The organism is Cellulomonas telluris, from assembly GCF_004886325.1.
GTDB classification, from domain to species: Bacteria; Actinomycetota; Actinomycetes; order Actinomycetales; family Cellulomonadaceae; genus Cellulomonas; species Cellulomonas telluris.
Window position 1 is genome coordinate 399634 of record NZ_QXFN01000003.1, and the last position, 56513, is coordinate 456146.

General features: G+C 76.8%; 53 protein-coding genes and 1 tRNA gene (2 of these 54 only partly in view). 22 read left to right on the forward strand and 32 right to left on the reverse strand.

Annotated elements, in window-relative coordinates; translation table 11 throughout:
• A protein-coding gene (locus FB586_RS10705) for an ATP-dependent helicase (protein WP_222928342.1) crosses the window boundary here: on the forward strand, positions 1 to 842 show its end. 2518 nt of this gene lie to the left of the window's left edge; only the last 842 of its 3360 coding nucleotides appear in the window; its start codon lies off the left edge, out of view; the stop codon is at positions 840 to 842.
• 19 nt (positions 843 to 861) lie between these two features.
• Here FB586_RS10705 and FB586_RS10710 read toward each other — a convergent pair whose 3' ends face one another.
• Positions 862 to 1800, reverse strand: coding sequence for a phosphotransferase (locus tag FB586_RS10710; RefSeq protein WP_136519300.1), 939 nt, complete (start codon positions 1798 to 1800; stop codon positions 862 to 864).
• 158 nt (positions 1801 to 1958) lie between these two features.
• On the opposite strand from FB586_RS10710, the gene nudC reads away from it, so the two are divergent.
• Positions 1959 to 2957, forward strand: a complete 999-nt coding sequence (gene nudC / locus FB586_RS10715; RefSeq protein WP_136519301.1) for an NAD(+) diphosphatase — start codon at positions 1959 to 1961, stop codon at positions 2955 to 2957.
• Between the two features lie 3 nt (positions 2958 to 2960).
• Here the strand turns inward: nudC and FB586_RS10720 are convergent, their stop codons facing one another.
• The gene (locus FB586_RS10720; protein ID WP_136519302.1) at positions 2961 to 3221 is read right to left on the reverse strand and encodes a mycoredoxin; all 261 of its coding nucleotides are present in this window, start codon (positions 3219 to 3221) and stop codon (positions 2961 to 2963) included.
• A gap of 118 nt (positions 3222 to 3339) precedes the next feature.
• Here FB586_RS10720 and FB586_RS10725 point away from each other — a divergent pair, with 118 nt between their 5' ends.
• Entirely contained in the window at positions 3340 to 5415 is a 2076-nt protein-coding gene (locus FB586_RS10725; protein ID WP_136519303.1) for an ATP-dependent helicase, read from the forward strand.
• Between the two features lie 130 nt (positions 5416 to 5545).
• Here the strand turns inward: FB586_RS10725 and FB586_RS20180 are convergent, their stop codons facing one another.
• On the reverse strand, positions 5546 to 5668 hold the full coding sequence (locus tag FB586_RS20180) for a hypothetical protein (protein ID WP_281276663.1): 123 nt from the start codon (positions 5666 to 5668) through the stop codon (positions 5546 to 5548).
• 279 nt (positions 5669 to 5947) lie between these two features.
• Between FB586_RS20180 and FB586_RS10730 the strand changes: the two genes are divergently transcribed.
• The gene (locus FB586_RS10730; protein WP_281276664.1) at positions 5948 to 6292 is read left to right on the forward strand and encodes a WhiB family transcriptional regulator; all 345 of its coding nucleotides are present in this window, start codon (positions 5948 to 5950) and stop codon (positions 6290 to 6292) included.
• Positions 6293 to 6403: 111 nt separating this feature from the next.
• Here FB586_RS10730 and FB586_RS10735 read toward each other — a convergent pair whose 3' ends face one another.
• The gene (locus FB586_RS10735) at positions 6404 to 7450 is read right to left on the reverse strand and encodes a ThiF family adenylyltransferase (RefSeq protein WP_136519304.1); all 1047 of its coding nucleotides are present in this window, start codon (positions 7448 to 7450) and stop codon (positions 6404 to 6406) included.
• A gap of 139 nt (positions 7451 to 7589) precedes the next feature.
• Positions 7590 to 7748, reverse strand: a complete 159-nt coding sequence (locus tag FB586_RS10740; RefSeq protein WP_136519305.1) for a DUF5679 domain-containing protein — start codon at positions 7746 to 7748, stop codon at positions 7590 to 7592.
• Positions 7749 to 7951: 203 nt separating this feature from the next.
• Here FB586_RS10740 and FB586_RS10745 point away from each other — a divergent pair, with 203 nt between their 5' ends.
• Positions 7952 to 8653 (forward strand): M48 metallopeptidase family protein, encoded by a 702-nt coding sequence (locus tag FB586_RS10745; RefSeq protein ID WP_136519306.1) that lies wholly within the window; start codon positions 7952 to 7954, stop codon positions 8651 to 8653.
• Between the two features lie 10 nt (positions 8654 to 8663).
• On the opposite strand, the gene FB586_RS10750 is transcribed toward FB586_RS10745, so the two are convergent.
• Positions 8664 to 10121 carry a zinc-dependent metalloprotease gene (locus FB586_RS10750; RefSeq protein WP_136519307.1) on the reverse strand — a complete coding sequence of 486 codons (1458 nt, stop codon included), beginning with the start codon at positions 10119 to 10121 and terminating at the stop codon, positions 8664 to 8666.
• A gap of 118 nt (positions 10122 to 10239) precedes the next feature.
• Between FB586_RS10750 and FB586_RS10755 the strand changes: the two genes are divergently transcribed.
• A complete protein-coding gene (locus tag FB586_RS10755; RefSeq protein WP_246036692.1) occupies positions 10240 to 11370 on the forward strand; it encodes a YlbL family protein in 1131 nt (376 codons plus the stop codon).
• Positions 11371 to 11468: 98 nt separating this feature from the next.
• Here the strand turns inward: FB586_RS10755 and FB586_RS10760 are convergent, their stop codons facing one another.
• A complete protein-coding gene (locus FB586_RS10760) occupies positions 11469 to 12068 on the reverse strand; it encodes a PPA1309 family protein (RefSeq protein WP_370741066.1) in 600 nt (199 codons plus the stop codon).
• 127 nt (positions 12069 to 12195) lie between these two features.
• On the opposite strand from FB586_RS10760, the gene FB586_RS10765 reads away from it, so the two are divergent.
• From FB586_RS10765 to FB586_RS10775, 3 genes are all read left to right on the forward strand, one after another.
• Positions 12196 to 15234, forward strand: a complete 3039-nt coding sequence (locus FB586_RS10765; protein WP_136519309.1) for a UPF0182 family membrane protein — start codon at positions 12196 to 12198, stop codon at positions 15232 to 15234.
• Positions 15235 to 15424: 190 nt separating this feature from the next.
• Positions 15425 to 16402, forward strand: coding sequence for a DMT family transporter (locus tag FB586_RS10770; protein ID WP_136519310.1), 978 nt, complete (start codon positions 15425 to 15427; stop codon positions 16400 to 16402).
• Positions 16403 to 16485: 83 nt separating this feature from the next.
• Positions 16486 to 16559 (forward strand) — tRNA-Met (locus FB586_RS10775).
• Positions 16560 to 16668: 109 nt separating this feature from the next.
• Here FB586_RS10775 and FB586_RS10780 read toward each other — a convergent pair.
• The 7 genes from FB586_RS10780 to FB586_RS10810 form a co-directional block, all read right to left on the reverse strand.
• Positions 16669 to 17355 (reverse strand): response regulator transcription factor, encoded by a 687-nt coding sequence (locus FB586_RS10780; RefSeq protein WP_136519311.1) that lies wholly within the window; start codon positions 17353 to 17355, stop codon positions 16669 to 16671.
• Positions 17352 to 18749, reverse strand: coding sequence for a sensor histidine kinase (locus tag FB586_RS10785; RefSeq protein ID WP_246036693.1), 1398 nt, complete (start codon positions 18747 to 18749; stop codon positions 17352 to 17354). Before FB586_RS10785 ends, FB586_RS10780 begins: the two co-directional genes overlap by 4 nt.
• 79 nt (positions 18750 to 18828) lie before the next feature.
• On the reverse strand, positions 18829 to 19671 hold the full coding sequence (locus tag FB586_RS10790) for a hypothetical protein (RefSeq protein WP_136519313.1): 843 nt from the start codon (positions 19669 to 19671) through the stop codon (positions 18829 to 18831).
• Positions 19668 to 20549 (reverse strand): ABC transporter permease subunit, encoded by an 882-nt coding sequence (locus FB586_RS10795; protein WP_136519314.1) that lies wholly within the window; start codon positions 20547 to 20549, stop codon positions 19668 to 19670. Before FB586_RS10795 ends, FB586_RS10790 begins: the two co-directional genes overlap by 4 nt.
• Positions 20546 to 21472, reverse strand: a complete 927-nt coding sequence (locus tag FB586_RS10800) for an ABC transporter ATP-binding protein (protein ID WP_136519315.1) — start codon at positions 21470 to 21472, stop codon at positions 20546 to 20548. Before FB586_RS10800 ends, FB586_RS10795 begins: the two co-directional genes overlap by 4 nt.
• Before the next feature lie 177 nt (positions 21473 to 21649).
• Positions 21650 to 22699: a hypothetical protein gene (locus FB586_RS10805; protein ID WP_136519316.1), complete on the reverse strand. Its 1050-nt coding sequence runs from the start codon at positions 22697 to 22699 to the stop codon at positions 21650 to 21652.
• Positions 22700 to 22780: 81 nt separating this feature from the next.
• The gene (locus FB586_RS10810) at positions 22781 to 23140 is read right to left on the reverse strand and encodes a DUF2200 domain-containing protein (RefSeq protein WP_136519606.1); all 360 of its coding nucleotides are present in this window, start codon (positions 23138 to 23140) and stop codon (positions 22781 to 22783) included.
• A 191-nt stretch (positions 23141 to 23331) separates the two neighbouring features.
• On the opposite strand from FB586_RS10810, the gene FB586_RS10815 reads away from it, so the two are divergent.
• Positions 23332 to 24051: a PRC-barrel domain-containing protein gene (locus FB586_RS10815; protein WP_136519317.1), complete on the forward strand. Its 720-nt coding sequence runs from the start codon at positions 23332 to 23334 to the stop codon at positions 24049 to 24051.
• A gap of 48 nt (positions 24052 to 24099) precedes the next feature.
• The gene (locus FB586_RS10820; protein ID WP_246036694.1) at positions 24100 to 24780 is read left to right on the forward strand and encodes a hypothetical protein; all 681 of its coding nucleotides are present in this window, start codon (positions 24100 to 24102) and stop codon (positions 24778 to 24780) included.
• A gap of 87 nt (positions 24781 to 24867) precedes the next feature.
• Here the strand turns inward: FB586_RS10820 and FB586_RS10825 are convergent, their stop codons facing one another.
• From FB586_RS10825 to FB586_RS10835, 3 genes are all read right to left on the reverse strand, one after another.
• Positions 24868 to 25569, reverse strand: coding sequence for a class I SAM-dependent methyltransferase (locus FB586_RS10825; RefSeq protein ID WP_136519318.1), 702 nt, complete (start codon positions 25567 to 25569; stop codon positions 24868 to 24870).
• A gap of 97 nt (positions 25570 to 25666) precedes the next feature.
• A complete protein-coding gene (ggt, locus tag FB586_RS10830) occupies positions 25667 to 27589 on the reverse strand; it encodes a gamma-glutamyltransferase (RefSeq protein ID WP_136519319.1) in 1923 nt (640 codons plus the stop codon).
• An 88-nt stretch (positions 27590 to 27677) separates the two neighbouring features.
• Positions 27678 to 28250: an MOSC domain-containing protein gene (locus FB586_RS10835; protein WP_136519320.1), complete on the reverse strand. Its 573-nt coding sequence runs from the start codon at positions 28248 to 28250 to the stop codon at positions 27678 to 27680.
• A gap of 182 nt (positions 28251 to 28432) precedes the next feature.
• Between FB586_RS10835 and FB586_RS10840 the strand changes: the two genes are divergently transcribed.
• Together FB586_RS10840 and FB586_RS10845 are read left to right on the forward strand one after the other, a co-directional pair.
• Positions 28433 to 32356 (forward strand): Pls/PosA family non-ribosomal peptide synthetase, encoded by a 3924-nt coding sequence (locus tag FB586_RS10840; RefSeq protein ID WP_136519321.1) that lies wholly within the window; start codon positions 28433 to 28435, stop codon positions 32354 to 32356.
• Positions 32353 to 33699 (forward strand): M1 family metallopeptidase, encoded by a 1347-nt coding sequence (locus tag FB586_RS10845; protein WP_136519322.1) that lies wholly within the window; start codon positions 32353 to 32355, stop codon positions 33697 to 33699. The genes FB586_RS10840 and FB586_RS10845 overlap by 4 nt, the downstream gene beginning before the upstream one ends.
• Before the next feature lie 77 nt (positions 33700 to 33776).
• Here the strand turns inward: FB586_RS10845 and FB586_RS10850 are convergent, their stop codons facing one another.
• Positions 33777 to 34967 (reverse strand): NAD(P)/FAD-dependent oxidoreductase, encoded by a 1191-nt coding sequence (locus FB586_RS10850; protein WP_136519323.1) that lies wholly within the window; start codon positions 34965 to 34967, stop codon positions 33777 to 33779.
• A gap of 76 nt (positions 34968 to 35043) precedes the next feature.
• The gene (locus FB586_RS10855) at positions 35044 to 35811 is read right to left on the reverse strand and encodes a GAF and ANTAR domain-containing protein (protein ID WP_136519324.1); all 768 of its coding nucleotides are present in this window, start codon (positions 35809 to 35811) and stop codon (positions 35044 to 35046) included.
• A 276-nt stretch (positions 35812 to 36087) separates the two neighbouring features.
• Here FB586_RS10855 and FB586_RS10860 point away from each other — a divergent pair, with 276 nt between their 5' ends.
• Positions 36088 to 36465 carry an STAS domain-containing protein gene (locus FB586_RS10860; RefSeq protein ID WP_136519325.1) on the forward strand — a complete coding sequence of 126 codons (378 nt, stop codon included), beginning with the start codon at positions 36088 to 36090 and terminating at the stop codon, positions 36463 to 36465.
• 40 nt (positions 36466 to 36505) lie between these two features.
• The gene (locus FB586_RS10865) at positions 36506 to 37081 is read left to right on the forward strand and encodes a DUF488 domain-containing protein (protein WP_136519326.1); all 576 of its coding nucleotides are present in this window, start codon (positions 36506 to 36508) and stop codon (positions 37079 to 37081) included.
• 46 nt (positions 37082 to 37127) lie between these two features.
• Here the strand turns inward: FB586_RS10865 and FB586_RS10870 are convergent, their stop codons facing one another.
• The 7 genes from FB586_RS10870 to FB586_RS10900 form a co-directional block, all read right to left on the reverse strand.
• The gene (locus tag FB586_RS10870) at positions 37128 to 37610 is read right to left on the reverse strand and encodes a hypothetical protein (RefSeq protein WP_136519327.1); all 483 of its coding nucleotides are present in this window, start codon (positions 37608 to 37610) and stop codon (positions 37128 to 37130) included.
• Between the two features lie 113 nt (positions 37611 to 37723).
• Entirely contained in the window at positions 37724 to 38125 is a 402-nt protein-coding gene (locus FB586_RS10875) for a LapA family protein (protein WP_168800526.1), read from the reverse strand.
• Between the two features lie 109 nt (positions 38126 to 38234).
• Entirely contained in the window at positions 38235 to 39710 is a 1476-nt protein-coding gene (locus FB586_RS10880; protein WP_246036695.1) for an MFS transporter, read from the reverse strand.
• A complete protein-coding gene (locus FB586_RS10885; RefSeq protein ID WP_136519329.1) occupies positions 39707 to 41521 on the reverse strand; it encodes a thiamine pyrophosphate-requiring protein in 1815 nt (604 codons plus the stop codon). The genes FB586_RS10880 and FB586_RS10885 overlap by 4 nt, the downstream gene beginning before the upstream one ends.
• A gap of 91 nt (positions 41522 to 41612) precedes the next feature.
• The gene (locus tag FB586_RS10890; RefSeq protein WP_136519330.1) at positions 41613 to 42434 is read right to left on the reverse strand and encodes an FAD-binding oxidoreductase; all 822 of its coding nucleotides are present in this window, start codon (positions 42432 to 42434) and stop codon (positions 41613 to 41615) included.
• A gap of 10 nt (positions 42435 to 42444) precedes the next feature.
• On the reverse strand, positions 42445 to 43068 hold the full coding sequence (locus tag FB586_RS10895; RefSeq protein WP_136519331.1) for a sulfite oxidase-like oxidoreductase: 624 nt from the start codon (positions 43066 to 43068) through the stop codon (positions 42445 to 42447).
• A gap of 53 nt (positions 43069 to 43121) precedes the next feature.
• Positions 43122 to 43934, reverse strand: a complete 813-nt coding sequence (locus FB586_RS10900) for an endonuclease/exonuclease/phosphatase family protein (RefSeq protein WP_136519332.1) — start codon at positions 43932 to 43934, stop codon at positions 43122 to 43124.
• A 127-nt stretch (positions 43935 to 44061) separates the two neighbouring features.
• Here FB586_RS10900 and FB586_RS10905 point away from each other — a divergent pair, with 127 nt between their 5' ends.
• Entirely contained in the window at positions 44062 to 45687 is a 1626-nt protein-coding gene (locus FB586_RS10905; protein ID WP_136519333.1) for a non-homologous end-joining DNA ligase LigD, read from the forward strand.
• A gap of 9 nt (positions 45688 to 45696) precedes the next feature.
• Here the strand turns inward: FB586_RS10905 and FB586_RS10910 are convergent, their stop codons facing one another.
• Entirely contained in the window at positions 45697 to 46332 is a 636-nt protein-coding gene (locus FB586_RS10910; protein WP_136519334.1) for a superoxide dismutase family protein, read from the reverse strand.
• A gap of 185 nt (positions 46333 to 46517) precedes the next feature.
• On the opposite strand from FB586_RS10910, the gene FB586_RS10915 reads away from it, so the two are divergent.
• Positions 46518 to 46865, forward strand: coding sequence for a DUF8129 domain-containing protein (locus tag FB586_RS10915; RefSeq protein WP_136519335.1), 348 nt, complete (start codon positions 46518 to 46520; stop codon positions 46863 to 46865).
• Between the two features lie 65 nt (positions 46866 to 46930).
• Here the strand turns inward: FB586_RS10915 and FB586_RS10920 are convergent, their stop codons facing one another.
• Together FB586_RS10920 and FB586_RS10925 are read right to left on the reverse strand one after the other, a co-directional pair.
• The gene (locus FB586_RS10920; RefSeq protein WP_136519336.1) at positions 46931 to 47299 is read right to left on the reverse strand and encodes a VOC family protein; all 369 of its coding nucleotides are present in this window, start codon (positions 47297 to 47299) and stop codon (positions 46931 to 46933) included.
• 31 nt (positions 47300 to 47330) lie between these two features.
• Positions 47331 to 48104 (reverse strand): DeoR/GlpR family DNA-binding transcription regulator, encoded by a 774-nt coding sequence (locus FB586_RS10925; RefSeq protein WP_246036696.1) that lies wholly within the window; start codon positions 48102 to 48104, stop codon positions 47331 to 47333.
• 44 nt (positions 48105 to 48148) lie between these two features.
• On the opposite strand from FB586_RS10925, the gene FB586_RS10930 reads away from it, so the two are divergent.
• The 3 genes from FB586_RS10930 (at position 48149) to FB586_RS10940 (ending at position 51133) form a co-directional block, all read left to right on the forward strand.
• A complete protein-coding gene (locus FB586_RS10930; protein ID WP_222928344.1) occupies positions 48149 to 48850 on the forward strand; it encodes an NUDIX domain-containing protein in 702 nt (233 codons plus the stop codon).
• An 84-nt stretch (positions 48851 to 48934) separates the two neighbouring features.
• A complete protein-coding gene (locus FB586_RS10935; protein ID WP_136519337.1) occupies positions 48935 to 49651 on the forward strand; it encodes a GAF and ANTAR domain-containing protein in 717 nt (238 codons plus the stop codon).
• Complete coding sequence (locus FB586_RS10940) at positions 49652 to 51133, forward strand: PP2C family protein-serine/threonine phosphatase (protein ID WP_136519338.1); 1482 nt, start codon at positions 49652 to 49654, stop codon at positions 51131 to 51133.
• Positions 51134 to 51163: 30 nt separating this feature from the next.
• Here FB586_RS10940 and FB586_RS10945 read toward each other — a convergent pair whose 3' ends face one another.
• Together FB586_RS10945 and FB586_RS10950 are read right to left on the reverse strand one after the other, a co-directional pair.
• Positions 51164 to 51424 (reverse strand): hypothetical protein, encoded by a 261-nt coding sequence (locus FB586_RS10945; RefSeq protein ID WP_136519339.1) that lies wholly within the window; start codon positions 51422 to 51424, stop codon positions 51164 to 51166.
• A gap of 63 nt (positions 51425 to 51487) precedes the next feature.
• The gene (locus FB586_RS10950; RefSeq protein ID WP_136519340.1) at positions 51488 to 52393 is read right to left on the reverse strand and encodes a ribonuclease Z; all 906 of its coding nucleotides are present in this window, start codon (positions 52391 to 52393) and stop codon (positions 51488 to 51490) included.
• A 151-nt stretch (positions 52394 to 52544) separates the two neighbouring features.
• On the opposite strand from FB586_RS10950, the gene FB586_RS10955 reads away from it, so the two are divergent.
• On the forward strand, positions 52545 to 53693 hold the full coding sequence (locus FB586_RS10955) for a zinc-dependent alcohol dehydrogenase (RefSeq protein ID WP_136519341.1): 1149 nt from the start codon (positions 52545 to 52547) through the stop codon (positions 53691 to 53693).
• Positions 53694 to 53705: 12 nt separating this feature from the next.
• The gene (locus tag FB586_RS10960; protein WP_136519342.1) at positions 53706 to 54275 is read left to right on the forward strand and encodes a hypothetical protein; all 570 of its coding nucleotides are present in this window, start codon (positions 53706 to 53708) and stop codon (positions 54273 to 54275) included.
• A gap of 69 nt (positions 54276 to 54344) precedes the next feature.
• Here FB586_RS10960 and FB586_RS10965 read toward each other — a convergent pair whose 3' ends face one another.
• On the reverse strand, positions 54345 to 56513 hold the 3' portion of the coding sequence (locus FB586_RS10965) for a SpoIIE family protein phosphatase (RefSeq protein WP_222928345.1). 363 nt of this gene lie beyond the right edge of the window; only the last 2169 of its 2532 coding nucleotides appear in the window; its start codon lies beyond the right edge, outside the window; its stop codon occupies positions 54345 to 54347.

The following is a 56513-nucleotide window of genomic DNA, read 5'->3' on the forward strand; positions in this document are numbered from 1 at the left end:
TCTGGCCCGCGGACCCGTTCGGCCGCGACGGCGCCGCGCCTCGCCGGCCCGCCGTCGAGGCGGCCGCGGCCGCGGTACTCGCCGCGCTGGACGGCGAGGCCCCGGCCCCCGCCGGCGCCGGCCCGGGGACGGAGCCGCCGCCCGAGGGCGAGGACTGGGACGCCCTCGCCGACCGGCTCCTCGCCGAGCAGGCCGAGCGGCGCCGCGGCGACGCGCATGTCGCGCTGCCGGCCCACCTGTCGGCGTCGTCGCTCGTCCGGCTCGACGCGGACGCGGACGCGTTCGCGCTCGGCCTGCGCCGACCCGTGCCGCGCGAGCCGTCCCGGCAGGCCCGGCGCGGCACCGCCTTCCACGCCTGGGTGGAGGCCTGGTACGGGCGCGCCACCCTCGTCGACCTCGACGACCTGCCGGGCGCGGACGACGACTCCGTGCCCGTGGACGCCGACCAGGCGGAGCTGCGGGCGGCGTTCCTGCGCACGCCCTGGGCGCACCGCGCCCCGCTCGCCGTGGAGGTCGACGTCGAGACGACGATCGGCGGGTACGTGCTGCGCTCGCGCATCGACGCCGTGTTCGCCGACCCGGACCGCCCCGGCACGCCGGGAGCCGTCGTGGTGGTCGACTGGAAGACCGGCGCGCCGCCGACCGACCGCGCCGAGCGGGAGTCGCGCGCTCTCCAGCTGGCGGTGTACCGGCTCGCGTGGGCGCGCTGGACGGGGACGGACCCGGCTCTGGTGCGGGCCGCGTTCTGCTACGTCGGCGCGGGCGTGACCGTCACGCCCGACCGGCTGCCCGACGAGGGGGAGATCGCCGCGCTCCTGGCCGCGGCCGCGCCGGTCGGGTGAGCGGGGCGTGCGGGGGCGCCTACAGCGCCGCGGCGGCCTCGTCCTCGACGCGGGTGTGCTCGTCGAGGTCGTGCAGCATGCCCACCGCGTCGTCGACCACGTCGCGCCGGCCGGCCCGCACGCCGTGCAGCAGCCAGCGCGCGAGCGCCAGCTCGCCCGCGAGCATCGCGCGGTCGGCCAGGTGCGGGTCGGTCAGCTCGGTGCGCCGCAGCAGGTACGCCTCGAGGATCGCGTCGACCGCGTCCTGGGGCGCCGCGACGAGCAGCCACGACAGGTCGTCCGCGGGGTCTGCCACCATGGTGCTGCCCCAGTCCAGCACGCCGACGACGGCCTCGTCGGCGACGAGCACGTGGGCGCTCGTGAGGTCGCCGTGCACGACCGTCGGGCGGAAGCGCCACAGGGCGACGTCCTCGAGCTGCTCCTCCCACCGCCGCAGCAGCGTGGGCGGCACGAGTCCCGTGCGGGCGGCCTCGTCCACCTCGGCCTGACGTCGTTCGCGGTAGCTGCCCGCGTCGTACACGGGCAGGCCCGCGTCCTCCACGACCGCCGTGGGCAGCTCGTGCACGGCGGCCAGCGCCCGCCCCACGGACGCCGCGAGGCCGGGGCCAGGTCGCAACGTCTCCAGCCGCAGCGGCCGCCCCGCGACCTCGCGGTGCACGCACGCGCGGCCGCCCTCGGGGAGGTGGGCGAACCCGGCGGGGCGCGGCACCGCGAACGGCAGGCGGCCCTCGTCCACGTGGGGCGCGAGCCCCTCGAGCAGGGCGACCTCGGCCTCGAGCGCCGCTCCCGCGGCCGCGTTCTGCGGCGCGCGCACGACCCACCGGCGACGCACCGAGTCCACGACGACGGCGACGTCGAAGTCGCCGGCCGCTGCGGTCGGCCGGCGCACGTCGTACGCGTCGAGCCCGGGGATCGCGACGGTCGCGAGGGCGGCGAGGGCGAGGGGCGAGCGGGTCACGTCCGCCAGCGTAGGTGGGGTGGCGGCACGAGCCGCGGTGCTGCCCGGGCGTGTTGGAGGTCCGTTTCGTCCGCCGCGCACACCCGCCGCCGGCCGGTGGGCGTCGCGGGAGGTACCGCGAGGCGGCGCCGGCAGGTGGCCGCGCGTAGCGTGACGACGTGACGCCCGACCTCCTCGCCGACCTCCCGCTCGCCCGCAGCCGCACCGACCGCGCCGCGCTCCTGCGCGAGGACCCCGAGGTGCTGCCGGCCGCCCTCGCCGACGACCGCACGCGGGTGCTGGTGGTGCGCGACGGCGGCGTGCGCACGGACGGCCCGGACCGGGTGCGCTGGTACGCGCCCGACGAGGCGCGTGCGCAGGCGGCGGCCGTGCTGGGTCCGGACGGCGCACCGGACGACGCGTGGCTGCTGCTCGGGGCCGAGGACGACGGCGCCCGCGTGCTCGCGCTGCGGCTGCCGGACCGCACGCCGCCGGCCCCGGTCCCGGGCCCGGCGGACGCGGCGGTGCACGGGGCGCGCCGCCCGGCGGGGGCCGGGCGCGAGGACGACGGGTGGGCGTCCCTGCGCGTCGTCGGCGCGGCCCTCGACGCCCGGGACGCCGGCCTGGCGACGACGGCCGTGGCGCTCGACGCGTGGCACGACCGCCACCCCCGGTGCCCGCGGTGCGGAGCGCCGACGCGCAGCGCGCAGGCCGGGTGGTCCCGCGTCTGCGACGTGGACGCCTCGGAGCACTACCCGCGCACGGACCCGGCCGTGATCATGGCCGTGGTCGACGCCGACGACCGGCTGCTGCTCGGGCACGCGACGGCCTGGCCCGAGGGCCGCTACTCGACCCTCGCGGGGTTCGTCGAGGCGGGCGAGTCGGCGGAGCAGGCCGTGCGGCGCGAGGTGCGCGAGGAGACCGACGTGGTCGTGGACCGCGTCGAGTACCGCGGGAGCCAGCCGTGGCCGTTCCCGGGCTCGCTCATGCTCGGCTACCGCGCCCACGCCGTGCGCACGGAGGTCACGGTCGACGGGCAGGAGATGGCCGCGGCGCGGTGGTTCACCCGGGACGGGCTCGCGGACGAGGTCCGGGCCGGCACGGTCCTGCTGCCGGGGCGCGCCTCGATCGCCCGCGCGCTCGTGGAGGAGTGGTTCGGCGGGCGGATCGAGGACTGAGGCTCAGAGCCCCAGGCGCGCCTTGACCTCGGCGAGAGAGGGGTTCGTCGCGGCCGAGCCGTCGGGGAACACGAGGGTCGGCACCGTCTGGTTGCCCTCGTTCACGGACTCGACGAACGCGGCCGCGTCGGGCTGCTGCTCGATGTCGACCACGTCGTAGGCGATGCCCGCCGAGTCCATCTGCGTCCGCAGCCGGCGGCAGTAGCCGCACCACGTGGTGGAGTACATCGTCACGGTGCCCGGGGCCGGCGTCGTCTGCGTCATGGCGGCAGCCTGCCACGCGCCGCCGACGCCCTGCGCGTCCCCGCAGGAGGCGTTCGCGCCGGGCGTAGCCGGGGCCCGTGGCCCGCCCTGTCGGTGCCGGCTGCGACACTGGACGGCGATGTCCGCCGACGCCCTCCTCGACGCGCTGGACCCCGAGCAGCGCGCGGTCGCCACCGCCCTCACGGGGCCCGTCTGCGTGCTCGCCGGCGCCGGCACCGGCAAGACGCGGGCGATCACGCACCGCATCGCCTACGGCGTGCGCACGGGCGTGTACCGGCCCGCCTCGGTCCTCGCGGTCACGTTCACCGCGCGTGCCGCGGGCGAGATGCGGGTGCGCCTGCGCGACCTGGGCGCGTCGGGCGTGCAGGCCCGGACGTTCCACGCGGCCGCGCTGCGGCAGCTGGGGCACTTCTGGCCCCGGGTCGTGGGCGGTGCGCCGCCCCGGCTGCTCGAGCAGAAGGCGCCGATCGTGGCGGAGGCGGGCCGCCGGGTGGGCGTCTCGCTCGACCGGGTGTCGGTGCGCGACCTGTCCTCGGAGATCGAGTGGGCCAAGGTCTCGCTCGTGCCGGCCGACGACTACCAGCGGGCGGCCGAGGCCGTGCGACGCCCGGCACCCGCAGGCCAGGACCCGCAGGTGGTGGCACGCATGCTCACGGCCTACGAGGACGTCAAGGCCGAGCGCGGCGTGATCGACTTCGAGGACGTGCTGCTGCTGCTCGCGGCGATGCTCGGCCAGCGCGGCGAGATCGCGGAGGAGGTGCGCGCGCAGTACCGGCACCTGGTGGTCGACGAGTACCAGGACGTCAGCCCGCTGCAGCAGCACCTGCTCGAGCAGTGGCTGGGCGGCCGCCACGACCTGTGCGTGGTCGGCGACCCGAGCCAGACCATCTACTCGTTCGCGGGCGCGAGCCCGCACCACCTGCTGACGTTCACGCGTCGGCACCCGCGCGCGACCGTCGTCCGCCTGGTCCGCGACTACCGGTCGACGCCGCAGGTCGTCGGCCTGGCCAACCGCGTGCTGACGGCCACCCGCCGTCCCGGTGACCCGGCGCCGCTGCACCTGGTCGCCCAGCAGCCCGACGGGCCGCCGGTCCGGTTCACGGGGTACGACGACGACGAGGCGGAGGCCGCGGGGGTCGCGGCGCGGGCGGCGCGGCTCGTCGCGGCCGGCGTGCCGGCGAGCGAGATCGCGGTGCTCTACCGCACCAACGTGCAGGCGGAGGTGTTCGAGCAGGCGCTCGCCGCCGCCGGTGTGGGGTACCAGGTGCGCGGCGGCGAGCGGTTCTTCTCCCGGCGCGACGTGCGCGACGCGCTCGTGCTGCTGCGCGGCGGCGCGCGCGCCGCCGATCCCGACGTGCCGCTCGGGGAGGCCGCGCGTGACGTGCTGCGCTCCGCCGGGTGGGCCCCGGAGCCCCCGGCGGCGCGGGGTGCGGCGCGCGAGCGGTGGGACGCGATGCAGGCCCTCGTCGGGCTGGCCGACGACCTCGCGGCCGCCCGCGCCGGGGCCACGCTGGTGGACCTCGTCGCGGAGCTCGACGAGCGCGCCGCCGCCCAGCACGCGCCGACGGTCGACGGGGTCACCCTCGCGTCGCTGCACGCCGCCAAGGGCCTCGAGTGGGACGCGGTCTTCCTCGTGGGCCTGAGCGACGGCCTCATGCCCATCTCGCTCGCGCAGACGGACGCCGCCGTGGCCGAGGAGCGCCGGCTGCTGTACGTCGGCGTGACGCGCGCCCGGCGGCACCTCGAGCTGTCGTACGCGGCCGCGCGGACGCCGGGGTCGCGCGCCGTGCGGCGCCGGTCCCGCTTCCTCGACGGACTCTGGCCGGGGGACGGGGCACGCGGCGGGCGGGCGACCGCGGCCGGCGTGCGTGCCTGGGTGGCCGGGGCGTCGGACCGGGGCGGAGCGGGGAGCCGGCGGGACGGCTCCGGGGCGGGCGCGCCCGACCCGGCGGTCCTCGACCGCCTGCGGGCCTGGCGGGCCGGCGTCGCCGCCGAGCGGGGCGTCCCCGCGTTCCGTGTGCTGCCGGACGTCGCGCTCGAGGCGGTCGCCTCGGCGATGCCCACCGCGCCGGCCGAGCTGCAGCGCGTGCAGGGTCTCGGGCAGACGCGGCTGCGCGAGTACGGGGCCGACCTGCTGCGTGTGGTGGCCGGGGACGACGTCCTCGTCGGGCGGGGCCGCGCACCCCGCCGCTGAGTGCGTCGCGCCGCTCCTCGGAACGGGCGTCGGATCGTCAGACGGGCGGGTCGAGAAACTTCTTCGGCGGTTCTCGTTTAATTCCTTGTGACGTGCCTCGCGGCGCCCCTAGGGTGGTCCACGTCCTTGATCACGAGGTGCTGCCCGACCAGGCGGCGCCGTCCCGGAAGGAGGTGGGTGCAGAGATGGAGAGCATGACGATGACCGGCATCGCCGTCACGCAGCACGCGTACGCGCGGACGCTCGCGCCCACCCCCGTCAAGTTCCGGGGCGCAGCTGTGCCCGCAGCAGGGTGCGTCCGTGGGGGCTTTGCGCCCACTGCAGCGACGCCTGCCCGCCGTCGGCGCACTGCCACGTCCGGCATCGATCTGCGACACAGGACTCTGTAAGCCACACGCGCACGGCGTGACGGCCGCGGAGTCCGATCCGGATCCGCGGCCTTCTCATTTCTCCGGCTCCTCGCCGGGTTGAGCGGCCCGTCGATCCGACCTCGACGCACCACAGCTCAACCGAGGATCACCAGGAGGACATCGTGCGGCTCACGACGCTGCTCGACACCATGGACCACAGCGGATCCGGCCCGTGGCCCACCGACAGCACCGCGACGACGGACGACCGCCAGCAGTTCGACCGCATGGTCGCCGACCTCATCCCCTGCCGGTCGAACGACCCCGAGCTGTGGTTCGCCGAGCGCCAGGCCGACGTGGAGCGCGCAAAGGCGCTCTGCCAGACCTGCCCCCTGATCGAGGGCTGCCTCGCGGGCGCCGTCGAGCGCGCCGAGCCGTGGGGCGTCTGGGGCGGTCAGGTCTTCGTCGGCGGTGTGGTCGTGCCCACCAAGCGCGGGCGCGGCCGGCCCCGGAAGGTCGCGGCCGCCTGACCGGCGGTCCGTCACGTCGTCACCACCCCTCGCCGGGTCCCGGCCGCCGCTGCGGCCGGGGCCCGGCGTCGCCGTACCCGCACCGCCCGGTGCTCGCACCGTCCCGGCCGGTCAGGTGCGCGGTGCCGGGTCCGGCTCGGGCGGCGCCGTGCACCCGCAGTCCGGGTGCGGTGCCCAGGTGCGCAGCCGGGGCACGAGGTCGGGCACCGCGACCTCGGCGGTCGCCCCGCACAGCGTGGGCACGGCACCCGCGAGCATCGTGAGGACCTGCGCGGCCGCGAGGGCCGCGCACGTGGCCGCGAGGAGCCCGACCTCGCCCGTCGGCTCGGCCGCCGGCGTCGCGGTGCGGTCGGTCCGACCCGTGACCGCGGCGAGCACCCGCGGCCAGGCGGGGTCCACGTCGGCGCGGTGCAGGTCGAGGCAGCGCAGGCACGGGTCCGCACCGGGCCGCACGCACGGCCCGACCACGGCGTCCGCGGTGCGCACGACCACCGACAGGTGCGGCACCCGCGCCGACAGGAGCAGCGCGGCCCGGGCCGGGTCGGCGGCGTCCCGCTCGACGACCACGACCACGTCCGGCTCCGCGTCGCGGTCGACCCGCACCTCGGGGGCGACGTCCCGCAGCGCACGGCGCAGCGCCGCGGCCCGCGGGACGCCCACGTCGCTCCACCGGTGCGCACCCGCGGCGACGTCACGGGACCGGACGGGGGCGTCGTCGTCGAGGAGCAGCGTGCCCACGCCGGAGGTCGCGAGCAGCCGGGCGATGCCGGCACCGGTGGGTCCCAGGCCGACGACGCCGACGACCGCGGCGGCGCGCGCCGTGACGACCGACTCGCCGGACGCGTCGGCGCGCAGCAGCGTCCACGCCGCCGCGTCGGCGGCGGTCGGCCCGCGGACGAGGTCCGCGCGGTGGGGGTCGGGTCGCACGAGACCGGCGGCGTGCAGGGCGGCCAGGGTCGCCTGCGCCGCGGGCCCGCGGGACCGCACCAGCGCGTCGAGGTCGGTGCCGTCCTCGACGGCGCACCACATCGTGGCCTCGTGGGGGTCGAGGCCGTCCAGCACGACGGCCCACCGGGGGTCGGTCCCGACCTGGACGGCGTCGGCGGACCGCGGCAGGACGCGCAGCCCGGGGAGCAGGCGGAGCGGGGTGCGGGTCACGGCGTCACCCTGGCAGGGCGTCGCCAGCCGCGGTGCGCGTCGTCCACAGCACCCGTCGCGGGGGGCCGGACGCGCCGAGGGCACCGTCGCAGGCGACGGCGCCCTCGTGAGCGTCTGCGCGGACGTGGCCGCGGTGAGGTCAGGCCTTGCCGAGGATCCGGTTGAGCTTCGTGCCGCAGACGGGGCACGTGGCCTTGGCCATGCGGCGGCCGGACTCGGAGACGACGACGTCGCCCTCCGCCTCCCGCTTCTCCTTGCACTTCACGCAGTAGAACTCGCCCGCCCAGGTGTCGGCCATGTGGTCCCTCCTCGTCCTCCGTCAACGGACGGCGGGGGGCCGTCCGGGCACCGGACCGTCGACGGCCACCGTGCGGTCTCACAGTAGACCGGACGCCGTCGTCGTCCCCGTGGCTGCGGTGCGCCGCGCCGTCCCGGACGGGTGAACGGGTTCGCGCGGGTCGGTGCACCCGCCGTGCACGGCGAGGGCGCTAGCGTGCGTGCATGCCGACGCCGCGCGAGCCGGACCCGCGGGGTCTGCCCGTGCCCGCGGTGGAGGTCCGCCGGTCGCGCCGCCGGGTGCGGACGGTCAGCGCGTGGCGCGAGGGCGAGCGGACCGTCGTGGCGATCCCCGCGCGGTTCACCCGTGCGCAGGAGCGCGAGTGGGTCGGACGCATGGTCGAGCGCCTCGCCGCCCAGGAGCGCCGGCGTCGTCCCTCCGACGCCCAGCTGCTCGCGCGCGCGCAGGACCTCTCGCGGCGCTACCTGGGCGGGCGCGCGGTCCCGTCGACGGTCCGCTGGTCCTCGAACCAGGGGCGGCGCTGGGGGTCCTGCACGCCGTCCGACGGGACGATCCGGATCAGCGACCGCGTGCGGGGGATGCCGCGCTGGGTCCTCGACTACGTCCTGCTGCACGAGCTCGCGCACCTGCTGCAGCCGGGGCACGGCCCGGACTTCTGGGCGGAGCTGGCCGCGTACCCGCACACGCAGCGGGCGCGCGGCTTCCTCGAGGGCTACGCGTTCCTGCGCGACGGCCCGCCCGCGGGCGAGGGGCCCGCCGAGCCGCCGGCCGACGACGCGTCCGACGCCGACGACACCGTCGAGGGGGACGTCGTCCTGGACGAGCCCCTGGCCGCGGAGGACGACGCGGGGCAGGACCTCGACGGGCCGGCGGACGACGGCGAGGCGGCCGGCCCGGCCCGGTGACGCGGCGGCGTCAGCCCGCGGCCCCCTCCGGACCGCGGTGCTCGTCCTCGTCCGGTCCGCGGTCGCCGGTGGCGGCGTCCGCGTCCAGGATCTCGGCGAGCGCGCGGTCGAGGTCCGCGCTGCCCTCGGCCTCGGCCTGGCGGCGCGCGTCGTAGCCGGCCGGGTCGTCGAGGTCCTCGGACGTCGGCACCAGGTCGGGGTGGGCCCAGACCGCGTCGCGCCCGTCGACGCCGCGGGTCGCGCCGAGGTGCGCCCAGACCTCGGCCGCGTCGCGCAGCCGGCGGGGGCGCAGCTCGAGACCGACGAGGCTCGCGAACGTCTGCTCGGCGGGTCCGCCGGCGGCGCGCCGGCGGCGCACCATCTCGCGCAGCGGCACGGCGTGCGGCAGGTGGGGTGCGGCGGCAGCGGTGGCGACCTCGTCGACCCAGCCCTCGACGAGCGCGAGGGCGGTCTCGAGGCGGGCGAGCGCCGCCTCCTGCGCGGGTGTCGTGCGGGGCGCGAAGACGCCGCCCGACAGCGCCTCCTGCAGCGCGGCCTGGTCGGTCGGGTCGATGGACCGGACCGCCTCCTCGAGCTGGTCGACGTCGATCTCGATGCCCCGCGCGTACGACGCGACGGCCTCGAGCAGGTGCGCGCGCAGCCAGGGCACGTGCGCGAAGAGCCGGCTGGCCGCGGCCTCGCGCAGGGCGAGGTAGAGCCGCACCTCCTCGGGCGGCGCGTCCAGCCCCTCGGCGAACGCGTCGACGTTCGCGGGGACCAGCGCGGGGGCGGAGCGCTCGAGGAGCGGCAGCCCGATGTCCGTCGTGCCGAACACCTCGCGGGCGAGGGTGCCCGCGGCCTGACCGACCTGCAGGCCGAACACGGCCGAGCCGAGGCCGCGCAGGAGCTGGGCCGGGTCGCCGAACGGCATCCCCGCCGGGAAGCCGCCCGGCAGGCCGAGCGGGCCGTCCTCGTCGGGGTCCGGGCGCAGCGCCTCCGCCAGCGCCTCGGCGAGCGAGGCGGCCACCGGCTCGGTGAGCGTGCGCCACGTCGGCAGGGTCGCCTCGACCCACTCGGCCCGGCTCCACGCACGGGCCGGCCCGGGCGACGGGGGCAGGTCGGTGGCCGCGTCGAGCCACAGCTCCGCGACGGACAGCGCGTCGACGACCTCGCGGGCGCGTGCGGGGGACAGGGACGGGTCGCCGCCCTGCGCGGCCTGCCGGCGCGCGAGGTCGTGCGCCATCTGCCAGTTGACCGGCTCGTCGCCCGACGTCGCGAGCATGCGCTGCACCTGCGCCATCGCCTGCTGCAGGGCGGCCGGGTCGGCGGGCAGGCCGGATGCCGCGGCCATCGCGGCGGGGTCGACACCCATCGACCGCATGCGCGCGATGGCCTCGTCGGCGGCGGGGCCGAGCATCGCGCGCAGGACCTGCTCCCACTGCTCCGGGTCCTGCTGGGGACCGCCGGGGGCGGGGACGTCGGGGCTCATGCGGGCCTCCTGGCTCGGGGGGCACCACCGTAACCACGGCCGCGCCGGCGCCGGCAGGAGGGGGTGCGCCGGTTCGCTCAGGGCGGACCGACGCGCGGACGTGCGCGATGATCGGTGCGTGCTCGACGACCAGCCCGTCCCGCCCGGCTCCGCGGACCCCGCCCCCGCCACGACCTCCGAGGCCGACGCGCGCCCGCGGGCGACGCCGCGGGCGCTCGTGCTGTCCGTCGGGATGCTCCTCACGGCCGCGCTCGCGGGCGTGCTCGTGGTGCTGCCGGCCCCGTACGCGGTGACCAGCCCCGGGCCGACCCGCGACGTGCTGGGGGAGGCGGAAGGCACCCCGCTCATCCAGGTCGAGGGCGCGCAGACGTACCCGTCGAGCGGTGAGCTGCGCCTGACGACGATCTCGGGCACCGGCGGCCCGGGCTACCCGTCGTACGTGTCGACGGTGCTGCGCGGCTGGGCGTCCGTGACGTCGGTCGTCCGTCCGGTCGAGGAGGTCTTCCCCCCGGACGCGACGCAGGAGGAGATCGACGAGTCGAACACCGAGCTCATGGTGTCGTCGCAGGAGAACGCGACGGTGGCCGCGCTCACCGAGCTCGGCTACGAGGTGCCGGCGACGCTCGTGGTCGCCGGCACGGTCGAGGGCACGCAGGCGGAGGGCCTCCTGGAGGAGGGGGACGTCCTGACCGCCATGGACGGCGAGGCCCTGCCCGACTACCAGACGCTCGTGGCCCGCCTGCAGGACGTGACGCCGGGGGACGCGGTGACGCTCGCGGTGACCCGGCACGGGCAGCCGCTCGAGGTCGAGGTGACGACGGGCGAGCGCGAGGACGGCGGCGCGCAGATCGGCGTCTACGTCGACCCGTCGTTCGAGCTGCCCGTGGACGTGACCATCAGCATCGACGGCATCGGCGGGCCGAGCGCCGGCACGATGTTCGCGCTGGGGATCGTCGACGTGCTGACCCCCGAGGACGAGGCGGACGGCGAGGTCATCGCCGGGACCGGGACGATCGACGTGACGGGCGAGGTCGGGCCGATCGGGGGCATCCGGCAGAAGCTCGCCGGCGCCCGCCGGGACGGTGCCGCGTGGTTCCTCGCGCCGGCCGGCAACTGCGGCGAGGTCGTCGGCCACGTGCCGGACGGCCTGCGCGTCGTGCGGGTCGCCACGCTGCACGACGCGCGCGAGGCCATGACGGCGATCGGCGCGCGGGAGGCGGACGACCTGCCCACCTGCACCGCGGGCTGAGCCCGCCCCACCTGCACCGCGGGCTGAGCCCGCCGCACCTGCACCGCGGGCTGAGCCCGCCGCACCCGCGCGGCGGGCCGGGCCGGCCCGGGCGCGCGTCAGTCGAGCGTCGCCCGCACGGCCTGCACGAGCCCGGGCACGAAGTCCGGGCCCTGACCGACCGCGTCGTCGCTGTCGTGCGCCCGGGTGCGCAGGGCGCACCACGCCGGTCCGGCCCGCAGCGCGCCGACGGCGATCCGGACGTCCTGCCGGGCCGGGTGCGCCAGCAGCGCGGACAGCGCCTGCTCGGGGTCGTCGGGCAGGTCCGCCTCCGCCTCGGGCGGCAGCACGACGCGCTCCACCGTGACGGCCGCGCCGTCGACGGCCGGCGGCCAGGACAGCCCGGCGAGCAGCTGCTCGAGGTCGTCCGCCGCGGGCAGCCCCTCCTGCTCGATCGACGTCAGGTGCCAGTCGTCGGCCTCGGCGGCCGCCAGCACGGCCGGGTCGAGCTGTGCCGCGAGCCCGGGCTCGGAGGCCAGCGCCGCGCGCGTGCGCACGAGCGCGAAGACGCGGACGGGTGCGTCCCACCCGGCGCCCGCGACGTGGTGCTCGATCTCGCGGACGGCGTCGGCCAGGGCGCGCACGGCGCGGGCGTCGGGCCCGGACGCGGAGGGGTGGTCGGAGGGGGCCGGGGACGGGGGAGTGCTCACGCGGGCCATCGTCGCACCGCGTGTGGGAACCTGGGGGGCCGCCGGCGCGTTCGCCAGGCGACGGGTCCCGCCCGTCCGCTCGACGGACCGCACACCGGCCCGAGGAACCCCGAGAAACGACGAGGAACGCCACGCCGTGACCTTCGCCTCCCCGCCCCGCCCACGACCGGACGCGCCGCGCCGCCGCGGCCCCCTGGTCCCGACGCTGATCACGCTCGCCGCGATCGTCGTCCTCGTCCTGGTGCTCGCCCAGGTCTGGACCGAGGTGCTGTGGTTCTCGCAGCTCGGGTTCACCGAGGTGATCCGCACCGAGTGGCTGACCCGCGCCGTGCTGTTCGTGCTCGGGTTCCTCGTGATGGCCGCGGCCGTGGGCTTCTCCCTCAGCTACGCGTACCGCTCGCGCCCCGTGTACGCGCCGTCGACGCCGGAGCAGGCGAGCCTCGACCAGTACCGCGAGGCCATCGAGCCGCTGCGCCGCCTGGTGCTCGTGGTCGGCCCCGTGGTGCTCGGCCTGTTCGCGGGCGGCGCGGCGTCCCAGCAGTGGACGACCGTGCAGCTGTGGCTGAACGGCCGGGAGGTCGGGGAGTCCGACCCGCAGTGGGGCATGGACATCGGCTTCTACCTGTTCACGCTGCCCGGCCTGCGGTTCGTCGTCTCGTTCCTCATGGCGGTCGTCGTCCTGTCGATCATCGCGGCGGTCGCGACGCACTACCTGTACGGCGGCCTGCGGATCGGCGGCCGGCAGAGCGGCGCGCCGCGCACGACGCGTGCGGCCCGCGTGCACCTGGCGGTGCTGGGTGCGCTGGTCCTGCTGCTCATCGCGGCGAACTACTGGCTGGACCGGTACTCGATCCTGACGAAGCAGCAGACCGGGGGGCAGCGCTGGCAGGGCGCGGGCTTCACCGACGTCAACGCGGTCATCCCGTCGAAGGCGATCCTCGCGGTCGCTGCGGTCGTCGTCGCCGGCGCGTTCGTCGCGACGGCCTTCAGCGGCAACTGGCGCCTGCCGGCCATCGGCGTGGGGCTCATGGTCGTCGCCGCGATCGTGGTCGGCGGGGTCTACCCCGCGGTCGTGCAGCGGTTCCAGGTGCAGCCGAACCAGCAGGACGCCGAGGCGGACTACATCCAGCGCAACATCGACGCCACGCTGGCGGCGTACGACCTCGAGGACGTGCAGACCAGCGAGTACGACGCGAACGTGACCGCGGAGCCGGGCGCGCTGCGCGAGGACGCGGAGACGACCGCCTCGATCCGCCTGCTCGACCCGAACATCGTCTCGCCGTCGTTCAAGCAGCTGCAGCAGATCCGCGGCTTCTACGACTTCCCCGACTCGCTCGCGGTCGACCGCTACACGATCGACGGCGAGAGCCGCGACACGGTCATCGCGGTGCGCGAGCTCAACCAGGAGGGCCTGAACGCCCAGCAGCGCAACTGGACCAACGACACGACCGTGTACACGCACGGGTACGGCGTCGTCGCCGCCTACGGCAACACCCGCGGTGCGCGCGGTGCACCGGAGTTCTGGGAGAGCGGGATCCCGACCGCCGAGGCCGCGACCTCCGACCAGCTCGGCGAGTACGAGCCGCGCATCTACTTCGGCCAGTCGTCGCCGGAGTACTCGATCGTCGGCGGCCCCGAGGGCAGTGACGGGTGGGAGTTCGACTACCCGGACGACGAGACGGGCACCGGCTCGGTGCCGTACCGCTTCCCGACGCAGGACACCTCCGCCGGCCCGTCGGTGGGGAACATGTGGCACAAGCTGCTGTACGCGCTCAAGTTCGGCGACGAGCAGATCCTGTTCTCCGAGCGCGTCAACGAGAACTCGCAGATCCTCTACGACCGCAACCCGCGCGACCGCGTCGCGAAGGTCGCCCCGTACCTCGACCTCGACGGGCGCGTGTACCCGGCGGTGGTCGACGGGCGGGTCAAGTGGATCGTCGACGGCTACACGACGTCGGACCAGTACCCGTACGCGGCCACGCGCTCCCTCGAGGAGGCCACGACGGACTCCCTCACCGAGCGGACCGCCACGGTCGAGGCGCTGCTGCCCAAGCAGGTCAACTACATCCGCAACTCGGTGAAGGCCACGGTCGACGCGTTCGACGGCTCGGTCGACCTGTACGCGTGGGACACCGAGGACCCGGTCCTGCAGGCGTGGGCGGACGTCTTCCCGACGTCGCTGCAGCCGCTGGAGGAGATCAGCGGCGACCTGATGAGCCACCTGCGCTACCCGGAGGACCTGTTCAAGGTCCAGCGGGCGCTGCTCGGGCAGTACCACGTCACCGACGCGGGCCAGTTCTTCTCCGGGAACGACTTCTGGCAGAGCCCGGCCGACCCGACCACGTCCAACGCCGAGGTCGCGCAGCCGCCGTACTACCTGACGCTGCAGATGCCGGGCGAGGACGAGGCGACGTTCTCGCTGATGTCGACGTTCATCCCCAGCGGTGCGAACGCGCGCAACGTGCTCACCGGCTACCTGGCGGTCGACGCGGACGCCGGCTCGACCGCGGGGGAGATCGCCGAGGGGTACGGCACGCTGCGGCTCCTGGAGCTGCCGCGTGACTCGACCGTCCCCGGCCCGGGCCAGGCGAGCGCGAACTTCACGGCCGACCCGGTCGTGTCGAACGAGCTCAACATCCTCGCGCGCGGCGACTCGACGGTGCGGCGCGGCAACCTGCTGACCCTGCCCGTCGGCGGCGGCCTGCTGTACGTCCAGCCGGTGTACGTGCAGGCGTCCAGCGGCACGACGTTCCCGCTGCTGCAGCGCGTGCTCGTGTCGTTCGGCGACGAGATCGGGTTCGCGCAGACCCTCGACGGGGCGCTCGACCAGGTCTTCGGCGGCGACTCGGGGGCGGACGCGGGCGACGCCGGCGCCGAGCCCGTGGAACCGCCTGCGGGCGGGGAGGAGCCGGTCGAGGGCGGCGACACCGGGACGGGTGCCACGCCGGCCCCGACCGGGGAGGCCACGCCGGCCCCGACCGAGGGTGCCCCGGCTGCGCCGCCGGCCGACGCCCGGACCGCGCTCGACACGGCGCTGCGCGACGCGCAGGCGGCGATCGAGGCCGGTCAGGCCGCCCTCGCCGAGGGTGACTTCGCGGCCTACGGCGAGGCGCAGCAGCGGCTCGACGAGGCCCTGCAGCGGGCGATCGACGCGGAGGAGCAGCTGGGCGGCTGAGCCCGGGGCACCGCGACGCGAGGCCGGCACACCCGTCACCGGGGGTGCCGGCCTCGCGGCGTCTCACGTGCGGCCGTCGCCGCACGTCTTCCGCGGAGGGGCGGCCCGTCGCCGGCCCCCGGAGCGGGAGGTGGGCAGCGTGGAGCGGACGGGTTCGGCCGGTGTCGGGGGTCGGGTGCAGGCTGGGCGCATGACAGCGCCCGCGGACCGTCGCACGGTCCTGCTCTACCTCGGCGCCGCCCTCGTCTGGGGGTCGAGCTTCCTGTTCATGAAGGTGGGCCTCGAGGGGCTGGGCCCGGCGCAGGTCGCCCTCGCACGGCTGCTGCTGGGCGCCCTGACCCTCGTCGTCGTCATGACGGTGCTCCGCCGGCGCTGGCCGCGGGACCGGCGCACGTGGGGCCACCTGGCGGTCGTGGGCGTGCTGCTGTGCGTCGTGCCGTTCCAGCTGTTCGCCTGGGCGGGGCAGCACCTGGCGTCGGGGCTGTCGAGCATCCTCAACGCGACGACCCCGCTCATGACGTCGCTCGCGGTCACGCTGCTGCTGCCCGCGGAACGGCTGACCGCACGGCAGGGCGTGGGGCTCGGCGTCGGGGCCGCCGGCGTGGTCGTCATCATGGCGCCGTGGTCGTACCTCGGCGCCGAGGGCGTGGCGGCTCCGCTGCCGGCGTTGCTCGCGTGCCTCGGCGCCACGGCCTGCTACGGGCTGGGGATGACGTACATGCGCCGGTTCGTCACGCCGCTCCGCCTGCCGGCCGAGACCGTCGCAGCCGGGCAGATCGTCGTCGCGGCCCTCGTCATGCTCGCGATCGCGCCCGTGGTGGCGCGCGGCCCCGTGACGCTGACCTGGCCGGTCGTGCTGTCCATGGTCGGGCTCGGCGCCCTCGGCACCGGAATGGCGTACGTGTGGAACACGCGTGTCGTGGACACGTGGGGCGCGCAGCGGGCGTCGACGGTGACGTACCTGACCCCGGTCGTGGGGGTCGTCCTGGGCATCCTCGTGCTCGACGAGCGCCTGCACTGGTACGAGCCGGTCGGCGGCCTGCTCGTGGTGCTGGGCATCGTCGTGGCCCAGCGGGCGGCGCGCGCGGCCGGGGGAGCGGCCGTGGCCGTGCCGCCGGCGTCGAGCGTCGGGGTGCCGGCGCCAGGGGCACCGGTCCGCCGCCCCTGAACGCCGGATGACGGCAGTGTGACCGGGAGCACGCCCCACCGATTTGGACGCTCGTGCGCCCTGACGTAGAGTAGAGACACCGACGCGGGGTGGAGCAGCTCGGTAGCTCGCTGGGCTCATAACCCAGAGGTCGCAGGTTCAAATCCTGCCCCCGCTACAAAGAAGACGAAGGCCCGGACCTGATGGTCCGGGCCTTCGTCGTTGCCGCCGTGTCCGGCCCGGACGGGGCACCGGGTGATCCCGCTGCTCGAGCGGCCCCGGCACGGTCAGGGCCGGGCGGCGCCGCGCCCGACGAGGCCGCACTCGTACGCGACGATCACGGCCTGCACGCGGTCCCGCGCGCCGAGCTTGGCGAACACGTTGCCCACGTGCGTCTTCACGGTCGTCTCCGACACCACGAGCTCGGCCGCGATCTCGCCGTTGGAGGCGCCCTCCGCGACGAGCCGCAGCACCTCGAGCTCGCGCGGCGTGAGCGCGCGCAGGCGCGGGTCCGGGGCGTCCTCGGGCGGCGGGGCGTCGCCGGCGGCCGGCAGGTGGGGCGCGAAGAGGTCGAGCATGCGGCGCAGGACGCGCGGCGCGACGACCGCGGTCCCCGAGGCGACCGTGCGGATCGCGTCGACGAGCTCGTCGGGACGGGCCGACTTCAGCAGGAAGCCGCTCGCGCCGGCGCGCAGCGCGCCGAACGCGAGGTCGTCGACGTCGAACGTCGTGAGGACCAGCACGCGCGACCCCGGGTGGTCGGCGACCACGCGCCGGGTCGCCTCGATGCCGTCCATGCCGGGCATGCGGATGTCCATGAGGACGACGTCGGGTGCGAGCGCGGCGACCTGGTCGAGCGCGACCCGGCCGTCGGCGGCCTCGCCGACCACCTCGAGGTCCGGCTCGGACTCGATCACGAGCCGGAAGCCGACGCGCAGCAGCGCCTGGTCGTCCACGAGCAGCACGGTCGTCACCGGTCGTCCCCCTCCTCGTCGGACCACGGCAGGACCGCGTGCACGCGCCACCCGCCGCCCGGGCGGGGCCCGGCGTCGACGTGCCCTCCCAGCAGCGCCGCGCGCTCCCGCATCCCGACGAGCCCGCGCCCTGTGCCGCCGCCGTCGCCGGGACGGGTGCCGCCGGCGTCGAGGACCTCGACCTCGACGGTCGTCGGCGTGCGCCGCACGCAGACCTCCACCGCCGGCGCGCCGGGCGCGTGGCGCAGCACGTTCGTCAGCGCCTCGCTCAGGATGCGCAGCACGGCCAGCCGCACCGACGTGTCGTCCGGCAGCTCCGCGTCGAGGCCGGTCGCGCGCACGGGGACCCCGGCGTCCCCGAAGCGGGCGACGAGGGTCGGCAGGTCGACCTCCGTGGGCTCGGCCCGGCGGTCGTCGTCACCGGCGGGGCCGAGCGCTCCCAGGACGCCCTGCATGTCGGCGAGGGCGGCGCGTCCGGTGCGGGCGATCTGCCGCACGGCGTCGCGCGACTGCGCGGGCGCGCGCTCGAACGCGGCGTCGGCGCCGTCCGCGAGGCTGACCATGACGGACACGTTGTGCGCGACGACGTCGTGCATCTCCCGCGCGATGTGGGCGCGCTCCGCGGCCCGGGCGAGCGCCGCGCTCTGGTCGCGCTCGCGCGCCAGCGCGCGGTAGCGCTCGACGAGGTCCTGCGCGTGCAGGCGGCGGGCGCGCGCCGCCGAGCCCACGGCCACCCCGAGCAGCAGGAGGGCGTGCAGCAGCAGGACGGACCCCATCCGGCGCGCGGGCGAGAAGAGGGGCTGCGCGAGGTACGTGTCCGGCTCCCACATCGAGCCCGTGGCCGCCCCGAACCACGCGACGACCTCGATGAGGCCGAGGTCCTGCCACGACCACAGCGCCGCGGTGACGACGACGAGCACGCCGCCGAACGTCCACCAGGTCGTGCGCGGCTCCCGGGCCGCCGCGACGCTGTACAGCGCGCACGCCAGGCACGCGCCGAGGACGCCGAGCACACCGGCGACCAGCAGGGACGCCAGGGACGCGACCGTGAGCAGGGCCGTGACGGCCAGGGGCCACGCGCGCCGCAGCAGGAGCAGCGCGGCACCGCCGGACGCACCGGCCAGCCAGGTCGCGGTGACGGTCCGCTCGACGAGCGAGTCCCGCGGGTACAGGCCGAGCGAGCGGGCGCCGGCTGCGGCCTCCCAGGCGAAGACGGCGCCGACGAGACCGACCAGCAGCATCAGCACGGCGACGGTGACGTCCATGACCCAGGGGCGGGCGTGGACCAGCCGTGCGACCGGGCTGCCCCCGCTGACCTGCGCCTCCGTGAGCGCAGCCGCGTCCAGGACGTCCGGCGCACCGGCACGCGTGAGGGGTCCACGTCCGGTCGGCACGGACCCACCCTGCCATCCCGTCGCCGCGCGGGCGGCCGTCCCGGCGGCCGGTCGCCCGACCGCCCGGGAACCCGCCCCGTCAGCCGACGTCATGCCACCGCAACCGGTACGCCGCCGCGCCGAGCACGGCCAGCACCCAGACGGCGAGGACCACGCCGCCGCCCCACGTCCCGAGCTGCGGTCCGCGCGTCGCCGCGTCGAGCGCCGCCAGCGCGGCGTCGTCCTGCAGGAGCCGGGCACCCGACGAGGGCAGGAGGGCGCGGACCGTGTCGGTGACCCGCCCGGGGTTCGCGGCGAGCAGCTGGTCGCCGACGACCACGAGGACGACCCCCGTGACGAGCGCGTCCGCGGGGCGTCGCAGCAGGGCGCCGAGGGCCAGCCCGAGGAGGGCGACGCCGACGCACGCCACCACGAAGCCCAGCAGGGCGCGGGACGCCCCCGGCACGGACAGGTCGAGCCCGGGAGCGCCGCCCGCGCGGGCGTCCGCCGTGGCGACGTACGAGGCGCCCAGCGCGACGACCGCCGTCACGAGCGCCGCCGCGGCCGTGACCAGCACCTGCGCGCCGAGCACGGGCAGCCGGCGGGGCACGGCGGCGAACGTCGTCCGCGCGGTCCCGGTCGTGTGCTCCGACGTCCCGACGACCGTCCCGAGGACGAGGAACCCCAGCTGCGCGAGCACGAACCCGGACGTCACGACCCAGGACCCCGACCGCCCGTCGTCGGGCCGGACGAACATGCCGAGCCCGTACGCGGTGCCGGCCACCGCGACCACCGTGCCGAGCGCGAGCCAGACGTTCGAGCGCACGCTCGTGAGCTTCGTCCACTCCGCGGCCAGCACGCGCGGCAGCGTCGGGCCGGTGCGGGCCGGGGCGCCGTGCGGGCGCCGCCGCCCCGCGCGGGCCGCCGGCACGACCGTCGTCATCGCACGTCCCGGGTGCGCAGCCGCACGGCCGCCGGCACGAGCACGACGAGGACCCACGCCGCGAGGACGAGCCCGCCGCCCACGGGCCCCAGGTCCGGAGCGCCCGGCATCGGGCCGGCCGACGGGGACGTCGTCATCAGCTGCGCCGCACCGCCGGGGCTCAGCACCGCGAGCGTGCCGGCGACCGTCGTCGACGGGACGGCCTCGGCGAGCCCGGCCGACGCCGGGTCGGCGCCGCCCGCCAGCGGGTCGCCCGCCGTCATCAGCACGACGGGCAGGATCAGGACGACGAGCAGCGCCGTCACCAGGGCGGGGACCGTCCGGCGCAGCAGCGCGCCGAGCGCCAGCCCGAGCAGCGCCAGCGCGACGAGGAAGAGCACCATGCCCAGGACGAGCCCGGGGGTGTCGCCGCTCGTGAGGTCGACGGCGATGCCGCGCGACGCCGCCGCAGGCAGGATCCCGAGCACGCTCGCCGCCGTCGCCAGCACGGCCGTGCCCAGCGCGAACGCCGCCATGACGAGCACCTGCGCAGCGAGCACCGGCCACCGTCGCGGGACCAGAGTGAACGTCGTCCGCGACGCGCCGGTGCGGAACTCGCCCGCGCCGACCAGGACGCCGAGGACGAGGGGGCCGAGGTGCGCCAGCGCCAGGCCGGTGCTCAGGGAGTCGACCGGCTGGAACCCGGGGTCGCCCGAGGACGCCTCCGCGGACAGGTAGGTGAGGACCCCGGCCACCGCGACCGTCACGGCGGCGGTCCACCACGGGGATCGCAGGGAGACGAGCTTGGTCCACTCGGCGGCGACGACGCGCCCGACGGTGGGGCCGGGGTGCGCCGTCGCCGCACGGGCGCCGCCCGGTGTCGTGGTCGCGGCGCTCATCGCGCACCGCCCGGGGTCCCGGCCGTGCGGTACTCGACGACGCCGCCCGTCAGCTGCAGGTACGCCTCCTCCAGCGACCCGGACTCGCTGCCGAGCTCGAGGACGGTGGCCCCGCACCGGCGCGCGGCGGTGCCGACGCCGTCGACGGACGCCCCGCGCACGTGCAGCACGCCGCCGTCCTGCGGCGTGACCTGCGCACCGGCGGCGAGGAGCTCGCGCGCCAGCAGCTCGGGCTCGCTCGTGCGCACCCGGACCGTGCCGGCGCGCTCCGACCGGTCGACGACCTCCTGGACGGAGGCGTCCGCGAGCAGCCGTCCGCGGCCGATGATGACGACGCGGTCGGCGCACAGCGCGAGCTCGTGCATGAGGTGCGACGAGAGCAGCACGGTGCGGCCCTCGGCCGCGAGCTCGCGCACGAGGCGGCGCACCCACAGGACGCCGTCGGGGTCGAGGCCGTTGACCGGCTCGTCGAGGACGAGCGTGGCGGGGTCGCCCAGCAGCGCACCGGCGATGCCGAGCCGCTGGCCCATGCCGAGGGAGAACGTGCCCGCGCGGCGGTGCGCGGCGGACTCGAGGCCGGTCTGCGCGAGGACCTCGCGGACCCGGGCCCGCCCGAGGCCGTGCGTCTGCGCCATCGCGAGCAGGTGCTTGTAGGCCGTGCGGCCCGGGTGCACCGAGCGGGCGTCGAGCATGACGCCCACCGCGTGCAGCGGCGCGGGCAGGTCGGCGTACCGGCGGCCGTCGACGGTCGCGGTGCCGGACGTCGGGCGCTCGAGCCCCACGACGACGCGCATGGTCGTCGACTTGCCCGCGCCGTTGGGGCCGAGGAACCCGGTGACCGTCCCCGGCCGGGCGGTGAACGTCAGCCCGTCCACCGCGGTCGTGCTGCCGTAGCGCTTCGTGAGCGCCTCCACCTCGATCATCGCGTCTCCTCGTCGTCCGGCTGGTGCCGTGCGGCACCGTCGGTCGACGACGCTACGAAGACGGCCCGGGCGTCCAGCACCTGCCGGTGGAGGAGACCGGCGCGCGCATCCCCTCCTCCCGCGGGAGGAGGGGATGCGTCGAGGGTCGCGCCGTCCCGGGTCGCCGGGCGGCGGCGGTCAGCGGGCCGGGGCCTGCGCGGACGTGTTGACCGAGCCGTACACCCGCAGGATCTCCTCGCGCGTGAGCACGTCCTGGAGCCGCGGCTGCGGCGCGTCGGAGTGGTCGCGGGTGATCCGCCACGTCGTCAGGTACACGTGGGCGTCTCCGACCACGGCGACGTGCCGGCCGTCGCGGACCGTCGCGCCGGGCCGGGGCACGCGGACGACCTCCTGCACCGCCACCCCGTCGTCCGTGGTCCCCACGGGCAGGCAGATGTCGGGGTCCGCGCAGGGGTCCCCGTCGCCGTCCGCGCCCGCGGCGACGACGCGCAGCGAGAGGCCGACGCCGGCCTCGTCGTCCTGCGCGGTCGCGCGGTACTCGGTGTCCCACGTGTACCGGGTGGCCCACGGGGCGAAGCCGTCCGGCGACCAGCTCGGCGTCAGGTCGGGCAGCAGGGCGTAGCGGCGCACGTCCGCCGCCGCGGCCGGCGTCGCGGGGCGGCCGCCGCGCTCGCGGTCCCAGCCGGTGTCGGCGTCCACGTCGTCGCGGCGGACCGTCAGGACGGCCAGCGGCGGGCTCGTCGAGTGCACCGCGGCGGTCGTGCTGTAGCCCCGCGAACGGACCCGGTCCGGCTCGGGCGTCGAGGACCACCCGGCCCCGGTGAGGTCGCCGACCACGGACGCCGTGAGGTCGTCCGGGGAGACGGCTGCGCCCTCCGGCGCGACCCACAGCGTCGCCCGGTCCGCCAGCACCTCCGCCGCCGCGCCGCGCGCGCAGTCGTACTCGACCTGCACGACGCGGTACCCGCGCCGCTCGAGGTCGTCGGCGACGCTCGCGACGACCGCCGGCGTGTGCTCGCAGGTCCCGAACACGCCGCCGAGCGCCTTCCCCCCGGCCCACAGGACGAGGGCGGTGCCGGCGACCCCGCCCAGCACGACGACGAGCACGCCCGCCACGACGACCGCGACGAGGGCGCGCCGGGACCGGGGGCGGGGCAGGGGCGGGAGCGGAGCCGGCGGCGGTGCCGGGGCCGCGCTCCGGCGGGGGTCAGGAGGGGGCAGCGCCACGCGCCCGACCGTACGGCAGGCCGTCCGCGCGATCCCGGGGCGTCCTGGTGCGCGGACCGGCGGCGGTGAGGCCCCGCCCGGTCAGGCGCCGGCGCCGCGCAGGATCGACGTCATCCGCTTGCCGCGGGCGACCTCGTCGACGAGCTTGTCCATCCAGCGGATCTGCTGCATGAGGGGGTCCTCGATCTCCTCGACCCGCATGCCGTAGATGACGCCGGTGATCAGCTCGGCGTTCGGGTTCATCGCGGGAGCCTGCGCGAAGAACGTCGCGAGGTCGACCTGGCGCGCGATCACGTCCTCGAGCGCGGTGCGGTCGTAGCCCGTCAGCCAGCCGATGACGTGGTCGACCTCGTCCCTGCTGTGTCCCTTGCGCTCCGCCTTCGCGACGTAGTGCGGGTAGATGCTCGCGAAGCTCGTGGTGAAGATCCGGTGGCCTGCCACGCCCACCTCCTCCGTCGTCGGGCTGCGCACGGTCCGTCCGCGAGGGGCCTGCGGGCGGGCGGCACGGGCGAGCCTACGCGCGTCGAGGGGCTGGTCCGAGGGCCGAAGGGCCCGCTACGGTCGCGGGCCCGCGGTGCCGGTCGTACGTTTTCGGACATCAGAAGGTCGTCCACCGATCAGCGGAGACCACCATGATCAGCACGAGCGACATCCAGCACCTGCTCGTCTCCGGCGGCACGGTCGTCGGGACCGACGGGGACAAGATCGGCAAGATCGGGCAGCTCTTCCTCGACGACCGCACCGGTGACCCCGAGTGGGTCACGGTGACGACGGGCCTGTTCGGACGGGCCGAGTCCTTCGTCCCGCTCGCGGACGCGACCGTCCGCGACGACGAGATCGTCGTCCCGTACGACAAGGCGAAGGTCAAGGGCGCACCGCGGGTCGAGGACGACGGGGGGCACCTCTCGCCGGACGAGGAGCGCGAGCTCTACCGCTACTACGGCCTCGCCGACGACGAGACGACGGACGCGGGCACCGTGGGCGCCGGCGGCGACGTGCGGGACCGCGACCACGACCACGACGACGACGCGGGAGCGCCCGGGACCGCGGCGGGCGGTGACCGCGACGAGCGCGCGGGCACCACGGCGGGCGACGAGGACGACGACGGACGCGGCGGCCGGCACGCGGCCGACACGCCCGTGGACGCGCCGGGGAGCGTGGCCCGCGACGAGACCACGGCCGGTGACGCGGCCCCCGCCGCCGCCCCCGCCGAGGGCGTGACCACCGGGGGCGCCCGGTTGCGCCGGTACGTGGTGACCGAGGAGCAGACCATCACCGTGCCGGTCACGCGCGAGGAGCTGCGGGTGGAACCGGCCCCGGGCTCCGACGACACGGCCGACGACCGGCACTGACCCGTCCCACCGCCGCGCACCCGCGGCACCGAGACCAGGAGCACCGCCATGAGCACCCAGGACCCGTCCAGCACCCCTGACCGCCCGGCCGCCCGCGAGGGCGCGTCCGCGGCGGACCCGCACACCCCGTCCGGCGGCGCCGTCTCCGCCCGGGCCTTCGGCGCCGACCGGCAGAGCGTGGTCGCGCGCGAGAAGGAGGAGTACGGCGGCATGAAGTTCGGCTCGGCGTTCTTCGGCTGGCTCACCGCCACCGGGACCGCCGTGCTGCTCACCGCGCTCGCGGCCGCCGCCGGCGCCGCCGTGGGCGTCGCGAACCAGACCGACCTCGGCGAGGCCGCCGACCAGGCGGCGTCCGACCCGGGCTCGGTCGGCCTCGTCGGCGGGATCGTCCTCGCGGTCGTGCTGTTCGTCGCGTACTACTGCGGCGGCTACGTGGCCGGCCGCATGGCCCGCTTCGACGGCGCGAAGCAGGGCATCGCCGTGTGGCTGTGGGCCGTGGTCATCGCGATCGCCGTCGCCGTCCTGGCCGCGGTCGCGGGGGACCAGTTCAACGTCCTCGCGCGGCTCGACAGCTTCCCGCGGATCCCGATCGCCGAGGGCGACGTCACGACGGGCGGCATCATCACGCTGCTCGTCATCGCCGTGGTCAGCCTCGTGGGCGCCGTGCTCGGCGGGCTCGCGGGCATGCGCTTCCACCGCAAGGTCGACCGCGCCGGGCTCGGCCGCTGACGCGACCGCCGGCCGCCGACGGCCCGCACCCCGGGGGTGCGGGCCGTCGCCGCGTCCGGAGCCGGACGCCGACCGACGCGGTCGCCGTCAGGCCCCGCCCACGCGCCGGGCGCGCAGCACCACGTCGCGCGTGTGGTGGGCGCCCGCCCCGCCGCTGACGGTGCGCTCGCGCACCTCGTGCGCCTCGACGGCCCACCCGGCGCCGAGCAGCGCCGCCACGTCGCGGGGCAGGACCCACTCGTCCGGGTCGAACCCGCCGTGGTCGCCGCCCTCCGCGGCGTGCGTGTCGTGGTGGACGACCAGGAGCGTGCCCCCCGGTGCGACGAGACCGAGCAGCGCGCGCTCGGCACGGGCGTCCGCGGTGCGGCGCAGCGCGGGGTACTGCGCGGAGACGAGGTCGAAGCCGCCCGCGGGCAGCGCCAGGTCGAGCAGGCCGCCGTGCAGCCACGTCACCGTCGCGCCCGCCGCCTCGGCGTGCGCCCGGGCGCGTGCCAGCGCGACGCCCGAGACGTCGAGCGCGGTGACGTCCCAGCCGCGGGACGCGAGCCACACCGCGTCCGCGCCCTCGCCGCACCCGACGTCGAGCACCCGACCGGGCGGCATGCCGCGCACCTCGCGGACCAGCGCCCCGTTCGGCTCGCCGCTCCAGACCCGGTCCGCGGTGCCGTAGCGCTCGTCCCAGGCGGCAGCATCGGGTGGTGGCGGCAGGGGAGACGGCAGGGCCGTCCCGCCCCGCAGGTCGGGCGGCTCGGAGGTGCGGCTGGAGGCGGCGGTCGGGTCGTCGGTCACGTCGCGAGCCTCGGCCGGGCACCGTGCCCGGCGCAAGGCGTCGTGCGCGCGGGGCAAGAACCGGTGACGGAGGGCGGCCGAGTCGGCGACGCGGGCGTCAGCGGCCCCGCGGGTGGACCACCCCCGCGCTGCCCCCGCCGCGCCGCTCGGGCTCGGCGACCGACTGCAGCGTCCGCCGGTCGAGGAACTCGATCGCGGTGACCGCCCCGATCTCGGGGTTGTCGGCGAACGTGTGCCCGAGCGCCTCGAGGTCGGCCCGCGGGAACCGGGGCTCGGCCTGCACGGTCGGGGTGTTGCGCTGGGTGGCGCGGGGCCGGGCGACGGCCTCGGGCAGCGGCGAGCCGCGGTCGAGCCGGTCGACGAGCACCTGCAGCACGGTCGTGATGATGGTCGACCCGCCGGGGGAGCCGAGCGCGAGCAGCGGGCGGCCGTCCTCCAGGACGATCGTGGGCGCCATCGAGCTGCGCGGCCGCTTGCCCGGGCCGGGCAGGTTCGGGTCCGCGCCGCCCTGCGTGTCGGTGAAGTTGAAGTCGGTGAGCTCGTTGTTGAGCAGGAAGCCGCGGTCGGGGACGACGATCGCGTTGCCGCCCGTCGACTCGATCGTGAGCGTGTACGCGACGACGTTGCCCCAGCGGTCCGCCGTCGTCAGGTGCGTCGTGGACGTCCCGTCGGTCGGCTCCTGGCCCGGGTCGCCGCCCGGGGCGCAGTCGGCGTAGTCGCCGTCCGGCTGACCCGGGCCGACGGGCTTGGGCAGGGCCGCGGCCGGGTCGATCAGGCAGGCGCGCTCGGCGGCGAAGCCGTCGGACAGCAGCTCGTCCAGCGGGACGTCGACGAACGCGGGGTCGCCCACGTACCGGTTGCGGTCCGCGAACGCCAGCGCGCTCGCCTCGAGGTAGCGGTGCACCTCCTGGGTCCGGTCGACCGAGCCCGGCTCGGTCCGCTCGAGGATGTTGAGGGCCTCGCCGACCGTCGAGCCGCCCGACGAGGGCGGGGCCATGCCGTACACGTCGAGGCCGCGGTAGGACACGTGCGTCGGGTCGCGGTGCACGACGTCGTACGCGGCGAGGTCGGACCGCTCGAGCAGCCCGGGACGCACGACGCGGTCGGCACCCGGCACGACCGGCGGGTCCTGCACCGTGGCCACGATGTCGCGGGCGACGGGACCGCGGTACAGGACGTCGCTGCCGAACAGGGCCATGAGCGCGTAGGTGCGGGCCAGGTCGCGGTTGCGGAACACCGAGCCGACGGCCGGCGGCGCGCCGCCCGGCAGGAACAGCTCGGCGGTCGAGGAGAAGTCCGCGAACCGCTCGGCGTTGTCCGCGGTCTGCCGGGCGAAGGTCTCGTCCACGACGAACCCGTGGTGCGCCACCCAGGTCGCCCCCGCGAGCGCGCGCGGCAGGCTGAACGTGCCCCAGGCGTCGAGCGCGGCCTCCCAGGTGGCCGGCGTGCCGGGCACACCGGCGGACAGGCCCGAGGTCACGGCCTGGTCGAACGGGATCGGCGTCCCGTCCTCGACGAACGCGTCCGGGCCCATCGCGGCCGGGGCGGTCTCGCGGCCGTCGATCGTGTGGACCTGCCCCGTGCGGGCCTCGTAGAAGACGAAGAACCCGCCGCCGCCGATGCCCGCCGAGTACGGCTCGGTGACGCCGAGCGTCGCGGCGGCCGCCACGGCGGCGTCCACCGCGTTGCCGCCGCGGCGCAGCACGTCGAGGCCGACGCGCGTCGCGTCGGGGTCGACGGTCGCGACCGCGCCGCCGGTGCCGACCGCGACGGGCACCTTCGCCGGCGGACGGCCGGGCCACCCGCCGTGCCCGCGCCGGCGGTCCGGGGCCGCGTCGGGCCCGGCCACCAGCGCCTCGAGCTGGGCGTCGACGGCCCGCTCGTCGACCGCGGCCCCGTCGGGGCCCGCGGCGGGGGCGGTGCCGGGCGGGGCCGCGGCGACCGGGAGCACCCCGGCGGTCAGCGCGAGCGCGGCGGCGGCGGCGACGCCGAGCGGACGGACGAGCGTGGACGTGCGCATGGTGGCCCCCAGGTGGTGCGACGTCAGGAGTCCGTCCTACCACCGCCCGGGCGCCGCGCCCACCCCTTCCGGGCAAACCCGACGTCGGCTACGGCAGCCGCGAGGGCGGCCGGCGCACCGCCTCGCCCGCGCGCCGCGGGTCGAGCGGCACCGGGCTGACGAGCGTCGCGGGTCCCCGGTGCAGGAACCCGCTGGTCAGCGGCCGGCACCGCAGGCCGCCGCGCCCGCGCATCGCGTGGTGCGCCCCGGGCGCGAGCACCCGGTCCATCCACGCGCACGGGTGCGCCGGGCGTCCCACCCGCAGCCGGACGGCGTCGCCGCCGGACTCGAGCACGACCTCCTCGCCGATCAGCGGGGCGAGCTCCGCGCCGCGGAGCACGACGTTGCGCCGGGTCAGCAGCGGGTCGAACGGCCCCGCCCCGAGCTCGTCGGCGATCGCCTCGAGCGCCTCGGCCGCGAACAGCGTCAGCGCCGCGTCCATGTGCGCGGCCTTCCCGAAGAACCGGTCGCCGACGACGCCCTTGTCCGCCACGACCTCGACACGGTCGGCGTCGGTCGTCGGGACGTCGGCGGCGCCGTCGCGCGGCCGGCCGAAGTAGGCGTGCTCGGGGGAGACGAGCAGATGCAGGATCTCCACCTCGTACCGGTACGGCGCCACCACGCAGCCCAGTGTCCGTCGACGGGCGGTTCGTCGCCCGCCGTCCGCCTCCCGTTCACCGGGGTGTGCGACCATCCCGCGGCCGACGGCGGCGCGCCCGTCCGCCGTGCCGACCCGGGCCCGTCCGTCCGACCCACCGACCGGACCCGTGGTGCGCCGCGGGCCGGGGAGGAGCTGACCGCCCCGTGACCACCCCCGTGGCAGCGCCGTCGTCGCTGCGCGCCGGCGACCGCGCGCCCGAGCCCCGCACCCTGGTCGACGTCTTCACCGCGACCGTGCGCCGCCACCCCGACGCCGTCGCGATCGACGACGGCGACGAGGTGCTGACGTACGCCGCGCTGGACGAGGCGGTGCGGCTGCGTACGGCCCGGCTCGCGGCGGCGGGCGTGCGGCGCGGGGACCGCGTCGGCGTGCGCGTCACGTCCGGGACCGTGGACCTGTACCTGTCGGTGCTGGCCGCGCTGCGCGCGGGCGCCGCGTACGTGCCCGTGGACGCGGACGACCCCGACGAGCGCGCCCGGACGGTGTTCGCCGAGGCGGGGGTGCGCGTCGTGCAGGGGGACGGCCCGGACCTGACCGGTCCTGACGGCGCGCCCCTGCCCGCCGGCCGCGGGGCGGGCAGCACGGCCCCGGAGCCCCCGCGCCCGTCCGACGACGCCTGGGTCATCTTCACGTCCGGCTCCACGGGACGCCCCAAGGGGGTCGCCGTGACGCACCGCAACGCGGCCGCCTTCGTCGACGCCGAGGCCCGGCTGTTCCTCCAGGACGCGCCGATCGGCCCGGGGGACCGCGTCCTGGCCGGCCTGTCGGTCGCGTTCGACGCGTCGTGCGAGGAGATGTGGCTCGCGTGGCGGCACGGCGCGACGCTCGTCCCCGCGCCGCGCTCCCTGGTGCGCGCGGGGACCGAGCTGGGGCCGTGGCTCGTCGAGCGCGACATCACGGTCGTCTCCACCGTGCCGACCCTCGCCGGCCTGTGGCCCGTCGACGCGCTCGCGGGCGTGCGGCTGCTGATCTTCGGCGGGGAGGCGGTGCCGCCCGAGCTCGCCGCGCGCCTGGCGGGGCCGGGACGCGAGGTGTGGAACACGTACGGGCCGACCGAGGCGACGGTCGTCGCCTGCGCGGCGCCGCTCGTGCCCGGTGAGCGCGTGCGCATCGGGCTGCCGCTGGACGGGTGGGACCTCGCGGTCGTCGGCCCGGACGGCGCGGAGGTGGCCGCGGGGGAGACGGGCGAGCTGGTCATCGGCGGCGTCGGCGTCGCGCGCTACCTCGACCCCGAGCTCGACGCGGTGCGGTTCGCGCCCGCCCCCGCGCTGGGCTGGGACCGCGCGTACCGCACGGGCGACCTCGTGGAGCGGCACGAGGAGGGTCTCGTCTTCGTGGGCCGCGCGGACGACCAGGTCAAGGTCAACGGCCACCGCATCGAGCTCGCCGAGGTGGACGCCGCCCTGCTCGCGCTGCCCGGCGTGGCCGGTGCCGCCGCGGCGGTCCGCCGGTCCGCCACGGGCGCGGCGCTGCTGGTCGGCTACGTGGTGCCCTCCGACGGCGCGCCGCTCGACACCCCCGACCTGCTCGCGCGGCTGCGTGCCGTGCTGCCGGGGTCGATGGTGCCGCTGCTCGCGCCCGTCGCCGACATCCCGACGCGCACGTCGGGCAAGGTCGACCGTGACGCGCTGCCGTGGCCCGTGCCGGGTGCCGGCGCGGCCCACCCCGACGCCGGCCTGACGGGCACGGCGGCGTGGGTCGGGCAGCAGTGGGCGGACGTCATCGGCGTGCACCCGGCCGACGCGGAGGACGACTTCTTCCTGCGCGGGGGTAGCTCGCTGACCGCCGCCCAGCTGGTGTCCGCGCTGCGCACGCGCTACCCCGAGGCGACCGTCGCGGACGTGTACGCGCACCCCGAGGTGGGGGACCTCGCCGACTTCCTCGACCGCACCTGGCCCGACGTGGGCGAGGGTGCCGGGGCGGGGGACGGGGCCGCGCCGGTGCGCCCCGTGCCGGTGGCCGCGCAGGCCGTGCAGCTGCTCGCGCTGCTGCCGCTGCGCGGGCTCGTCGCGCTGCGCTGGCTCACGGCGCTCGCGGCGGCGGCGAACGTCGCGCACCTCGTCGCGCCCCTGCCGTGGCTGCCGCCCGTGTCGTGGTGGTGGGTCGCGGCCGGGTGGCTGCTCACGGTCAGCCCGCTCGGCCGCATGGGCGTCAGCGCGCTCGGTGCCCGCCTGCTGCTCGCGGGCGTCCGCCCGGGCACCTACCCCCGCGGCGGCTCGGTGCACCTGCGGCTGTGGGCGGCGGAGCGGCTCGCGGAGGGCATGGGCGCCGTGACGCCCGCGACCGCCGCGTGGGTCGGGCTCTACGCGCGGGCCCTCGGCGTGCGCATGGGCCGCGACGTCGACCTGCACTCGGTCCCGCCCGTCACGGGCATGCTCACGCTCGGGCGCGGCTGCGCGATCGAGCCCGAGGTCGACCTCTCGGGGCACTGGGTCGACGGGGACGTCGTGCACGTCGGGCACGTGACCGTCGGCGCCGGCGCGACCGTCGGGGCGCGCAGCGTGCTCTACCCCGGTGCGCGCGTCGGCGCCGGGACGGACGTGGCCGCGGGGTCCGCGGTGCACGGCGCGACGGGCGAGGACGAGTACTGGACCGGCTCGCCGGCGACGCGGGCGCACGAGGCGCGGCACCCGTGGCCGCCGCACCGGCCCGCACGGGACCGGGCCCGCGCGTGGCTGGTGGGGTACGCGCTGGCCGGCGCGCTGGTCGCGGCACTGCCGGTCGTGTCCGTCACCGCCGGTCTGGCCGTCGTCGCGTGGGCCGTGCGCGGCACGCCGACGCTCGGCGCGGCGGTGGGCCCGGCTCTGCTCGCGAGCGTCCCCGCCGGCCTGCTCGCGTACGCGCTGTACGCGGCCCTGGTCGTGGCGTCCGTGCGTGTGCTCGGCCGCGGGCTCACCGAGGGCTACCACCCGGTCCGGTCCGGCCCGGGCCTGCGCGCGTGGACGACGCAGCGCGTGGTCGACGCGGCCCGCACGACGCTCTTCCCGCTGTACTCGTCGGTCGCGACGCCCGCCTGGATGCGCCTGCTGGGCGCGCGCGTCGGCGCCGGCACCGAGATCTCGACCGTGGTGGGCCTGCCGTCGATGATGCGCGTCAAGGACGGCGCGTTCCTCGCGGACGACACCATGGTGGCGCCCTACGAGCTGGGCGGCGGGTGGCTGCGGGTGGCGGCGGCGAAGGTCGGCCGTCGCGCGTTCCTCGGCAACTCGGGCATGACGGCGCCGGGACGCGCCGTGCCGAAGAACGGCCTCGTGGCCGTGCTGTCCGCGACGCCCCGGCGCACCCGGCCCGGCTCGAGCTACCTCGGCAGCCCGCCGGCCCCGCTGCCGCGCGCCGCGACGCTCGACGACCCCGCGCGCACCTACGACCCGCCCGCGCGCCTGCGCCGGGCGCGGGCGGCGGTCGAGCTGGCGCGTGTCGTCCCGGCGCTCGCCGTCGGCACGCTCGCGCTCGGGACGCTGCTGGCGCTGCAGGCCGTCGTGCTCGCGGCCGGCTGGTGGGCGGCGGTCGCCGCGGGCGGGCTCGTGCTGGTGGCCGCGGGGGTGGTCGCCGCGCTCGTCACGATCGCCGCGAAGTGGCTGCTCGTCGGCCGCCACCGGCCGGGCGACCACCCGCTGTGGAGCGCGGCCGTCTGGCGCGGCGAGCTCGCCGACACGTTCACCGAGATGCTCGCCGCCCCGTTCGCGGCCGACCCCACGACGGGTACCGTCGCGGTGGTGTGGTGGCTGCGCGGGCTCGGCGCCCGGATCGGGCGGGGCGTCTGGTGCCAGTCGTACTGGCTGCCGGAGGCGGACCTCGTGCGGCTCGGCGACGGCGCCACGGTGGGGCAGGGCTGCGTCGTGCAGACGCACCTGTTCCACGACCGCGTCATGAGCCTGGACGCCGTCACGCTCGAGGACGGCGCGACCCTGGGGCCGCACGGCGTCGTGCTGCCCGCCGCGGTCGTCGGCGCCGGCGCGAGCGTGGGGCCGGCGTCGCTCGTGCTGCGCGGCGAGCGCGTGCCCGCGGGCACCCGGTGGGTCGGCAACCCGATCGCCCCCTGGCGGGACGAGCGGGCGTCCGCGTGAGGGCCGCGGCGCGCGCGTCGTCGTCCGACCCCTACGCCACCGGGCACGGGGACCCGTCCTTCCACGTCGCCCGCTACGACCTCGACCTCACCTACCGGGTCGCCCCGAACCGCCTGCGCGGCACGGCGACGCTCGACGTCGAGGTGCTCGCCGCGACCCGGGTGCTCGTGCTCGACCTCGTCGGCCTCACGGTCGAGCGCGTCGAGGTGGCGGGTGCCCCGCTCGCCCGGCACGACCACCGGGGCGGACGGCTGACGCTGCGGCTGGCGCGGGACGTGGACGCCGGGACGCGACTGACCGTCACGGTCCGCTACGGCGGCACGCCGCGCCCGGTGCGCAGCCCGTGGGGCGAGGTGGGGTGGGAGGAGCTCGAGGACGGGGTGATCGTCGCGAGCCAGCCCACCGGGGCCCCCTCGTGGTTCCCGTGCAACGACCGCCCCGACGACCGTGCGACGTACCGCACCGCCCTGACGGTCGACGCGCCGTACCGCGTGCTCGCGCACGGCCGGCTGGTCGAGCGGCGCGCGCGTGCGAGCACGACCACGTGGGTGCACGAGGAGGACCGCCCGACCGCCCCCTATCTCGCGACCGTGCAGGTCGGGCGGTACGAGGAGGTGGTGCTGGGCGACGGTGCGGCGCCGCAGCGTGCGCTCGTCCCGGCGGCGCTCGTGCCGGCCCTGCGGGACCGGCTCGGTGACCACGACGCCCTGCTGTCGTGCCTCGTGGACGTGTTCGGCCCGTACCCGTTCGCCGGGTACACGCTCGTGTGCACGCCGGACGACCTGGAGATCCCCGTCGAGGCGCAGGGCGCGGCGGTGTTCGGCGCGAACCACCTGACGGGCCCGGACGCGGACGACCGCCTCGTCGCGCACGAGCTGGCGCACCAGTGGTTCGGCAACAGCGTCGGCCTGCGCACCTGGCAGGACATCTGGCTCAACGAGGGCTTCGCCTGCTGGGCCGAGTGGTGGTGGTCGCAGGCGTCCGGCGGGCCCGACGTGCGGACGCTGGCGCGGACGTGGCACGAGCGGCTGGCAGCTCGCCCGCAGGACCTCGTGCTCAGCGACCCCGGGTACGACCGGATCTTCGACGACCGGGTCTACAAGCGGGGCGCGCTGACGCTCGAGGCCCTGCGGACCGTGCTCGGCACCGACGCCTTCCTCGGCCTGCTGCGCGCGTGGACGTCCCGGTACGCGCACGCGACGGCCACGACGGACGACCTGCGCGCGCTGGCGTCCGAGCACGCGGCGGCGACCGGGGGCGAGGCGCTCGCGGGCCGCGTGGCCGACCTCCTCGCCGACTGGCTCGACCGTCCGGGTCTGCCGCCGCTGCCCGCCTCGTGGTGACCCGGCCCACGCCGGCGCGCGACGACGCTCCGCGGCAGCGGGGCGCCGTCAGTGCGTGACGCGCCGCCCCGTGGGCGTCAGGACACCTTCCCCCGCAGCAGCCGGTGCCAGTAGACCTCGACCTCGAGGTACCGGTCGAACAGGTAGAGCCCACGACCGGGCCGCACCAGGTCGGGGAACGGCACGGTCGGCTCGGCGTTGCCGTCGCGGTCGTGCTCCGCGAGCAGCAGGGCGTGCCGCGACGTCGTGACCGGCGCGACGGTGTAGCCGTCGTAGCGGCGGGCGGGGGCGCCCGTGCGCCGGGCCGCCACGTTGTGCGCCACGACGGGCACCTGCTGGCGCAGCGCGCCGCCCGACGGCGAGGTGGCCACCGTCGCGACGTCCCCCAGCGCCCAGACGCGCGGGTGGCGGCGGTGCTGGAGCGTCTGCGGGTCGACGGCGGCGAAGCCGTCGCTGCCCTCGTCCGCGAGCCCGCTCGTCGCCACCCACTCGGGGGCGCGGTGCGGCGGCGCGAGGTACAGCGCGTCGTAGCCGAGGGTGCCCGGACCGTCCGGCGTGCGCAGGTGCAGCGTCCGGCCCGACGGGTCGACCCGCTCCACGGTCGTGCCGGTCCGCACCCGCACGTCGTACCGGGCCGCGGCCGCGCGCAGCTCGCGGTCCGCCCGGGCCAGGCCCACCAGGTGGTCGCCCTCGACGAGCAGGTCGATCGTGACGTCGCCCAGGACGCCGGTGCGACGCCAGTGGTCGGCGGCCATGAACAGGGGCTTGAGGCCGACGGGTGCGCACGGCACGTGCCGGTCGGAGATCACGAACACCGCCCGCCCCGACGTCAGGGACTCGAGCATGCGCCACGTGTCCGGCGCGTGCTCTGGCAGATAGCTCGTGGACGCGTGGACGGTGGCGACGGCCTCGCGCGAGCCCGGGATCGCGTCCCAGTCCACCCGGGAGCCCGGGCAGAGGACGACGTCGCCGTAGCCGAGCGCGTCGCCGCCGGCCAGGTGCACGACCGACGCGTCCGGGTCCACGGCGGTGACGCGGTCGCGGTACCAGTGCACGCCGCGCGGCACGACCTCGATCTCCGGGCGGCGCAGGTCGTCGAGCGTCGCCGCGCCGCCCGCGACGTACGACAGCAGCGGGCGGTAGTGGTGCACGTCCTTCGGCTCGACGACGGCGACGTCGCGGCACCCGTCGCGCAGCAGCTTCGCGGCGAGGGAGATGCCGGCGTTCCCGCCGCCGACGACGACCACGTCGTGTCGACGCACGCTCATGGGCCACCACTCCCGGGCTGGACGACGCGGACCCCGCCACGCTAGGCGACGGCTCGCCGCCCCGCCCGGCGGGTGCTCACGGCACGAAGCGTCCCGGCCGCGGCGGCCCGCCGCTGACGGAGGCGACGATGTCGGCCGCGAGGTCGGCGACCTTGCGGTTGCGGCCCTGGCTCGCGCGCCGCAGGACGGCGAACGCCTCGTCCGCCGTGCAGCGCTCCTGCGCCATGAGGACGCCGAGGGCCTGGTCGATGACGCTGCGCGACTCCATCGCGGCGTGCAGGTGGCCGACCATCTCGGCCTGCTCCGCGTGCCGCAGCGCGAGGGCCACGACCTTCTCGGCGCGCGCCGCGAAGGCGGTGAGGTCGTCGCGCAGCGCACCGGTGAACATGCCCGGCGCCGTGCCGTACGTGTTGAGCGCCCCGATCGCGCGCCCCGCCGGGGCCAGCGGCAGGGACAGGCTGCTGCGCAGGCCGTGCTCGGCGACGCGGCCCGGGTACGCGCCCCAGCGGCTCTCGCGCGCGTAGTCGTCCACGACGACGACCACGCCGTGGGTGAGGCTCTGGAGGCAGGGCCCCTCCTCCTCGTCGTACTGCAGCTCGTCCGCGACCTGCGAGAGCGAGTGGCTGGACCCCACGCTGAGGGCGCGGCGCCCGCGACGGACGGTGATCCCGCACGCGGCCACGTCGGCGTGCAGGGCGGCGGCCGCGTCGGCGACCTGCTGGAGCTGCTCCTCGACCGCGTCGGTGCGCAGCACGAGGTCGAGGAGTGCGGCCGTCTGGTCGACGGGGGAGGGCGGGCTGCCGGGGGGCAGCGCGTCGGACGCGCGGGCGTGGTCCGGGTGCATGGGGGTCACCGGTCTCGGTGGCGGAGAGCCACGGCACGGGTTCGGCGGGTCGCGTCACGGGTGGACGATCGGCCGCAGACGGCGGCGGTGACCCGCCGCTCGGGGAATCCCCGGTCGCGTCCACCGTAACCCCTTGCTGCCCGGTGGGCGGGGGGTGCTTCCGCCCGGTCCGTCCGAAGGGTTACGGTGTGGACTGGTTGGGACGCAGCCGTCCCGCCGGCGTTCGTCGGCGGCCCCGCACGCGCCGCACCGTCGGCGCCCGGCCGAGGAGGCCACGTGACGAACGCGCCGGTCCCCGCCCCCGTCGACACCCCCGTGATCGGCGTGCCGTGCGCCGTCGAGCGCGTCGCGGGCCCCGAGCCCCTCCTGCGCCTGCACGGCGACCTCGACCGCGGTGCGGCTCCCCAGGTCGAGGCGGTCCTGCGCGCCACGTTCTCCGGGGACCGGCCGACCACCGTGCTGCTCGACCTCGCCGCGCTGACGTTCGTCGACGTCGAGGGCGTGCGGGTGCTCGCCCGCGTGCACCGGGCCGCGGCGTCGCGCGGCTCCCGCGTCGTCCTGCTGAACCTGCGGCCGCTGCTGCGGGAGGTGGCCCGGGTCGTCGCACCGGACCTGCTCGCGGCCGAGCGCCGGCCGGGACCGCGCGCGTCCTGACGACGCTGCGCGCCCCCGCGCCCGGTGGCACGGTGGTGCCGTGCCCGACGACGACCCGCCGCCCCTGCTGACGTTCGGCCACGGGACCCTCGACCAGGACGGGATCGTCGCCGCGCTGCGAGCGGGCGCGGTGCGGGCGGTGGTGGACGTCCGGCGGTTCCCCGGCAGCCGTCGCCACCCGCACGTCGCCCGGGACGCGCTCGCGGCGTGGCTGCCGACGGCCGGTGTCGCGTACCGGTGGGAGGAGCGGCTCGGCGGGCGGCGCTCGGTGCGGGACGCCGACGCCGTCGACACGTGGTGGCAGGTGGACGCGTTCCGCGCGTACGCCGCCCACACCCGCACCGACGCGTTCCGCGCGGCCATGGCCGACCTGCTCGCCGAGGTCGCGGCCGCGGGCGCCGGCCGGGTCGCGGTGATGTGCAGCGAGACGGTCTGGTGGCGCTGCCACCGCCGGCTCGTCGGCGACGTCGCCGTCCTCCTGCACGACGTCGAGGTGCTCCACCTCGGCCACGACGGCCGCCTCGCCCCGCACCGCCCGGCGGCAGGTGCGCGCGTGACGGACGCGGGGCTGGTGTACGACGTACCCAGCGACGCCGACCGGCCCGGCGACGGATGATGAACCCGTCGCCGGGCCGAGGCCGGGCGGCTGTGCCCGCGGGGCGTCAGTCGAACCGGACCTCCGCGGCGGCGGCCGCGACGGCGGCCACGCGGTCGCGTTCACCGGCGCGCCGCTCGTCGGCCAGCGCGGCGCGCCGGTCCTGCTCGCCGAGGAGCTCGTCGCCGAGGGTCCGCAGCATCGCGGAGAGCTCGGTCGCGAGGCGCGCCTTCATCTCGGCGAGGTTGGTGCCGCCCACGAGCAGCCGCCGGTCGGAGACCGCGAGGTGGAGCCCGTCCGGCACGTGCGCTCGCTCGGCGAGCCGGTGCGCGGTGCCCGGGTCCTCGATCCGCGCCCGCTCGGCGGGCGTGACCTGTCGGGAGAACACGGCGGGGACGGTGTAGCGGGCGGGTTCGCGCTCGGTGCCGAGGTCCGCCGGGAGACCGGCCGCGAGGACGGAGACGAGGCGCAGCGCGCGCGGGTCCGGCTCCGCGCCCGCTGCGACGGCGGGCTCGGGGGTGCGGGTGGTGGTGGAAGGGTCGAGGACCATGGGAACCATCGCCGATCGGTGGGTCGTGCGCGGGAGGGTGGCGTGGGTGGGCCGTGCTCGGCGCGATCGCTCAGCACCGACGCACGGGTGGACGAGTGGGGCCCGCGCCGCGGTCAGGGGCGCGGGGCGGCCGCGCGGCGGTCGGCGCCGATGCGGTGACGCAGCTGCCCGATCCGCACGCTGCCGACGGCGAGCGCGACCAGGCCGACGCCGACGCCGGCGATGAGCAGCGTCAGGGCGAGCGGAGCGGTTCCGGTCATGCCCAGGAACGTGACGTCGACCGGGGCCGTGTTCTGCAGCATGAAGACGATCAGCAGCACGAGCAGCAGCGCGGCGACGGTGATGCCGACCCAGGCGGCGCCGACGCGCGTGCGCGTCGTGCGGCGGACGGACGACGGCAGAGGCTCCGTCCTGGCGTCGGCCGCGCGCGGTGGGGTCGACGCCGGCGAGGTGCCGGACAGGGAGTCGGAGGGCGGCGAGGCGGGGCGGTCCCAGCGGGACCTCGGTACGGGCATGACGCCCTCCGATGAGAGTGCCGGGTGGCGGACCCACGCATCGGGGGTCCTTCGTTCCGGGACTGCTCCCAGCATACGCCTGTCAGGGGTGTTCTGACCGGCGCCCGCGTCACCGACCGTGGTGCGGCTCGGCCAGGCCGCCTGTCGGCCTGCCGGCGTGCCGCCGCCGCACCAGGTCGACGACGCCGATGACCAGGGCGACCGCGAGCAGCGCGATCGTGGCGGCGAGCCCGTGCGTCACGCCGGCGGTGCCGTCGCCCGAGGCGGTGCCCGCGAAGTACAGCGCGCCCACGACGGCGATGCCGACCGCCGACCCGAGCCGCTGACCCGTCTGCAGCACCCCGCCGGCGGCACCGGCCTGGTCGACGGGCACGTGCTCGAGCGCGAGCGTCTGGTTCGGGGCGATGACCAGGCCGCTGCCCAGCCCGGCCAGCAGCAGGGGGGCGGCCGTCCACCAGCCGGTGACCGACCGGCCGCCGGCGGCGTCCAGCAGCACGTCCGTGAGCACCAGCCCCGCGATGACGAGCACGAGACCCGTGACGACGACCGTGCGCCCGCGCGTGCTGACGACGCGTCCGCCGATCGCCGCCGTCACCGCCGAGCCGAGGGCGAACGGCGTGATCGCCAGACCCGCCTGCAGCGGCGTGTACCCGAGCTGGTCCTGCAGGTAGAGCGTGAGCACGAAGAAGATGCCCGTGAACCCGGAGAAGTACGCGAGCGCGAGCAGGGCGCCGGGCGCGTACCCGGGCACACGGAACAGCGACAGCCGCACCATGGGCGTGCCGCCGCGCGCGTCGACGCGGCGCTCCCACAGGACGAACACCGCCAGCAGCACGAGCCCGGCGACCAGCAGCGCGGCGTCGACCGGCTCCCACTGCTCGCTCACCAGCGGCCAGAGCACGCCGACGACGCCCGCGCCCAGCAGCACGGCCCCGACGGCGTCGAGGTCGCGCGCCGGCTCCTTGTCGCGCCGGGGCGCGAGGTAGCGCAGCGACAGCAGGATCGCGAGCACGCCGACGGGCAGGTTGACGAGGAAGACCCACCGCCACCCGTGCTCGGGCCCGACCACCGCGAGGATGCCGCCGCCCAGCACGGGCCCGATCGCGGTCGAGACGCCGATCGTCGCGCCGAGCCGCCCGAACGCTCGCCCGCGCTCCGCGCCCTGGAAGAGCTGCTGGATGAGCCCGGAGACCTGCGGGTTGATGATGCCGCCGCCGACTCCCTGCACGAGCCGCGCCACCACGAGCCACGCGGCCGACTGCGCCAGCCCTGCCGCGAGCGACGCGAGCGTGAAGACGAGGACGCCGGCGATGAACAGCGTCCGCCGGCCGCGCGCGTCGCCGAGCCTGCCCGCGCTGACCAGCACGAGGCCGAACGTCAGCGCGTACCCGGACACGATCCACTGCAGCGCCGACGCCGACGCGTCCAGCTCCTGGGCGATCGAGGGGAGCGCGACGTTGACGATGCTCACGTCGAGCAGCGTCATGAACCCGGCGGTGAGGCAGACGCTCAGCGCCTTCCAGCGGTTCGGCTCAGGCTCGCCGGCGGCGGACGAGCCGGCGGCCGTCCGTGCGGGGGACGTCACTCGGCGTGCTCCGCGGACAGGCCCGCCGGGTCGTCGCCCGCCTCGCCCGCGCGCTGCCGGTCGAGCAGGTCGCGGCCGTGCGCGCCGTCCGGCTCCTGCGCCAGCCCCTGCTGCATCTGCTCCACCTTCGACGCGGGCACGCGCGGCGGGAGCAGCGGGGTGTCGCGGTCGACCACGGCGTGCACGACGCAGGGCCGGTCGGCCGCGAGCGCCTCGCGCCAGGCGTCGGCGAGCCGCCCCGGGTCGTCCACCCGGATGCCGCGCAGCCCGAGCAGCTCCGCGTACTGCGCGTAGGGGAACGCCGGCACCGTCTGCGACACGGGGAAGCGCGGGTCGCCCTCCATCTCGCGCTGCTCCCACGAGACCTCGGCCAGGTCGCCGTTGTCGAGCACGAGCAGGACGAACCGCGGGTCGGCCCAGTCGCGCCAGCGGTGCGCGACGGTGACGAGCTCGTTGATGCCGTTCATCTGCGCCGCGCCGTCGCCGGACAACGCGATGACGGGCCGGTCCGGGTGCAGCAGCTTGGCGGCGATCCCGTACGGCATCGCCGACCCCATGGACGCGAGCGTGCTCGACAGGTGCGCCGGCACGCCCGGCGGCAGGCGCAGGAACCGCGCGTACCAGTACACGACCGAGCCGACGTCGACCGAGACCTGCGCGTCCGTCGGCAGGTGCGCCGACAGCTCGTGCAGCACGCGCTGCGGGTTCAGCGGCGTCGCCGGCGCCGCGACGCGCTCCTCGGCGATCCGCTGCCACGCCGCGACCGACTCCTCGACGTGCGCCCGCCACGGCCGGCGCTCGTCCGCGGTGCGCTCGGGCAGCCGCGCGAGCAGCGCCGCGAGCGTCGTCGCCGCGTCCCCGGCGAGCGGCACGTCCACCGGGTACTTCGCGCCGAGGTTGCGCGCCGCGACGTCGACCTGGACGGTCCGCACCTGCCCGAGCGGCGGGTAGAACTCCGTCCACGGGTCGCTGCTGCCGACGATGAGCAGGGTGTCGCAGCGGGCCATGAGGTCGGCCGACGCGGTCGTGCCGAGGTGCCCCATGACGCCGCAGTGGAACGGCAGGCCCTCGTCGAACAGCGGCTTGGCGGGCAGCGACGTCGTCAGGCCCGCACCGAGGCGCTGCACGACCTCCAGCACCTCGCGGGTCGCGTGCGCGGCGCCGCGGCCGGCCAGCACCGCGACCCGCTGGCCGGCCGCCAGCAGCTCGGCCGCCCGGTCGAGGTCGTCGTCGTACGGGACGCTCCGCGCACGGGCGTGCGCCGGCGACGTCGTCACGACGCCGTGGGACTGCTCGGGCTCGGGCAGGTCCGCCTTCTGCACGTCGTGCGGGACGATCACGGCCGTCGGGCTCGACGTCGCGAGCGCCGTGCGGATGGCGTCGTCGAGCACGTGCGTCATCGCCTCGGGCGCCATGACCGTCTGCACGTACTGCCCGCACACGTCCTTGAGCAGCACCGGCAGGTCGACCTCCTGCAGGTACCCGCTGCCGAGCGCCGTCGTCACGACCTGCCCGACGATCGCGACGACCGGCGTGCGGTCCAGCTTCGCGTCGTACAGGCCGTTGAGCAGGTGCACCGCGCCCGGGCCCTGCGTCGCCAGGCAGACGCCCACGCCGCCGCCGTACTTGGCGTGGCCCGTCGCCATGAACGCCGCCATCTCCTCGTGCCGGGCCGTGACGAGCTCCACCTCGTCCTGCGCGCGGTGCAGCGCCGCGAGGATCGGGTCGATGCCGTCACCGGCGTACCCGAAGACGCGGTGCACGCCCCACTGCGCGAGCCGCTGCACGATCCCGTCCGCCACCGTCGCCATGCGTCGTCCCCGTCCGCCCGTCGCCTCGTCCCCGGCCATCGTCGGCAGGGGTGCCGGGGGCCCGCATCCCGGGGACGCGATCGAGCCCGCGTCAGGTGGACGGGCCGAAACGCTCCGCGCGGATCGCGGACGCGTCGTGCCCGAGCACGAGCAGCATGCGCGAGACGGCCTCCACGAAGCCCGTCGGGCCGCACACGAACACCAGCGGCCGCAGGTCCGCGGGCCAGCCGTGGCGGGCGAGCCCGCGCAGGTCGAGGCGTCCGGGCGGGCGCCCGGACGGGTCGTCCGGCGGGACGCCGCGCGTCCAGACGACGTGCGTGTCGACGCCGTCGTCGCGCCGCCGTGACCCCGTCAGCTCGTCGAGGAACAGCGCGTCCCCGGGCATCCGCACCGAGTAGACGAGCCGGAACGGGGTGCGGTCCGCCCGCCGCCGGCGCTCGCGGACCATGGCCACGAGCGGCACGACGCCCGACCCGCCCGCGAGCAGCAGCACGGGCGCGCCGCCGGCCGCACCGGGCTCCCACACGAACCAGCCGCCGACCGGGCCGCGCACCTCGATGCGCTGCCCCACGGCGAACTCGTCGACCAGGTAGGGGGAGACCTCCCCGCCCTGCACGCGCTGCACGGTGACCTCGACGCGGGTGGGGGCGTCGGGGTCCCACGGCGCGCCGATCGAGTAGGCGCGCACGGCCGTGTAGCCGTCGTCGGCCGTCAGGCGCAGGTCGACGTGCTGGCCCGCCCGGTGCCCGCCCCAGCCGGGCACGTCGAGCACGAGCGTGCGCGCCGACGCGCTCTCGACCCGCGCGTCGACCATCGTCGCGACCCGCCAGCCCGACGCGACCGCGAACCGCTCCCCGAGGCGCGCCGACCCCGCGGGCACCCCCGCCGGTCCCGTCGCCACCGCCTCCGTCATCGCGCGCCCCTCAGTCGCCCTGGTAGCGCTGCTCGCGCCACGGGTCGCCGTAGTCGTGGTACCCGTACCGCTCCCAGAAGCCGCGCTGCTCGTCGCGCACGAGGTGGATCTCCTTGACCCACTTCGCGGACTTCCACAGGTACAGGTGCGGCACGAGCAGCCGCGCGGGGCCGCCGTGCTCGGCGTGCAGCGGACGTCCGTCGTAGGTGTGCGCGACCCACGCGCGCCCGCCCAGCAGGTCGGCGACGGGCAGGTTCGTCGTGTACCCGCCGTAGCAGGCCACGAGCGCGTACTGCGCGGACGAGCGCACGTCCGCGAGCAGCACGTCGAGGCTCACGCCGCGCCAGCGGGTCCCGAACTTCGACCAGCGCGTCACGCAGTGCAGGTCGACGGTCGGCTCGTCCTGCGGCAGGGCCATGAGGTCGGACCACGACCAGGACCACTCCTCGAGGTCCTCGTTGCGGACCGTCAGGCGCCACCGCTCCGTCGGGACGTGCGGCGTGGTGCCCGCCGTCAGGACCGGGAAGCCGTGCTCCTCGTACTGGCCCGGGGGCAGCGCGATCCCGGCGGGACGTGGGCGGCCGCGGAACCCGGGAGTGAGGTCGGTGGCGGCGACGGGCTCCTCCGGCGGCATGGGGCCATCGAACACGCTCCGGGGCTCCGGACGACAGCCCTCCCGGGACGCCATCAGGGTGCCGGCAGCTCCACGTCGCAGACCACCGCCCGGTGGTCCGACGGCAGGACGCCCTCGACGGGCTCGTGCCCGGCGAGAGCAGCGTGCGTGACGCGGAGCGGCGGAGCCGCCGGTCGTCCGCGACGGGCGAGCACGTGGTCGATGCGCCGGTCGATCTGCTTCACGGCCTCGACCGGCGCCATGGGGGTGTCGGACGACAACGTGACGGCGTCGGGGTCCCCACCGCCGAGCAGCCACAGGTCCTCGGCGACGGCCTCGAGCGGGGCGAGCTCGGGCGTGCCGGGCGCCGCGTTGAGGTCGCCGACGAGCAGCACCGGCAGGTCGCCGTCGAGCGCGGGGTCGGCGAGCAGGTCCGCGAGCACGCGGGTCTGCGCGCGGTGGTCGGCCGTCGCCTCGCGGGTCGGCTCCCACTCGGTGCAGGCCACGAGCACGTGCAGCGGGCCGGCCGGGTGGTCGAGCGTGGCGTGCAGGGCACGCGCCGGCTCGTGCACGTGGGCCGGCAGGTCGTGGACGGCCGTCGCCAGTACCGGCCAGCGGCTGACGAGGCCGATCCCGATCTCGGCCCCGGCCTGGACGGGATGCTCCGGCGGGTCCGGCAGGGGTGGCACGCCGACCGGGACGAACACCGCGTGCCCGCCGAGCAGGGCGGCGAGCGCCTCGGCCTGGCTGCCGTCCGCATCGCGCCACGTCTCCTGCAGGCCGAGCACGTCGGGACGCAGGTCCGCCACGACGGACCGGATCGCGCGCTCGCGGGCGGGCCATGCTCCGCCGAAGCGCCACCACACGTTCCACGTCGCCACGCGCACCCCGCGACGCTACGACGGCGCCGCGCGCGCCGGAACCCCCGGCGCTCGGGGCGCGGACCCGGGCGTGGTCGGCCACGCTGTCCCCGACGGGCGCCCGACGGGCGGCGGCCCGGGACGGAGGTGGACGATGGCGCGCCGGCGGGAGGAGCGGACGGGGGAGCGGCCGGGCGAGCTCGAGACGTACCGGTCGATGCGCGACTTCGACCGCACGCCGGAGCCCGCCGGCAGCACGCCGGAGCCGGACCCCGACGGCCGGCGGCGGTTCGTCGTGCAGCGCCACCGCGCGCGGCGGCTGCACTACGACGTGCGGTTCGAGATCGACGGGGTCCTCGTCAGCTGGGCCGTGCCGCGCGGCCCGACGCTGGACCCGGACGTGCGGCGCATGGCCGTGCACGTCGAGGACCACCCGCTCGAGTACGAGGACTTCGAGGGCGTCATCCCCGCCGGCGAGTACGGCGGCGGCGACGTCATCGTGTGGGACCGCGGCACGTGGGAGCCGTACAAGGGTGACGACCCCGCCGCGGACGTGGCCCGCGGCGAGCTGCACGCCGAGCTGTACGGCGAGCGGCTGCGCGGCAAGTTCCTGCTGGTGCGCCGCGGCGAGGGCGACGGCGGCAAGGAGCAGTGGCTCATGCTGCACAAGCACGACGAGCACGCCGTCGCGGGCTGGGACGCCGAGGACCACCCCACGTCCGTCGTCTCGGGCCGCACGAACGACGAGGTCAAGGCCGACCCGGACCGGCTGTGGCGCTCGGACCTGCCCGCGTCGGAGGCGTCCGTCGCGCTGCACCCGCCGGTCCCGCCCGGGCCGACCGAGGACGAGCTCGCCGCGCTCGACGACATCCGCCGCGACGGCACGTGGGAGGTGTTCGGCCGCGCGCTGCGGGTGACGAACCTCGACAAGGTGCTGTTCCCGCCGCGCGAGGGCGAGGAGCCCGTGACCAAGCGGGAGCTCGTCCGGTACGCCGCACGCATCGCGCCCGTCGTCCTGCCGTACCTGCGGGGGCGCGCGCTCAACATGCACCGCTACCCGGAGGGCGCAGGCAGGAAGGGGTTCTGGCACAAGCAGCTGCCCGAGCACGCGCCCGACTGGGTGCCGCGCTGGGACAACCCGGAGGCGGACCCGGGGGAGACGACGACGTACCTGGTGGTCGACGAGCCGGCGGCGCTCGTGTGGGCGGCGAACTTCGGCGCGCTCGAGTGGCACGCCTGGACGTCGCTCACCGCCGAGCCGCACCGGCCGACGTACGCGCTCGTCGACATCGACCCCGGCACGTCCACGCCGTGGGAGGACGTGCTGCTGCTGGCCCGCCTGCACCGGGACGCGTTCGCGCACCTGGGCGTGACGGCGCAGCCGAAGCTCACCGGCCGGCGCGGCATCCAGGTGTGGGTGCCGATCGCCGTCGGGCCGTCCTTCGACGAGACGCGCGCGTGGGTCGAGACGCTCTCCCGCACGGTCGGCGCCGTGGTGCCGGACCTCGTGAGCTGGCGGTGGGAGGTGCGCGAGCGCGGCGGCCAGGCGCGCCTGGACTACACGCAGAACGCGATCAACAAGACCCTCGTCGCGCCCTACAGCCCGCGCGCGGCCGCCGGTGCGCCCGTGTCGGCGCCGATCACGTGGGACGAGCTCGACGAGCCGTGGCTGCGCCCCGACGCGTTCACCGTCCGCACGGTCCTCGACCGGATCGCCGAGCGGGGCGACCCGTTCCGGGCCGTGCTCGCGCACGACCAGCGACTGCCGACGCTGCGCTGAGCGGCACCCTCACTCCAGGACGCCGCACGCCACCCGGTCGCCGGAGTCGCCGGTCCGCAAGGTCTCGTCGTCGGGGCCCTGCGGCGCGTACCGCTCCGGGACGTTCGCGAAGTTGTCGCGGCCGGAGTGCACCATGACCGCGCTGCCGTCGTCGTCGAGCAGGTCGGTGTCGGTCAGCATGTCCGTCACGGTCTCGAGGTGCGCGGTGCCGTCCTCGGTGACGTACAGGCTCGGCAGGTCGCCCGCGTGCTGGCTGTGGCCGCCCTCGTCCGCGCCCAGGTGCCCGCCGGCGGACAGGAACGCGCCGGTGCGGCTGGAGTCGTCCGGCGGCGAGCTCTCCGGGTCGCACTCGCCGACCGCGTGGACGTGGAAGCCGTGGAAGCCGGGCTCCAGGCCGTCCACGTGCACGACGACGCGCAGGCCCTCGTCCTCGGGGATCATCTGCACGTCGCCGACGTCCTCGCCGTCCACGTCCTGCAGCGTGGCCGTCGCGACGGGCACACCGGTCGCGAGCGGCGTCGAGGCCGCCGTCCCCGCCGTGCCGTCCGCCGTGCCGCCCGCACCTCCGCCGTCGTCGCCCGAGCAGCCGGCGAGCGCCAGCGCCGCGAGCGCGGCCGTGCACGTGACTCGAACCAGGTCTCTCATCGTCGCCCCCTGTGTGGTCCCCCTGCGGCAGGCGCCGGCCGGGTCGTCCGCACCGACGCCACGGGTCCAGGGTGGTCCCGTCCGGCCCCGTCCGCAGCCCGGGGCACCGGCTCCCGTCGCCCGGGTGCGGGCTCCGGGCGGGCGGCACATGCTGGGGGGAACCACCCCCGACCCGGAGGAGAGCCATGACCGACGACGTCGCGCGTGACGCGCTGCCCGTCCCGGACTACGACCACCTGCCCGTCGGGAGCCTCGGGCACCGCATCCGCTCGCTCGAGGCGGACGAGGTCGAGGTCCTGCGCCGGTACGAGGAGGCGCACGGCAACCGGCTGCCCGTGATCCAGGTGCTGGACCAGCGCCTGCGCGAGCTCGCCGACGGCGCCGAGCCGTCCGGCGGGGACCCGGCGGGGATCGCACCGGAGCAGGCGCCGGCGCCGCAGGGAGGCAGCAACGCGTCCCCGGCGACGACCGGTCCGCCGCAGAACCCGCCGTCCCACGGCGACCCGACGAACCCGGCGCAGCCGCGCGGCTGACCGTCGGGTCCCGCGACCGCCCGTCCGGTGCGCACGCACCGCGGCGGGCGATCGTGTGTCCGGGCTCAGCGGCGCTCGCAGGCCATCAGCAGGTTGCCGTCGGGGTCGCGGAACTGCAGGAACGCGACCGAGCCGATGTCGGTCACGTCCCCGACGCGCTCGACCCCGAGCGCGTCGAGGTGGTCGCGCACGGCGGTGAGGTCGTCGACCCACCAGAAGAACCGCGGCGGTCCGTCCGCGGTGAAACCCGGGTGGTGGGCGTCGAGCGCGAGCCCCACCTCGCCCTCCGTGGGCAGGTCGTGGATCCGCCCCTCGTGGCTCGTGCCGCCGGGGTCGAGCCCCAGCAGCGCGGAGTACCAGGCGACGGCGGCGGGCATGTCCCGCACGGGGACGAACACCTGGCCGATGCGGTTGCGGAGCGGGGACGCAGTCATGGCGGGGAGGCTAGCCGTGGCGTCCGACACCTCAGGCGTGCACGAGCGGCACGCCGGCGGCGGCGAGGTCGACGAGCGTCGGGTGCTCGGCGGGGACGTCGGTCACCACCCCTGCGACGTCGGAGAGCGGCAGCACCGTGAACGGCGACGCCGCGCCGATCTTCTCGGCGCTCGCGAGCACGTACGTGTCGGCCGCCCGGCGGGCGAGCGTGCGCTTCATCGCCGCCTCGTCCGCGTCGCCGGTGGTGAGGCCGGCGACGGGGTGGACGCCGGTGACGCCGAGCAGGAAGACGTCGGCGCTCACGCGCTCGGCGGCCTCGACCGCCGCGGCCCCGCAGGCGACCCCGGAGTGCTTGAAGATCCGCCCGCCCAGCAGGACGACCTCGACGCGCGGGTGCTCGACGAGGCTCGCCGCGACCGCGGGGCTGTGCGTGACGACGGTCGCGTCGAGGTCGGGCGGGAGCGCGCGCGTCACGGCGAGTGCCGTCGTCCCGCCGTCGAGGACGACCGTGCTGCCCGGCGCGACGAGGCGTGCGGCGGCCGCGGCGACGCGCTGCTTGCTGTCGACCGCGACGTCGCGACGCGCGGCGAGGTCGCCGACCGCGGGGGACGCCGGCAGGGCGCCGCCGTACACGCGCTGGCACAGCCCGGCGGCGGCGAGGTCGCGCAGGTCACGGCGGACGGTGTCGTCCGACAGGCCGAGCTCCGCTGCCAGATCCTTGGCGACGATCCGGCCGTCGCGGCGGAGCCGGTCGAGGAGCAGGTCACGACGCTGGGCGGTGAGCACGGGGCTACCCTTCTGCACGATTCATCTTGTTGTTGCACGTTGCTGCCCGTAGTGTCGCACACATGCCGACCACGTCCACCACCGCCGACACCACCACCGATCCCGCCATGCCCGGCACCCGGGTCCCCGACCACCGCGGCCGCACCGACCTCGACCGCACCGGGCTCGACCTGACCCGGAACCCGCGCGTCCGCGTCGTGGCCGTCGAGCTCCTCGCCGCGGCCTGGCACGTGCTGCGCCGCACGACGTTCGACTACCGCGGCACGGACGGCCGCTGGACGCGCCAGCAGCGCGAGACCTACGACCGCGGTGACGGCGCGACCGTCCTGCTCTACGACCCCGAGCGTGCCACCGTGCTGCTCACGCGCCAGTTCCGGTTCCCGGTCTACGTCAACGGCCACCCCGACGGCATGCTCCTCGAGACGGCCGCGGGTCTGCTCGACGAGGACGACGCCGAGACCGCCGTGCGGCGCGAGGCCGAGGAGGAGACGGGCGTGCGGGTCGGGGCGCTCGAGCGCGTCTTCGAGGTGTACATGAGCCCGGGCTCGGTCACCGAGCGCCTGCACTTCTGGGCGGCGCCGTACACGCCCGAGCGACGCACGGGGGCCGGCGGCGGCGTGGCCGAGGAGGGGGAGGACGTCGAGGTCGTCGAGCTGCCGTTCGCGCAGGCGCTCGCGATGACCCGGACGGGCGAGATCGCGGACGCCAAGACCATCCTGCTGCTGCAGTGGGCGGCCCTGCACGGCCCCTTCCGCGACCGCTGACGCCCGCCGGTTCCGGCCCTGGCCCGGCGCCCGCGCGGGGCCGCGCGTAGCGTGGGGAGTCCTGGCGCCGACGACGGGAGAGGCATGGATGCCTCGCACGGGCGCGACGCGCTCGGCTGGACGATGGCCCGCACGTCGGGTCTCCTGCTCGGGCAGGACACCGTCGACGCGGTCCTGCGGCTGCTCACGGCCACGGCCCTGCACACGGTGCCGACGGCCACGGGTGCCGGCATCACGACGTCCGCACCCGACGGGAGCCGGACGACCGCGGTCGGCACGGACCGGACGGTCCTCGCCGCCGACGCGGTGCAGTACGAGCTCGACGAGGGCCCGTGCCTCACGGCGTGGCGGCACCGGCGCACCGTGCGTGTGGACGACGTCGCGCACGACGAGCGGTGGCCGCGCTGGGGGCCGGCGGCGAGCGCGCTCGGGGTCGCGTCCAGCCTCAGCGCACCCCTCGTCGCGGCGGACAGCGCCGTCGGTGCCATCAAGCTCTACGCACCCGGCCCCTCGGCGTTCACCGCCGAGGCGGAGGCGACCATGGCGATGTTCGCCGCGCAGGCCGGCGTGCTCCTCGCCGCCGCCGAGGGGTTCCGGCGCGGCGCCGACCTCGACGCCGACCTGCGGCAGGTGCTGCACCGCCGGGACCTGGTCGCGCGGGCCACGGGCTTCCTCATGGGGCAGGACGGGGTCTCCGAGGACGCGGCGTTCACCCACCTGCTCGCCCTCGCCCGCCGAGACCGGCGGGGCGTGCACGACACCGCGGCGGAGCTGCTCGGCGCGCGCCCCCGGGGACGCTGAGTGGCGGCCCCGACCGGCGCCGACCGGCAGCGTCGGCTCATCCGGGCGGCGCAGGCGGGGGCGCGGCTCACGGACGACGAGCTGTGGCTGCGCTACTTCGCCCTGGGCGGCAACGCCGCGCCGGTCGAGCTGGACGCGTTCCTGCACGGTGCGCTCGAGCTCACGGAACCGGAGCGCGACCGCGTCGCGCTGGCCGTGAACGAGGAGCTCGACGAGCTGTCACGGCGCTCGCGGGCGCCGTACTCGCGCACGGTGCGCGAGCTGGAGCCCACGAGCGGCCCGCTGGCCGCCGTCGTGGAGCTGCTGCGGCGCACGCACCTCGTCCCGCCCGACGCCCTGCCGGCGGCCCTCGACGCGGCCGCGGCGCTCCTCGGCGTCCGCGCCGTCCTCTACCTCGCCGACCACCCGCGCGAGGTCCTCGTGCCGCTGCCCGGCGAGCACGGTCGCGACCGGCCCGCGCTGGGGGTGGACGCGACCGTCCCCGGGCGGGCGTTCCGCCTGCTGCGCACGCAGCCCACGGTCAGCGGCGACGGCCAGGCGCGGCTGTGGGTGCCGGTGGTCGACGGCGTCGAGCGGGTCGGCGTCCTCGACGTGATGGTGGACGACCGGCGCGACCTCGAGGACCCCGTGCTGCACCGCCAGTGCTGGCTGCTCGCGCACTACCTCGGCCACCTGGTCGGCGCGGTGGGCCGGTACGGGGACCGCTTCGAGCGCCTCCGGCAGACGGTGCCGCGCACCGTCGAGGCCGAGCTCGTGGCCGGCCTGCTGCCGCCCATGACGGCCGGCACCGCCCGCGTCCTGGTCAGCGCCCGGATCGAGCCCGTCCACGACATGGGCGGCGACGTCGTCGACTACGCCTTCGACGAGGACGTCGCCCACCTCGCGGTCCTCGACGCGACCGGGCACGACCTGCACGCCGGGCTCGCGGCCGCCGCGGCGCTCGCCGCCTACCGCACCGCGCGGCGCCGCGGGGACAGCCTGTTCGCCCAGGCGGACGCGGTGCACCGCGCCCTGGCCGACCACCTCGACGACATGAGCCTCGCGACCGGCGTGCTGGCGCAGCTCGACCTGCGCTCCGGCCGGCTGCGCTACCTGGCGGCCGGGCACCCGGCCCCGCTGCTCGTGCGCGACGGCGTCGTCGTCAAGGCGCTGACCGGCGGGCGTCGCCCGATCCTCGGCCTGGAGCCGCGCGAGGCCGCCCTGGGTGAGGAGCAGCTGCAGCCCGGCGACCTGCTCGTCCTCTACACGGACGGCATCACCGAGGCCCGGGACGCCACGGGCGAGCAGTTCGGCGAGCGCCGGCTGGGCGACGCACTGCAGCGGGGGATCGCCGAGGAGCTGCCGCTGCCGGAGGTGGTCCGGCGCGTCGTCGGCACGATCCTGCGCCACCAGCAGGGCGTGCTCCAGGACGACGCGACGCTGCTGCTCGCGCACTGGACGAGCGAGGGGCAGTCGGCGCTGCGCCCGAGCATGCTCCGCTGACGGACCGGTGACCGGTCCGCCGGCGGCAGGTCAGGCGTCGTCGGCGGGGCGGCGCACGTCCTGCGGGTCCGGGGTCCGGAACCGGGGCTCGTCGTCCTCGCGCACCCGGGCCGGCGCGGTGTCGACCGCGCGCGTCGTCGGACCGTCGTGGTCGCCGACCTGCGTGTCGGGGTCCTCGCCACCGATCCCCGTGCCGGGGGCCGGGTCGGGCGCGCCGTGCCCGGGATCGGCGGCGGCGACCTCCTCACGCGTCTCGGGCAGGTGGGGCATCAGGGGCTCGGCCTGGGACATGGGTCCTGACTACCGGGGGTCCGCGGTGCCCGCCACCGGGGACGGCGACCGTTCACGCGACGGTCAGCCGGCGGACGCCCGCCGCGGCGGGACGGGCACGCGGTCGCCGTCGAGCGCGGCGTGGACGTGCGTGGTCCCGCCGGCCGCGCGCACCGCGGCCTCCGCCTCGGCGCGCAGCGGCGCCACGCCGGGGTACCGCGACGACCAGTGGCTGAGGACGAGCGTGCGCACGCCGCCCGCCGCCGCGAGCGCACCGGCCTGGCCCGCCGTCAGGTGCAGGTACGCCTCCGCGAGGTCGGCGTCCGCGTCGGCGAACGTCGACTCCGCGAGCAGCAGGTCGGCGCCGTCCGCGAGCTCCGCAGCGCCGTCGCACACCGCGGTGTCCATGACGACGGCGACCCGCTGGCCCGGTCGTGGCACGCTGACGTCCTCGACCCGCACGGGCCCGAGCCGCCCCGCGCGCGCGAGCCGGCCCACGTCCGGCCCGGCGATCCCCGCGGCCGCGAGCCGGTCGGGCAGGAACGTCCGCCCGTCCGGCTCGCGGACGCGGTACCCGTACGTCTCCACGCGGTGCCGCAGAGGCACGACCTCCAGGCCGTCGGCGACGGGCCCGGCGGCGCCGTGCGGGTGCAGGCGCAGGTCGAGCCCCGGTGTCGCGAGCGCGACGAGCGCACGCACCACCGGCTCGCCCGACGCGGGGTGGTGCAGGTGCACCGGGTGCTCCACGCCGTCCAGCACCATGCGCGAGAGCACGCCGGGCAGCCCGTAGCAGTGGTCGCCGTGCACATGCGTGAGGCAGATCCGCGTGACCGCCGAGGCGCTCACGCCCGCGTGGATCATCTGCCGCTGCGTGCCCTCACCCGGGTCGACGAGCAGGCCCTGGCCGTCCCAGCGCAGCAGGTACCCGTTGTGGTTCCGGGTGCGCGTGGGCACCTGGGACGACGTGCCGAGCACGACGAGCTCGCGCACCCGCCCTCCCCACGTCGCACCGTCCCGAGCCGTCCACGCTAGCCGCGCGGCCGCCTCCCCGGGTCGGGAGGCGGGGGACCGGTGCCCGTGCCAGCCTGGACGGCGCGTCCAGATCCGGGCGCGTCCCGACGCCCGAGGGGTGGTGCCGCCCGTGCGCGCCATGGTCTACCGAGGTCCGTACAAGGTCCGCGTGGAGGAGAAGGACGTCCCGCGGATCGAGCACCCGAACGACGCGATCGTGCGCGTGACGATGGCGGCCATCTGCGGGTCGGACCTGCACCTCTACCACGGGCTCATGCCGGACACCCGGGTCGGGCACACGTTCGGCCACGAGTTCATCGGCGTCGTGGAGCAGGTCGGGCCGTCGGTGCAGAACCTGCAGGTCGGCGACCGCGTCATGGTCCCGTTCAACATCTACTGCGGCTCGTGCTTCTTCTGCGCCCGCGGGCTGTGGTCCAACTGCCACAACGTGAACCCCAACGCGACGGCGGTCGGCGGCATCTACGGGTACTCGCACACGACCGGCGGCTACGACGGCGGGCAGGCCGAGTACGTGCGCGTCCCGTTCGCGGACGTCGGTCCCTCGGTCATCCCCGGGTGGATGGCCGACGAGGACGCGCTCATGTGCACCGACGCGCTGTCCACGGGGTACTTCGGCGCCCAGCTCGGGGAGATCGCCGAGGGGGACGTCGTCGTCGTCCTCGGCGCCGGGCCGGTCGGCCTGTACGCGGCGCGCTCCGCGTGGCTCATGGGCGCCGGGCGGGTCATCGTCGTCGACCACCTCGACTACCGGCTCGAGAAGGCGCGCGAGTTCGCCTACGCCGAGACGATCAACTTCGGCCAGGTCGACGACATCGTCGTGCGGCTCAAGCGGGAGACCGAGCACCTCGGGGCGGACGTCGTCATCGACGCGGTCGGCGCCGAGGCCGACGGCAACCTCACGCAGCACCTCACCGGGGCGACGCTCAAGCTGCAGGGCGGCTCGCCCATCGCGCTGAACTGGGCGATCGACGCGGTGCGCAAGGGCGGCACGGTGTCGGTCATGGGCGCGTACGGGCCCATCTTCAGCGCCGTGAAGTTCGGGGACGCCGTCAACAAGGGCCTCACGCTGCGGATGAACCAGGCGCCCGTGAAGCGGCAGTGGCCCCGGCTGTTCGAGCACATCCGGGCCGGCTACCTCACGCCGAGCGACATCATCACGCACCGCATCCCGCTCGAGCACATCGCGGAGGGCTACCACATGTTCTCCGCCAAGCTCGACAACTGCATCAAGACCGTCGTCGTCCCCGGCGACGCCTGAGAGGAGCGGACCGTGCCCTACACGCCCGAGAAGCCCCCGCTGCCCGAGACCGCGGAGCAGCTGCGCGCCCGCATCCCCGGCTGGGGCGTCGACCTGGACCCGGCGGTGCGCCCGTCCTACCCGCGCGAGCGGCGCGACCTGGAGACGGGGGCGCACTGGCACGAGCCCGAGCAGCAGCCCGGGGCCGAGGGGCGGGAGCGCTCGATCGAGCACGCCCGCGTGACGCCCGTCTTCGGCACGGCGCAGCCCCTGCACGGGGCGTCCGGCGCGATCCGCCGGTTCGCCTACGCGCGCTACAGCGAGGGGCGCGCCGCGCACTGGCTGCTGCTCATCGCCGCCGACCGCGTCGACGCGGTCGAGAACCACCTCGCGTCGTTCGTGTCCGGGCGCCCCGACAACCCGGTCACCGAGACCGGGGTGCTCTCCGAGGGGCGCCGGCACGGCCTGACCGCACGCCGCGACCCGCACCGCGTCGACCTGCCGCACCACGCCGTCGACCCGATCGTCGTCGCCGGGCCGTGGGTGCTCGCGGCCGGAGTCGCGGTGGTCGCGGTCCGGGCGCTCGTGCGCCGGAGGCGCTGACGCACGACGCCGACGGGCCGGCCCCGCGCGACGGGTCCGGGCCTGCGCGACGGGTCCGGGGTGACGAGGTCAGACGTCCTCGGGCCCGGCCTGCGGCGGGCGCGGGAGGTGCTGCGGGAACAGGTGGACGGCCACGACGGCCACGTCGTCGTCCGCGGGTCCGCCGAGCATCCGGTCGAGGACCTCGTCGACGAGCACCTCGAGGTCGAGCCCCGTGCCCGTCGCCGCCGCCCGCGGTGCCACCGCGGCGACCACCTCCCGCAGCCGGTCCAGGCCGTCCCGGACGTGCTCGCCGCGGCGCTCGACGAGCCCGTCGGTGAACATCAGCACGGTCGACCCGTTCTCCAGCAGGACGTCCGCGTCGGCGCGACGCCGCCCCGGCACGACGCCCAGCAGCATCTCCGGCTCGGTGCCGTGCAGCTCCTCCACCGTGCCGTCGGGCCGCACCAGCAGCGGCGGCAGGTGGCCCGCGTTCGACCAGCGCAGCCGGCGCAGGCCCCGGTCCTGCTCCTCGGGGGTCTGCTCGAGGCGCGCGACCACCGCGCTCGCCATGGTGTCGACGTTGAGCCCGCGCATCGCGTCGTCGAGGCTCTCGAGCACCTCCGCGGGCGTGCCCCCGCTCGTGTACGCGATGCCGCGCAGGAGCGTGCGCACCTGGCTCATCGCCGCCGCCGCCTGCGTGTCGTGGCCCATCACGTCGCCGATCGCGAGCACCGTCGCGCCGTCGCGCTGCAGGAACGCGTCGTACCAGTCGCCGCCCACCTCGGCCGCCTCCGCCGCCGGCAGGTAGCGCACCACCACGTGCACGTGGTCCGGCTCGACCGGCGCCGACAGCAGCGCGCGCTGCAGCGTCTCCGAGATGTGCCGCTGCTCCTCGTACAGCCGCGCGTTGTCGAGCGCGAGGCCCGCCCGGTCGGCGAGCTGCGTGAGCATCGCCAGGTCGTCCTCCGGGAGCAGGCCGCGCTCCGCGTCGAGGAAGAGCGTGATCGCGCCCACGGTGCGCCCGCGGGCGCGCATGGGGATCGCGTACGCCATGTGCGGCGCCAGGTCCCGCAGCACGTCCCGGGCCTCGCCCGACAGCGCCTCCACGATGGTGCGGGTCGCGTCCGGCACCTCGATGAGGCGACCCGTGCGCAGCGCCTCGAACAGGTACGAGCGCGGCGAGAGCGCCGTCAGCCGCAGCTTCGCGTAGTGCTCGACCGTGGCGCGCAGGTCCGGGTCGGCGTGCCAGCTCGCGATGTCGTGCAGCTGCCGGTGCTCGTCCGCCATGGTGATGAGGCACCACGTGCCCAGGCCGGGCACGAGGTGACGCGCCAGGCGGCGGACCGCGTCCTCGGTGTCCAGGGTCGAGCTGAGGTCGTCGCTGACCGCCGACAGGAGCTGCAGGCGGGCCGACGCCGCGCGCAGGCGCCGCTGCGCCCGCGCCGCCTCCTCCTCGGACCGCCGCCGCGCCGAGATGTCGAGGAAGTACACGGACAGCCCGTCCGGCCCCGGCCACGCCCGCACCTCGTACCAGGCGTTCAGCGGCGCCGGGTAGTACGCCTCGAACGCGCGCGGCTCGCCCGACTCGGCGGCGCCGCGGTAGTGCACCTCGAAGTCCGAGCCGACGGCGGCCGGGAACAGCTCCCAGATGTTCCCGCCGACGAGCTCCTCGCGGCTGCGGCCGAGCACGCGCTCCGCCTCGGCGTTGACGTAGGTGAACCGCCACCGGTCGTCGAGCAGGAAGAACGCCGCCGACATCGACTCGAGCATCCGCGCGATGCGCGCGTCCGCGTCGCGCTGGGCCGTGGTGTCGTACGCCGCCCCGAGCAGCCGGACGGCCGTCCCGTCCTCACCGGCGAGGGCCGCCCCGCGCGCCAGGATCCACCGCGTGCCGCCGCCCGGCAGGAGCACGCGGTACTCCGCCTCGTACTCCGAGCACGTCGTGATCGCCCGGTCGATCGCCTGCCGCACCCGCGGCAGGTCGTCGGGGTGCAGGGCGGCGTCGAAGGCCTCGATCGTGCCCGCGAACTCCTCGCGCGGGATGCCGAACAGCGCGTGCAGCTGGTCGTCCCAGTCCAGCCGGCCGGTGACGAGGTCCCAGTCGAAGCTGCCGACGCCGCCCGCGGACACGGCCAGCTGCCAGCGCACCCGGTCGGACTCGTAGTCGGCCGACAGCGACGCGAGCTCGAGCTCGGTCACCGCCGCCGCGGCGAGGTCGGTGACGAGCGCGACGTCCGCGTCGGACCACGCGTGCGG

What these genes read in the sequence shown, in the direction of transcription:
- FB586_RS10855 (WP_136519324.1), bottom strand. Translation starts at nt 35,811, where the DNA reads ATGCACCCGGACCACGCCCGCGCGTCCGACGCGCTGCCCCCCGGCAGC.
- ggt (WP_136519319.1), bottom strand. Translation starts at nt 27,589, where the DNA reads ATGCGCACGTCCACGCTCGTCCGTCCGCTCGGCGTCGCCGCCGCCGCC.
- FB586_RS10850 (WP_136519323.1), bottom strand. Translation starts at nt 34,967, where the DNA reads ATGAGCGTGCGTCGACACGACGTGGTCGTCGTCGGCGGCGGGAACGCC.
- FB586_RS10800 (WP_136519315.1), bottom strand. Translation starts at nt 21,472, where the DNA reads ATGATCGAGGTGGAGGCGCTCACGAAGCGCTACGGCAGCACGACCGCG.
- FB586_RS10930 (WP_222928344.1), top strand. Translation starts at nt 48,149, where the DNA reads ATGCCGACCACGTCCACCACCGCCGACACCACCACCGATCCCGCCATG.
- FB586_RS10790 (WP_136519313.1), bottom strand. Translation starts at nt 19,671, where the DNA reads ATGACGACGGTCGTGCCGGCGGCCCGCGCGGGGCGGCGGCGCCCGCAC.
- FB586_RS10820 (WP_246036694.1), top strand. Translation starts at nt 24,100, where the DNA reads ATGAGCACCCAGGACCCGTCCAGCACCCCTGACCGCCCGGCCGCCCGC.
- FB586_RS10885 (WP_136519329.1), bottom strand. Translation starts at nt 41,521, where the DNA reads ATGGCGACGGTGGCGGACGGGATCGTGCAGCGGCTCGCGCAGTGGGGC.
- FB586_RS10910 (WP_136519334.1), bottom strand. Translation starts at nt 46,332, where the DNA reads ATGAGAGACCTGGTTCGAGTCACGTGCACGGCCGCGCTCGCGGCGCTG.
- FB586_RS10905 (WP_136519333.1), top strand. Translation starts at nt 44,062, where the DNA reads ATGGCGCGCCGGCGGGAGGAGCGGACGGGGGAGCGGCCGGGCGAGCTC.
- FB586_RS10740 (WP_136519305.1), bottom strand. Translation starts at nt 7,748, where the DNA reads ATGGCCGACACCTGGGCGGGCGAGTTCTACTGCGTGAAGTGCAAGGAG.
- FB586_RS10815 (WP_136519317.1), top strand. Translation starts at nt 23,332, where the DNA reads ATGATCAGCACGAGCGACATCCAGCACCTGCTCGTCTCCGGCGGCACG.
- FB586_RS10935 (WP_136519337.1), top strand. Translation starts at nt 48,935, where the DNA reads ATGGATGCCTCGCACGGGCGCGACGCGCTCGGCTGGACGATGGCCCGC.
- FB586_RS10920 (WP_136519336.1), bottom strand. Translation starts at nt 47,299, where the DNA reads ATGACTGCGTCCCCGCTCCGCAACCGCATCGGCCAGGTGTTCGTCCCC.
- FB586_RS10725 (WP_136519303.1), top strand. Translation starts at nt 3,340, where the DNA reads ATGTCCGCCGACGCCCTCCTCGACGCGCTGGACCCCGAGCAGCGCGCG.
- FB586_RS10720 (WP_136519302.1), bottom strand. Translation starts at nt 3,221, where the DNA reads ATGACGCAGACGACGCCGGCCCCGGGCACCGTGACGATGTACTCCACC.
- FB586_RS10770 (WP_136519310.1), top strand. Translation starts at nt 15,425, where the DNA reads ATGACAGCGCCCGCGGACCGTCGCACGGTCCTGCTCTACCTCGGCGCC.
- FB586_RS10760 (WP_370741066.1), bottom strand. Translation starts at nt 12,068, where the DNA reads ATGGCCCGCGTGAGCACTCCCCCGTCCCCGGCCCCCTCCGACCACCCC.
- FB586_RS10915 (WP_136519335.1), top strand. Translation starts at nt 46,518, where the DNA reads ATGACCGACGACGTCGCGCGTGACGCGCTGCCCGTCCCGGACTACGAC.
- FB586_RS10750 (WP_136519307.1), bottom strand. Translation starts at nt 10,121, where the DNA reads ATGAGCCCCGACGTCCCCGCCCCCGGCGGTCCCCAGCAGGACCCGGAG.
- FB586_RS10875 (WP_168800526.1), bottom strand. Translation starts at nt 38,125, where the DNA reads ATGCCCGTACCGAGGTCCCGCTGGGACCGCCCCGCCTCGCCGCCCTCC.
- FB586_RS10890 (WP_136519330.1), bottom strand. Translation starts at nt 42,434, where the DNA reads ATGACGGAGGCGGTGGCGACGGGACCGGCGGGGGTGCCCGCGGGGTCG.
- FB586_RS10945 (WP_136519339.1), bottom strand. Translation starts at nt 51,424, where the DNA reads ATGTCCCAGGCCGAGCCCCTGATGCCCCACCTGCCCGAGACGCGTGAG.
- FB586_RS10870 (WP_136519327.1), bottom strand. Translation starts at nt 37,610, where the DNA reads ATGGTCCTCGACCCTTCCACCACCACCCGCACCCCCGAGCCCGCCGTC.
- FB586_RS10795 (WP_136519314.1), bottom strand. Translation starts at nt 20,549, where the DNA reads ATGAGCGCCGCGACCACGACACCGGGCGGCGCCCGTGCGGCGACGGCG.
- FB586_RS10745 (WP_136519306.1), top strand. Translation starts at nt 7,952, where the DNA reads ATGCCGACGCCGCGCGAGCCGGACCCGCGGGGTCTGCCCGTGCCCGCG.
- FB586_RS10895 (WP_136519331.1), bottom strand. Translation starts at nt 43,068, where the DNA reads ATGCCGCCGGAGGAGCCCGTCGCCGCCACCGACCTCACTCCCGGGTTC.